44 protein-coding genes, 1 tRNA gene, 1 pseudogene and 1 riboswitch are annotated in these 45342 nt (G+C 65.3%); of the genes and pseudogenes, 19 read left to right on the forward strand and 27 right to left on the reverse strand.

Going from position 1 to position 45342, the window contains the following annotated elements; translation table 11 throughout:
• Nucleotides 1–235: 235 nt before the first annotated feature.
• Both Q2M23_RS36975 and Q2M23_RS36980 read right to left on the reverse strand, forming a co-directional pair.
• Nucleotides 236–1333: a quinone-dependent dihydroorotate dehydrogenase gene (locus tag Q2M23_RS36975; RefSeq protein WP_225642147.1), complete on the reverse strand. Its 1098-nt coding sequence runs from the start codon at nt 1331–1333 to the stop codon at nt 236–238.
• Entirely contained in the window at nt 1330–1674 is a 345-nt protein-coding gene (locus Q2M23_RS36980) for a DUF952 domain-containing protein (RefSeq protein WP_316398669.1), read from the reverse strand. Before Q2M23_RS36980 ends, Q2M23_RS36975 begins: the two co-directional genes overlap by 4 nt.
• Before the next feature lie 200 nt (nt 1675–1874).
• On the opposite strand from Q2M23_RS36980, the gene Q2M23_RS36985 reads away from it, so the two are divergent.
• Nucleotides 1875–2528, forward strand: coding sequence for a helix-turn-helix transcriptional regulator (locus Q2M23_RS36985; RefSeq protein ID WP_016844853.1), 654 nt, complete (start codon nt 1875–1877; stop codon nt 2526–2528).
• A 182-nt stretch (nt 2529–2710) separates the two neighbouring features.
• Here Q2M23_RS36985 and Q2M23_RS36990 read toward each other — a convergent pair whose 3' ends face one another.
• The gene (locus Q2M23_RS36990) at nt 2711–3496 is read right to left on the reverse strand and encodes a class II aldolase/adducin family protein (protein WP_316398670.1); all 786 of its coding nucleotides are present in this window, start codon (nt 3494–3496) and stop codon (nt 2711–2713) included.
• A 260-nt stretch (nt 3497–3756) separates the two neighbouring features.
• Here Q2M23_RS36990 and Q2M23_RS36995 point away from each other — a divergent pair, with 260 nt between their 5' ends.
• A complete protein-coding gene (locus Q2M23_RS36995; protein WP_316398671.1) occupies nt 3757–4689 on the forward strand; it encodes a 2-dehydropantoate 2-reductase in 933 nt (310 codons plus the stop codon).
• Nucleotides 4690–4701: 12 nt separating this feature from the next.
• Here the strand turns inward: Q2M23_RS36995 and Q2M23_RS37000 are convergent, their stop codons facing one another.
• The 5 genes from Q2M23_RS37000 to Q2M23_RS37020 all read right to left on the reverse strand — a co-directional run bounded on the left by Q2M23_RS37000 (nt 4702) and on the right by Q2M23_RS37020 (nt 9061).
• Complete coding sequence (locus tag Q2M23_RS37000; RefSeq protein WP_316398672.1) at nt 4702–6342, reverse strand: lysine--tRNA ligase; 1641 nt, start codon at nt 6340–6342, stop codon at nt 4702–4704.
• Between the two features lie 181 nt (nt 6343–6523).
• Nucleotides 6524–7549 carry a transporter substrate-binding domain-containing protein gene (locus Q2M23_RS37005; protein WP_316398673.1) on the reverse strand — a complete coding sequence of 342 codons (1026 nt, stop codon included), beginning with the start codon at nt 7547–7549 and terminating at the stop codon, nt 6524–6526.
• Nucleotides 7550–7640: 91 nt separating this feature from the next.
• Nucleotides 7641–8231, reverse strand: a complete 591-nt coding sequence (locus Q2M23_RS37010; protein ID WP_316398674.1) for an SCO family protein — start codon at nt 8229–8231, stop codon at nt 7641–7643.
• An 18-nt stretch (nt 8232–8249) separates the two neighbouring features.
• Nucleotides 8250–8384: a hypothetical protein gene (locus Q2M23_RS37015; RefSeq protein ID WP_276486903.1), complete on the reverse strand. Its 135-nt coding sequence runs from the start codon at nt 8382–8384 to the stop codon at nt 8250–8252.
• 209 nt (nt 8385–8593) lie between these two features.
• Complete coding sequence (locus tag Q2M23_RS37020; RefSeq protein ID WP_057016040.1) at nt 8594–9061, reverse strand: hypothetical protein; 468 nt, start codon at nt 9059–9061, stop codon at nt 8594–8596.
• 278 nt (nt 9062–9339) lie between these two features.
• Here Q2M23_RS37020 and Q2M23_RS37025 point away from each other — a divergent pair, with 278 nt between their 5' ends.
• Nucleotides 9340–10998, forward strand: a complete 1659-nt coding sequence (locus Q2M23_RS37025) for an FAD-binding dehydrogenase (RefSeq protein WP_316398675.1) — start codon at nt 9340–9342, stop codon at nt 10996–10998.
• 85 nt (nt 10999–11083) lie between these two features.
• On the opposite strand, the gene Q2M23_RS37030 is transcribed toward Q2M23_RS37025, so the two are convergent.
• Nucleotides 11084–11443: a hypothetical protein gene (locus tag Q2M23_RS37030; protein WP_168858453.1), complete on the reverse strand. Its 360-nt coding sequence runs from the start codon at nt 11441–11443 to the stop codon at nt 11084–11086.
• A gap of 219 nt (nt 11444–11662) precedes the next feature.
• Nucleotides 11663–12010, reverse strand: a complete 348-nt coding sequence (locus tag Q2M23_RS37035) for a helix-turn-helix domain-containing protein (protein WP_316398676.1) — start codon at nt 12008–12010, stop codon at nt 11663–11665.
• A gap of 105 nt (nt 12011–12115) precedes the next feature.
• On the opposite strand from Q2M23_RS37035, the gene Q2M23_RS37040 reads away from it, so the two are divergent.
• Both Q2M23_RS37040 and Q2M23_RS37045 read left to right on the forward strand, forming a co-directional pair.
• Nucleotides 12116–13567, forward strand: a complete 1452-nt coding sequence (locus Q2M23_RS37040) for a CDGSH iron-sulfur domain-containing protein (RefSeq protein ID WP_316398677.1) — start codon at nt 12116–12118, stop codon at nt 13565–13567.
• Between the two features lie 120 nt (nt 13568–13687).
• Nucleotides 13688–14038, forward strand: coding sequence for a RidA family protein (locus Q2M23_RS37045; protein WP_028334578.1), 351 nt, complete (start codon nt 13688–13690; stop codon nt 14036–14038).
• Nucleotides 14039–14114: 76 nt separating this feature from the next.
• Here Q2M23_RS37045 and Q2M23_RS37050 read toward each other — a convergent pair whose 3' ends face one another.
• Both Q2M23_RS37050 and Q2M23_RS37055 read right to left on the reverse strand, forming a co-directional pair.
• A complete protein-coding gene (locus Q2M23_RS37050; protein ID WP_410469814.1) occupies nt 14115–15272 on the reverse strand; it encodes an alpha/beta fold hydrolase in 1158 nt (385 codons plus the stop codon).
• Nucleotides 15273–15551: 279 nt separating this feature from the next.
• On the reverse strand, nt 15552–16616 hold the full coding sequence (locus Q2M23_RS37055; protein WP_316398678.1) for an aromatic ring-hydroxylating dioxygenase subunit alpha: 1065 nt from the start codon (nt 16614–16616) through the stop codon (nt 15552–15554).
• A 107-nt stretch (nt 16617–16723) separates the two neighbouring features.
• Between Q2M23_RS37055 and Q2M23_RS37060 the strand changes: the two genes are divergently transcribed.
• The 7 genes from Q2M23_RS37060 to Q2M23_RS37090 all read left to right on the forward strand — a co-directional run bounded on the left by Q2M23_RS37060 (nt 16724) and on the right by Q2M23_RS37090 (nt 22061).
• Complete coding sequence (locus Q2M23_RS37060; RefSeq protein ID WP_316398679.1) at nt 16724–17632, forward strand: LysR family transcriptional regulator; 909 nt, start codon at nt 16724–16726, stop codon at nt 17630–17632.
• 93 nt (nt 17633–17725) lie between these two features.
• Nucleotides 17726–18415 carry an RNA polymerase sigma factor gene (locus Q2M23_RS37065; RefSeq protein ID WP_076832431.1) on the forward strand — a complete coding sequence of 230 codons (690 nt, stop codon included), beginning with the start codon at nt 17726–17728 and terminating at the stop codon, nt 18413–18415.
• 95 nt (nt 18416–18510) lie between these two features.
• Nucleotides 18511–19032, forward strand: a complete 522-nt coding sequence (locus tag Q2M23_RS37070) for a DUF4142 domain-containing protein (protein ID WP_316398680.1) — start codon at nt 18511–18513, stop codon at nt 19030–19032.
• Between the two features lie 11 nt (nt 19033–19043).
• Nucleotides 19044–19364 (forward strand): cupredoxin domain-containing protein, encoded by a 321-nt coding sequence (locus Q2M23_RS37075; RefSeq protein WP_199805199.1) that lies wholly within the window; start codon nt 19044–19046, stop codon nt 19362–19364.
• 94 nt (nt 19365–19458) lie between these two features.
• On the forward strand, nt 19459–19821 hold the full coding sequence (locus Q2M23_RS37080) for a nuclear transport factor 2 family protein (protein ID WP_028339048.1): 363 nt from the start codon (nt 19459–19461) through the stop codon (nt 19819–19821).
• A 163-nt stretch (nt 19822–19984) separates the two neighbouring features.
• The gene (locus tag Q2M23_RS37085) at nt 19985–20782 is read left to right on the forward strand and encodes a helix-turn-helix transcriptional regulator (RefSeq protein WP_316398681.1); all 798 of its coding nucleotides are present in this window, start codon (nt 19985–19987) and stop codon (nt 20780–20782) included.
• A gap of 109 nt (nt 20783–20891) precedes the next feature.
• Nucleotides 20892–22061, forward strand: coding sequence for a cytochrome P450 (locus tag Q2M23_RS37090; protein WP_316398682.1), 1170 nt, complete (start codon nt 20892–20894; stop codon nt 22059–22061).
• A gap of 6 nt (nt 22062–22067) precedes the next feature.
• Here the strand turns inward: Q2M23_RS37090 and Q2M23_RS37095 are convergent, their stop codons facing one another.
• Both Q2M23_RS37095 and Q2M23_RS37100 read right to left on the reverse strand, forming a co-directional pair.
• Nucleotides 22068–22997 (reverse strand): dihydrodipicolinate synthase family protein, encoded by a 930-nt coding sequence (locus tag Q2M23_RS37095; protein WP_316398683.1) that lies wholly within the window; start codon nt 22995–22997, stop codon nt 22068–22070.
• Nucleotides 22998–23033: 36 nt separating this feature from the next.
• Nucleotides 23034–24198 (reverse strand): annotated as a pseudogene (locus Q2M23_RS37100) (NADH:flavin oxidoreductase/NADH oxidase).
• A 246-nt stretch (nt 24199–24444) separates the two neighbouring features.
• On the opposite strand from Q2M23_RS37100, the gene Q2M23_RS37105 reads away from it, so the two are divergent.
• On the forward strand, nt 24445–25464 hold the full coding sequence (locus Q2M23_RS37105) for an LLM class flavin-dependent oxidoreductase (RefSeq protein ID WP_057016030.1): 1020 nt from the start codon (nt 24445–24447) through the stop codon (nt 25462–25464).
• A gap of 354 nt (nt 25465–25818) precedes the next feature.
• Here the strand turns inward: Q2M23_RS37105 and Q2M23_RS37110 are convergent, their stop codons facing one another.
• The 4 genes from Q2M23_RS37110 to Q2M23_RS37125 form a co-directional block, all read right to left on the reverse strand.
• On the reverse strand, nt 25819–25992 hold the full coding sequence (locus tag Q2M23_RS37110; protein ID WP_194295406.1) for a hypothetical protein: 174 nt from the start codon (nt 25990–25992) through the stop codon (nt 25819–25821).
• Between the two features lie 41 nt (nt 25993–26033).
• Nucleotides 26034–26285, reverse strand: a complete 252-nt coding sequence (locus tag Q2M23_RS37115) for a DUF3551 domain-containing protein (RefSeq protein WP_076832446.1) — start codon at nt 26283–26285, stop codon at nt 26034–26036.
• A gap of 70 nt (nt 26286–26355) precedes the next feature.
• Nucleotides 26356–26429 (reverse strand) — tRNA-Gly (locus tag Q2M23_RS37120).
• Between the two features lie 109 nt (nt 26430–26538).
• Entirely contained in the window at nt 26539–28086 is a 1548-nt protein-coding gene (locus tag Q2M23_RS37125; protein WP_316398684.1) for a 4-amino-4-deoxy-L-arabinose transferase, read from the reverse strand.
• A gap of 158 nt (nt 28087–28244) precedes the next feature.
• Here Q2M23_RS37125 and Q2M23_RS37130 point away from each other — a divergent pair, with 158 nt between their 5' ends.
• The 4 genes from Q2M23_RS37130 (at nt 28245) to Q2M23_RS37145 (ending at nt 30634) form a co-directional block, all read left to right on the forward strand.
• Nucleotides 28245–28823, forward strand: a complete 579-nt coding sequence (locus Q2M23_RS37130; protein ID WP_316398685.1) for a methylated-DNA--[protein]-cysteine S-methyltransferase — start codon at nt 28245–28247, stop codon at nt 28821–28823.
• Nucleotides 28824–28832: 9 nt separating this feature from the next.
• Entirely contained in the window at nt 28833–29672 is an 840-nt protein-coding gene (locus Q2M23_RS37135; protein ID WP_168857619.1) for a helix-turn-helix transcriptional regulator, read from the forward strand.
• Between the two features lie 56 nt (nt 29673–29728).
• Nucleotides 29729–30088, forward strand: coding sequence for a VOC family protein (locus Q2M23_RS37140; RefSeq protein ID WP_316398686.1), 360 nt, complete (start codon nt 29729–29731; stop codon nt 30086–30088).
• 129 nt (nt 30089–30217) lie between these two features.
• Nucleotides 30218–30634 (forward strand): SRPBCC family protein, encoded by a 417-nt coding sequence (locus Q2M23_RS37145; protein ID WP_316398687.1) that lies wholly within the window; start codon nt 30218–30220, stop codon nt 30632–30634.
• 181 nt (nt 30635–30815) lie between these two features.
• On the opposite strand, the gene Q2M23_RS37150 is transcribed toward Q2M23_RS37145, so the two are convergent.
• The 3 genes from Q2M23_RS37150 to Q2M23_RS37160 form a co-directional block, all read right to left on the reverse strand.
• Nucleotides 30816–32258, reverse strand: a complete 1443-nt coding sequence (locus Q2M23_RS37150) for an MATE family efflux transporter (protein WP_092085396.1) — start codon at nt 32256–32258, stop codon at nt 30816–30818.
• 129 nt (nt 32259–32387) lie between these two features.
• Entirely contained in the window at nt 32388–33437 is a 1050-nt protein-coding gene (locus tag Q2M23_RS37155; RefSeq protein ID WP_316398688.1) for a hypothetical protein, read from the reverse strand.
• 163 nt (nt 33438–33600) lie between these two features.
• Nucleotides 33601–34707, reverse strand: a complete 1107-nt coding sequence (locus Q2M23_RS37160; protein ID WP_057016021.1) for a 2'-deoxycytidine 5'-triphosphate deaminase — start codon at nt 34705–34707, stop codon at nt 33601–33603.
• Between the two features lie 134 nt (nt 34708–34841).
• A riboswitch (SAM riboswitch) is annotated at nt 34842–34921 on the forward strand.
• Between the two features lie 76 nt (nt 34922–34997).
• On the opposite strand from Q2M23_RS37160, the gene Q2M23_RS37165 reads away from it, so the two are divergent.
• A complete protein-coding gene (locus Q2M23_RS37165; RefSeq protein ID WP_316398689.1) occupies nt 34998–36191 on the forward strand; it encodes an O-succinylhomoserine sulfhydrylase in 1194 nt (397 codons plus the stop codon).
• Nucleotides 36192–36242: 51 nt separating this feature from the next.
• Here the strand turns inward: Q2M23_RS37165 and Q2M23_RS37170 are convergent, their stop codons facing one another.
• From Q2M23_RS37170 to Q2M23_RS37195, 6 genes are all read right to left on the reverse strand, one after another.
• Nucleotides 36243–37016 carry an SDR family oxidoreductase gene (locus tag Q2M23_RS37170; RefSeq protein ID WP_316398690.1) on the reverse strand — a complete coding sequence of 258 codons (774 nt, stop codon included), beginning with the start codon at nt 37014–37016 and terminating at the stop codon, nt 36243–36245.
• Between the two features lie 123 nt (nt 37017–37139).
• Nucleotides 37140–38285: a pimeloyl-CoA dehydrogenase small subunit gene (gene pimD / locus Q2M23_RS37175; RefSeq protein ID WP_057016018.1), complete on the reverse strand. Its 1146-nt coding sequence runs from the start codon at nt 38283–38285 to the stop codon at nt 37140–37142.
• Between the two features lie 185 nt (nt 38286–38470).
• Nucleotides 38471–39661, reverse strand: a complete 1191-nt coding sequence (gene pimC, locus Q2M23_RS37180) for a pimeloyl-CoA dehydrogenase large subunit (protein WP_057016017.1) — start codon at nt 39659–39661, stop codon at nt 38471–38473.
• 159 nt (nt 39662–39820) lie between these two features.
• The gene (locus Q2M23_RS37185; protein ID WP_057016016.1) at nt 39821–41008 is read right to left on the reverse strand and encodes an acetyl-CoA C-acyltransferase; all 1188 of its coding nucleotides are present in this window, start codon (nt 41006–41008) and stop codon (nt 39821–39823) included.
• Nucleotides 41005–42708, reverse strand: coding sequence for a dicarboxylate--CoA ligase PimA (gene pimA, locus Q2M23_RS37190; protein WP_316398691.1), 1704 nt, complete (start codon nt 42706–42708; stop codon nt 41005–41007). Before pimA ends, Q2M23_RS37185 begins: the two co-directional genes overlap by 4 nt.
• Nucleotides 42709–42851: 143 nt before the next feature.
• Nucleotides 42852–44948: a 3-hydroxyacyl-CoA dehydrogenase NAD-binding domain-containing protein gene (locus tag Q2M23_RS37195; protein ID WP_057016014.1), complete on the reverse strand. Its 2097-nt coding sequence runs from the start codon at nt 44946–44948 to the stop codon at nt 42852–42854.
• A gap of 180 nt (nt 44949–45128) precedes the next feature.
• On the opposite strand from Q2M23_RS37195, the gene Q2M23_RS37200 reads away from it, so the two are divergent.
• Nucleotides 45129–45342: helix-turn-helix domain-containing protein (locus Q2M23_RS37200; protein WP_316398692.1), on the forward strand; the 214-nt coding region annotated here is incomplete at its 3' end.

The following is a 45342-nucleotide window of genomic DNA, read 5'->3' on the forward strand; positions in this document are numbered from 1 at the left end:
CCAGCCGTCGGAAATCAACCATCTCACCTGACCAGATGGAGCTCCACTATGCCTGAATTTCCCCGGACACCCCTGCCTGAAAGGGGGAAGGTCGGGATGGGGGTCAGCCGCAGGCGACGCAGCTCATGGAGAGAGCTGATCCCCACCCGCTTTGCTCTGGCGAGCAAAGCGACTTCCCCTTTTCAAGGGGAGGTTAGGGCGCAGCCGGATTTCGCTTCATCCGGGCTACCCGCACCTACCTCACCGGCCACTCCTCGGCTGTAATCGTCGCCGCATCGGCGCCGACGATTTCCGACAGCGAGTCGCGGCCGGTGCGCAGCAGGGTCGAGGACAGATCGCGCTTGATGTCGTCGACGAGGCCAAGGCCCTTGTAGACCAGCGAGGAATAGAGCTGGATCAGGCTGGCCCCGGCACGAATCTTGGTCAGTGCGGCGCCGCCGCTATCGATGCCGCCGACGCCGATCAGCGGAAACGCGCCTTCGACACGGACATAGGTCTCGGCCACCATCCGCGTCGACAGCCGGAACAGCGGACGGCCCGACAGGCCGCCCTGCTCCTTGGCGCGATTCTCCTCGCGCAAGGTCGAGGGCCGCGCCAGCGTGGTGTTGGCGACGATCATGCCGTCGACGCGGCGCGAGCGGGCGATGTGCACGACGTCGTCGAGCTCGGCGAGGCTGAGGTCGGGCGCGATCTTGAGCAGGACCGGCGAATCGCCGGCGTTCTTGCGCACGCGCTCGCGGGTATCGATGACCCGCGCCAGCAGATCGTCGAGCGCCGCCGATTGCTGCAGATTGCGCAGGCCGGGCGTGTTCGGCGAGGAGACGTTGACGGTGAAATAGCTCGCGACCGGCGCAAACGTCTCGATCAGCTTCACATAATCGGCTGCGCGGTCGGGCGAATCCTTGTTGGCCCCGACATTGACCCCGACGATGCCGCCGGCGCTGGCGCGCGCGGCGAGCCGCCGCAGCACGGCCTCCGCACCGTCATTGTTGAAGCCCATGCGGTTGATGACGGCCTCGTCGCGCTCCAGGCGAAACAGCCGCGGCCGCGGGTTGCCGCCTTGCGGCTTCGGCGTCACCGAGCCGATCTCGACAAAGCCGAAGCCGAGCCGCAGCAGCGCGTCGGGCACCTCCGCGCTCTTGTCGAAGCCCGCCGCCATGCCGATCGGATTTGGAAAGTTGAGTCCGAAGGCGCGCACCGCGAGCTTGGGATCATCCGGCCGCTGCCGGATCGGCGGCAGCAGCTTCAGGCCCTGGATCGCCATGCGATGGGCATCCTCGGGATCGAACCAACGCAGCAGCGGCAGCGAAAAGGCGTCGAAGGCACGGATCACGGCTTGAGCTCCGGAACGTCGTGGCCACCGTCGGAGCGCGCGCGCAGGTCGAGGATCTCGGTGACGGCGCCGAGGTCGAGCTCGCCATAGAGATGCGGGAACAGCTCGTCATTGCGCGACCGCTCCCAGCGCAGGGCATCGCCCAGCGCATCGGCATCGACCGCGACCAGGAACAGGCCGGTTTGCCCGTGGTAGTGCTTGCGCGCGGTCTCGGCCACCTGTGAGGCGGTGGAAAAATGGATGAAGCCGTCGCGTTTGTCGTCGGCACTGCCCCGGTATACGCCCTGCCGCTCGGCCTCGCGCCAGGCCGAAGCGAGGGTGATTTTGTAGATCATCGGCACGGGCCGGCCTTCCCTTTTGTCCTTGAGTCCCTTGGGGTTTTATCCGGATTTGAGGGGAAATGCCCCAGACGCCATCTGGCGAGCGAGGGACCGTATCGGCGGCGGCGGCGCAACTCAAGCGGTGCCGGGGCACATCGGCCGACAGATTTGCGAAAACGCCAAGTTTCAGGCAATAATTCCTACCATCCGGGATACCCTCGATGGCCAAACAGCCCAAAGCCACCCGACCGCTGACCCACGCGCAGGTCTGGGCCGCGCTCGACCGGCTCGCCGAACGCGCCGGGCTGTCGCCGTCGGGCCTTGCCAAGCAGTCCGGCCTCGACCCCACCACCTTCAACAAATCCAAGCGCGTGACCGGCGACGGGCGCGAGCGCTGGCCCTCGACCGAATCGCTCTCCAAGGCGCTGGCCGCGAGCAATGCCAGCATGGAGACCTTCGTGCAGTTGCTCGGCGATGGCGCGCGCGGCGGACAGTCGGTGCCGCTGATCGGCTTCGCGCAGGCCGGAGCCGGCGGCTATTTCGACGACAGCGGCTTTCCCGCCGGCAAGGGCTGGGATGAAGTGGCGCTACCGGCGACGTCAGACGAACACGCCTATGCGCTGGAGATCGAGGGCGACTCGATGAAGCCGGCCTATCGCGAAGGTGACATCATCGTGGTGTCACCCGCGACCGCGATCCGCCGCGGCGACCGCGTGGTGGTGCGCACGACCGGCGGCGAGGTGATGGTGAAAGAATTGAGACGCCGCACCGCCAAGATGCTCGAACTCGCATCACTCAATCCGGAGCACCCCGACCGCATGCTCGATGCCGAGGAAGTCGCGTGGATCGCACGCGTGGTGTGGGCGAGCCAGTGATTGGGCAGGTAAACGCCGACGTCGTCCCGGGCAAGCGAAGCGCGACCCGGGACCCATAACCACCACTCATTGTGCTTGAGCGAGCTGGGGCCACAGCTGGCTTCGACAACATGACCCTGTGGTTATGGGTCCCGGCTTTCGCCGGGACGACGGCGGAGGTTGCGGCGCGCTCCCTGCCAGCCTTACGTCGCGTAGTCCGGTTCCTTGCGATCCAGCATCCGCTTCAGCGCATCGAAATGCCGCTGCGCCGGGGACGGGCCGTTGTAGAGATGGTCGTCGCGGAAATCGCGCTTGGTCTTCTCCACCACATGCTGCGGCAATTGCTTGAGCGGCTGCTGGGTCCACATCGCGTAGATCTGCACCTGTGCCGCGCGCTCGATGTAATAGAGCCGGTCATAGGCATCGGCGACCGTCTCGCCGACGGTCGAGATGCCGTGATTGGCCATGAACAGGATGGTCTTGTTGCCGATCACCCTGGCGAGCCGCGCGCCTTCCTCTGGATCAAGCGCGGGGCCGGTGTAGAGATCGTCATAGGCAATCGCCTCCGACAGCCCGACCTCGGTCTGGCCGATCTCCTTGATCCGCGGATCCTCGAGCCGCGTCAGCGCGCTCGCATAGGGCATGTGGGTGTGGAACACCGCCTTGGCCTGCGGCAGCGCCTTGTGGACCGGCGCATGGATGCAATAGCAGGAGCGCTCGACCTCACCCTCGCCGCGCTTCACCTCGGCATCGTCGATGCCGACCTCCATGAAGGAGGATGCTGTCACCTCCGACCAGTGCATGCCGAACGGGATCTGGTAGTAGCGGTCGGTGCGGCCGGGCACCACCAAGGTGAGGTGGTTGAAGATACCTTCCGAAAAGCCGTGGATGTAGGCGAGCCGATGCGCCGCCGCGAGATCGACCCGCGCCTGCCATTCCTCGGCGCTCGAACTGTCCTGCAGCGATGTCGGCGAAACCCTGAACTGCATGCGCATGCTCCCATCTGTGCCGGCCTCTCGGCGGAGGCCGTGCTGATTTTATGGATACAAGTGTAGCGCAATCCGGCGCCAGGCTCCGGTGAAATTGCCGATGGCCTGCTATCCGAATTTTGCGGGCTCGGCGTCATTATGTGATGATGCGCTGCGAAGACCGCGGATCGGCGGCTTCGTTGGCTGCGGCGGAAAGCCACATGAGCGGCCTGCACTTTCCAACCCAACGTAACACACTCCGCAAAGCCCAGAGTTACGCAATGACAGGACCATCCGACCGCAAGACCATCGCCATCGTCGGCCTCGGCAGCATCGGCGGCATCATCGCCGGCCTGCTGCGCGCGGTCGACAAGCATGACGTGATCGCCTGTGTCCGGCGGCCGCTCGATCGGCTCACGGTCGAGCGGGCGGAGGGCACGGTGGAAGTGCCGCTGCGCGCCCTCACCGATCCGGCAGCGGCTACGCCGGTCGACTGGGTGTTGTTGTCGACCAAGGCGCAGGACACGGAATCGAGCGCGCCCTGGCTGCAAAGGCTGTGCGGGCCGCGGACGCGCGTCGCGGTGCTGCAGAACGGCATCGGCCACGCGGAGCGGCTGGCGCCATTGGTCGGCGCCGCCACGGTCGTGCCGACCATCGTCTATTACAACGGCGAGCGGCTGGCGCCGGATCGCGTCCGTTTCCGCCGCGCCGGCGAGCATGAATTCGCGGTTGCCGATGACACAGACGGACGCGCGTTCGAAGTGCTGCTGGATGGCACGGCGATGCGCGTGCGGCGCTCCGCCGATTTCACCACGCTGGCGTGGCGCAAGCTTCTGCTCAATGCGGTCGCCAATCCGATCACCGCGCTCACCTTGCAGCGGCAGGCGGTGTTCCGCCGCGCGGACGTCAAGGCGTTGTGCCGCGCCATCCTCGAGGAGGCCGCGAATGTCGGCCGCGCCGACGGCGCCCAGCTCGCGCCCGACGAGGCCGAGCTGATGCTGGCGACGTTGTTGACCTATCCGCCAGACGCCGGCACCTCGATGTATTTCGATCGTGTCGCGGGACGCCCGTTCGAAGCCGACGCTCTCACCGGCGCGATCGTCGCGGCCGGCGAACGGCACGGCGTGCCGACGCCGCTCAACGGCCTGCTGCTGACGCTGTTGCGCGCCACCAGCGACGGCCTGCGCGACGCGGCGCAGGCCGAGCGGCGATGAGCGGCGCGATCCCTACGACGACCGCGCCAGCGCGCCGTCGATCATGTTGACCGCGTTCTGCACGCCGTAGACCGCGACGAAGGAGCCGAAGCGCGGGCCCTTCTCCTGGCCGAGCAGCACCTGGTAGAGCATGTTGAACCAGTCGAGCGAGACGCCCGGACGGCCGTCCTTGCCCTTCTTGACCATGTCGAGGAACGGCTCGCGGCGGCCGATCTCATAGACCACGTTCTGGATGTCTTCCGCGCTCGCGTTCGCCGGCATGTTGGCGAGCGCATCGCGCAGATCCTGCAGCGCGGCGCGCTCTCCCTCGGTCGGCTCGCGGAACTGCTTGGTCGGCGCCACGAAGTCGCGATAGTAGTTGATGGCGTAGCCGACCATCGCATCGAGCTTCGGATGGGTCTGCGGCGTCACGCCCGGCCGGTAGCGGCCGATGAAGCCCCACAGTGTCTCGGCATTCTCCGCGTTCGACGACGACACCAGCGTCAGCAGCAGCTGGAAGGTGACGGGCATGTCGGCCTGCGGCGGCTTGCCGGAATGGATGTGCCAGACCGGATTCTGCAGCTGCTGCCGCGCTTCCTGCCGCGTGAAGCCGTCGAGGAATTGCTGGTAGTCGTCGACATTGCGCGGAATGACGTCGAAATAGAGCCGCTTCGCCGCCTTGGGTTCGCGATACATGAACAGCGACAGCGATTCCGGCGAGGCATAGCGCAGCCACTCGTCGATCGTCAGGCCGTTGCCCTTCGACTTCGAGATCTTCTGGCCCTTCTCGTCGAGGAACAGTTCGTAGTTGAAACCTTCCGGCGGCGTGCCGCCGAGCGCCGAGCAGATCTTGCCCGACAGCTTCACCGAGTCGATCAGGTCCTTGCCGGCCATTTCATAGTCGACACCGAGCGCGTACCAGCGCATCGCCCAGTCCGGCTTCCATTGCAGCTTGCAGCGGCCGCCGGTGACAGGAACCGTGACGGTCTCCTTGCTATCGGGGTCTTCATACGAGATCGTGCCGGCCTTGGCGTCATGCGCCGTCACCGGCACGTAGAGCACAAGGCCGGTGCGCGGACAGATCGGCAGGAACGGCGAGTAGCTCGCCGCGCGCTCCTCACGCAGCGACGGCAGCATGATCGCCATCACCTTCTCGATCCGCTCCAGCATGCGCAGCAGCGCGGCATCGAAGCGGCCGGAGGTGTAGTACTCGGTCGAACTCGCGAACTCGTAGTCGAAGCCGAACTGGTCGAGAAAGGCGCGCAGCCGCGCATTGTTGTGCTGGCCAAAGCTCGGATGGGTGCCGAACGGATCGGGCACCTTGGTCAGCGGCTTGCCGAGATGCCGCTCCAGCAGCTCCTTGTTCGGCACGTTGTCCGGCACCTTGCGCAGGCCGTCCATGTCGTCGGAGAAGGCGAGCAGGCGCGTCTTGATCTTGTCCTCGGTGAGCACGCGGAAGGCGTGGCGCACCATCGTGGTGCGCGCGACTTCGCCGAACGTGCCGATATGCGGCAGGCCCGACGGGCCGTAGCCGGTCTCGAACAGCACCTCGTCCTTGGGATTTTTCTTCAGCCGCGCCACAATCGCTTTCGCCTGCTCGAACGGCCAGGCGTTGGATTGTTCGGCGAGCGCCCGCAGGTCGCTCGGGCTGGCAGAAGGATCAATCACGGACATTCCTCAGGTTCTCTCCAAAAAGGCCGCGAAAACTAACGCTTTCGCGGCAAAATGCAAAACGACGGGACGTTTGTCGTCATTCCGGGGCGATGCGCAGCATCGGACCCGGAATCTCGAGATTCCCCGGGGTGCAATTGCACCCCTGAGGTCTGGTCCTACGGACCATCCCGGAATGACGAACTCAGAACGGGCTGACCGAGAAATAGCGCAGCCACAGATCGGTGAAGCGGCCTTTTTCCCAGATCCGGAACAGCGCCCAGTTCAGCGACTGCCGGAGCAGGTCGTTGCCCTTGCGGACGGCGATGCCGACGCCCTCGCCGAAATAGCGGCTCTCGACAAAGGGGCCGCCGGCAAAGGCGCAGCATTCGGCGGAATCGGTGCCGTTGATCCAGAACGCGAGCGAGATCGCATCGCCGAAGATGAAGTCAACCTCGCCGCGGCGCAGCGCCGCGCGCAGCGCGTCGTTATCCGGATAGGAATGGATCTCGGCGTCGGTGAACATCGCCTTGAGGTAGGCCTCGTGCGAGGTCCCGGCGATGACGCCGACCTTCTTGCCCTCGAGATATTCCGGGCGGATTTCCGGCATCGCGTTGTCACGGCGCGACACGAAGCGGGCCGGCGCGCGGTAATAGGGATCGGTGAAATCGACCTTGGCGCGCAGCTGCGGCGTCACGGCCATCGACGCGATGATGGCGTCGCCCCGGTTGGTCGCCAGGGCATCGATCAGGGTCTCGAAGCGGCGCATCTGGATGGTGCAGGTGACCTTGATCTCGTCGCAGAGCGCGCGCGCCAGGTCGACGTTGAAACCGGCCGGATTGCCGTCGGGACCGGTGAAATTGAACGGCGGATAGTCGGTCTCGGTCAGAAAGCGGATCACGGTGAGGCGCGACAGGTCCGGGCGGTCCGGCCGGCGCCGCGGGTCCCAGAAACCCGGCACCGCCTGCGGCGCGGCCTCGGTAGCTTTGGAGGGCATGGTCGGGGCCGGCGGGGCGGCAGCGGCCGGTGGTGTTGCGGGCGCCGTTTGCGCAGGGGCCGCCTTGGTGGGCGGAGCCGGAGCAGGAGCCGTCTTGGCTGCCGGCGCCTGTGCGGGGGGTGTCTGTGCAATTGCAGGGTACGCCAAGGCCAGCAAGGCAGCCGCGATCATGCCCGCGGCCAGGCGAAGCTGGCGCGAACGGACGGCAAAGGGCTGGACAGGCGGATTTGGCATAACCGGCAATTTCAGGAAATTGAACGGCTTATAGCCGAATCGGCGCCTGAAGCGAGCGCCGATTGGGTTAATTCTGAACCGGAAATGGCGATCAGAGGTACCGTTTGAGATCGGCCGCCGCTTCTTCCGGCGTCCGTTTCAGATTGAACGGCGCGACGAAATGACCGTCGCGGTCCATCAGATAGATCAGCGCGGTGTGGTCCATCGTGTAGTCGCCATCCTTCAGCGGCACTTTCTTGGCGTAGACACGATAGCTCGACAGGACCTTGGTGATCGCGGCGGGATCGCCGGTCAGGCCCTTGAGGTGCGGATCGAAGCTCGACAGGTAATCCTTCATCGCGGTGGCGGTGTCGCGTTCCGGATCGACCGAGACGAAATAGGCATTCACGCGATCGGCGTCCTTGCCCATCGCCTTCAGGACCTCCGAGATCTCGAACAGCGAGGTCGGGCAGATGTCCGGGCAATGGGTGAATCCGAAGAAAATCAGGGTCGGCTTGCCCTGGAGGTTCTTGTCGGTAACGGTCTGGCCGGACTGGTCGGTGAGCTGGAACGCCCCGCCGATCGCGGCCGGCGCGGCAACGGTGCGCAAGCCGCCGATCGCCCACAGCATGAGGAACAGGCCGACCGCCAGACTGCCCGCGAAGGCAGCGAAGATCACCAATGGGCGCGTGGTCCGGGGCATGATGCGAGGGCGTCCTTGTCAGAAGCAGGCGGAGATGCCGGCCGTGATCATTTCGAAAAACACCGCGGTCCCGTAGTGGAACCAGAGCGCGGCAGCGGCAAGCAGGGCCAATCCGCCGATGCCGGCCGCACCCCACAGGATCGCAGACGCCACCCGGGTCTGTGGAGCCGTTACGAGCTCGGATCGGGTGGAGATCGGCTGAACCATGAGGCTGAGATAAGCCGGGTTCCGGCAGGCAGCAAGCGCAATGGCGGTCGCAGGCCGTCAAATGATGGCGAGCTAATCCGGTGCCGGCGCGTTCATGCCCCGGCGTCTGCCGAGGCCAATGGCCGACGAGGGTCAAGCAGAGAAGCAGCCGGAGCTTAGTGCGCGGGCTTCGGCGCCGAGGCCTGGGCGTTGAGGTAGCACGGCTTGTACAGCGCCTGCAGTTGCTTGCCGCGCAGGAAGATCATGCGCCGGGTCAGGCCACCACGCCCCGAAATCCATCTGCGTACCGCCGGCGGATACATCAGGTACAGCATATGGGTGGCTTCGGGATTAGGGACCGGACGGCCGTTATCGCCGTAATCCCAGGCTGCGTGGAAGCCGAGGCTGGCGTGCGAGGTCACACAAATCCGGTCGTGAGGAACCTTGCCGAGCACGATGGTGCAGGCCGAGGCACACAGCCCGTCGATGATGACCGTCTCGCCCGAAGTCCGCAGGTCCTGATACCTGTCGACATAGACGCCGATCTTGCCGCCGCGATCGTCGGCGATCCTGACTACAGCTTGAGACACCCCCATTCCCGCCAGCAGGAGAACCGCAGCGAGCAACCCCGTCATCAACTTCATTTTGGCCAGCCCCAGTCGAAACCGAATCTGTTTGGTCTGTGATGCAAGACAATCGTGAGCGTGTTGCGCGCGCGGATTTTTGTCCAGACGAGTGAAGCCGGTCAAAACAAATTCAAATTGGGTGTTGCGCGCACGCTGCAGTGAAAGTGGGGAAAGGTCCCAAACTGGAACAGCGCGGCGCACGTGCTTGGTGCTCCGCCGCCACAGGCAAGGTCCATTTGGCGTTGACCGCACGCAATGAGGCGGTCTTGAATCTCGGCGGGACGGGGGACCTGAACATGGCTGACGATGCAGATGTGATCGTGATTGGCGCGGGGCTTGCCGGTCTCGTGGCCGCAACCGAGATCGCCGACGCAGGCAAGCGCGTGATCGTGCTCGACCAGGAAGGGGAACAAAGCATCGGCGGCCAGGCCTTCTGGTCGTTTGGCGGCCTGTTCCTGGTCGATTCGCCGGAGCAGCGCCGGCTCGGCATCAAGGATTCGGTCGAGCTCGCATTACAGGACTGGATGGGCACCGCCGGTTTCGATCGCGAAGAGGATTACTGGCCGCGCAAATGGGCCGAGGCCTATGTCGCATTCGCTGCGGGCGAGAAGCGCGACTGGCTGCGTGCCATGGGCCATCGCATCTTCCCGGTGGTCGGCTGGGCCGAGCGCGGCGGTTACGACGCGATGGGCCATGGCAATTCGGTGCCGCGCTTCCACGTCACCTGGGGCACCGGACCCGGCATCGTCGAGCCGTTCGAACGCCGCGCGCGCGAAGCCGCGAAAAGCGGACGGCTGGTATTCAAGTTCCGCCACCGCGTCGATGCGCTCAGTGTCACCAACGGTGTGGTCGACGGCGTCAGCGGCGCGATCCTGGAACCGAGCTCGGTCGAGCGCGGCAAGAGTTCCTCGCGCAACGCCGTCGGCGATTTTTCCTTCCGTGCGCCTGCGGTAATCGTCGCGTCCGGCGGCATCGGCGGCAATCATGATCTGGTGCGGCAGAACTGGCCGAAGCGGCTTGGCGAGCCGCCCAAATTCATGATCTCCGGCGTGCCCGAACATGTCGACGGCCGCATGATCGGCATCACCGAGGCGGCGGGCGGCCGGCTGATCAACCGCGACCGCATGTGGCACTATGTCGAGGGCATCCGGAACTGGAACCCGATCTGGCCGCGTCACGGCATCCGGATCCTGCCGGGTCCGTCGTCGCTGTGGTTCGACGCGACGGGCACGCGGCTGCCGGCACCGCTGTTCCCGGGCTCCGACACGCTCGGGCAACTGCACTACATCATGGGCACCGGCTACGATTATTCGTGGTTCATCCTGACCCAGAGCATCATCAAGAAGGAGTTCGCGCTGTCGGGCTCGGAGCAGAACCCGGACCTTACCGGCAAGAGCTGGCGCATGACGATCAAGCGCGCCACCAACAAGGGCGCGCCGGGGCCGGTGGAGGCGTTCAAGCAGCACGGCGCCGACTTCATCGTGCGCGACAATCTCGCCGATCTGGTCGGCGCCATGAACAAGCTCGCCGGCAACGACCTGTTGCAGCTCGACGCCATCAAAAACCAGATCGAGGCGCGCGATCGCGAGATCACCAACCCCTACGTCAAGGATGCGCAGGTGATGAACCTGCACAATGCGCGGCGCTATATCGGCGACAAATTGATCCGCACCGCGAAGCCGCACCGGATCCTCGATCCCGAGCACGGCCCGCTGATCGCGGTGAAGCTCAACATCCTCACCCGCAAGACGCTCGGCGGGTTCGAGACTGATCTCGAGTCGCGCGTGTTCAGCAACGATCACCAGATCATCCGCGGCCTCTACGCGGCTGGCGAAGCCGCCGGCTTCGGCGGCGGCGGCGTGCACGGCTATCGCTCGCTGGAAGGCACGTTCCTCGGCGGTTGCCTGTTCTCGGGCCGCAACGCGGGACGTGCGGCGGCGAAGGCGGTGAACTGAGGCGTGCTACTCCGAGATTCAGTCGTTGGCCCGCCGGCGTGAACCGGCGGGCTTTTCAGCGGAAGTTCCCCGAGCCGTGTTGCGATCAGGCCGTCTTGGTGAAAAGCGTCAGGATGCCGTTGGTGAGATTGACCGCGACAACTTGTGCCGAGCTGAGGCCCTTCGCCTTCAGCGCGGATACCGCTTCTTCAGACGCGTCGATGGAACCGCGAAGGTTCCGCAGGTCGTCTTCGCTTGCCTTTGCGACGACAGCCTCGACCTTCGACCGGGCGTCGGGCTTGAGTTCCTTGATGTCCACGACCTGGATGCTCCGGATGGCGGTGGGCTGATCAGATTGAGCCTGCGGCATCGCCTTCGGTTGCGTTCCCTGCACCTGCGCCCAGGCAGGTGTTCCAAGCGAGAGCGCCGCAACGATGACGGATGCCGTAGAGATACGGATGTGCATGAGCATTCCTTGTGTTGATTGCCCCCAACATCCGGCGAGAACGCACTCTTCTCGCTTAAGGTTCCGGCCGGAAATCCGTTCGTCGCAGGGGCGCTGCCAAAATATCGAAAACAACCCCATGCAAAGTAGCCGGCGGTAGCCAGCGTTCGACCAGACAACTTGACACGTCCGGCAACTCAGGGGTATTATTCTAATATTCCGAAATTACGCATTCTTGCTCTAGTCCGCCTCCGCGCTGAGGAAGCGGACGCCGAACGTATCGGCGTTGGCTTCGCCCCAATCGTAGAGTGCCTGCAGCATCGGCTTCAGCATCTCGCCGCGCTTGGTCAGGCAATAGCGCGAGGAGCCGCCGCCGCGCTCCTGCCTGACGAAGCCTGAATTGCAGAGATCGCGCAGGCGCTCGGTCAACACCTTGTCGCTGAGCTGCGGGATGTCGTGGCGCAATTCGCCGTAGCGCATCGGCCGGACCTTCAGCCGGCTCAGGATCACGGTCTTCCATTTGCCGCTGAGCTGATCGATCGAGAACTCGACCAGGCAACCATATTTGCGCTTGGTCTTGCGGATCATTGCAACTCTCCCGCGGCACTTTCCATCTGGTTCGTTGAGAGCCGCCATTGATCCATCTAAGCACGCATTGCACGGGTTGGGCGAGTTCAGGGATCATTGCAAGGCATGACGGACGACAATTCCGCCCAAGGTCCAAGCGACAAGCAACAGCCGCGCAAACGCATCGTCGTCAGACGCAACGGGCCCTACGAACCGGAGCCCGGCATTCCGATCGTCGATCATCTCGGCGTGCCGATCGCAGCCGAGGCGCCAATGCGGCTGTGCCGCTGCGGACAATCGCAGACCAGGCCGTTCTGCGACGACAGCCACGTCGCGCGCGGCTTCACCGACGCGAGGGATCCGCGGCGCGCGCCGGACAGGCTCGAGGTCTATGCCGGGCAGCAGGCGTTCGTGTTCGACAATCGCGGCACCTGCGCGCATTCCGGCTTCTGCACCGACCGTCTCACCTCCGTGTTTCGTCTCGGCGAGCAGCCTTTCATCGCACCCAGCGGGGCGCGGTTTGACGACCTCCTCAACGCGGTGCGCAGATGCCCCTCGGGCGCGCTTGGCATCGGTATCGGCCCCAAGCGTGACGCCAGCCTGTCCGACGTCAGCAGGCCGCCGCAGATCGAAGTGTCGAAAGACGGGCCCTATCGCGTCACCGGCGATGTCGAACTGGTCGATGAGGATGGCGCGCCGATCACACAGAACGCGGGCGCGTCGCAAGAGCATGTCAGCCTGTGCCGCTGCGGCGCGTCGCTGAACAAGCCGTTTTGCAGCGGCATGCATTGGAACGTCGCGTTTCGCGATCCCGATCCCGATCCGATGCGCGAGCCGACGCTGTTCGAATGGGCCGGCGGCTATCCGGCGCTGCTCGACATGACGCGCATCTTCTACAGTCGTTACGTGCCGGAAGATCCGCTGCTCGGTCCGCTGTTCGCCGAGATGTCGCCGGACCATCCGGAGCGGGTGGCGGCGTGGCTCAGCGAGGTGTTCGGCGGCCCGCGCTTCTACACCGAGCGCTATGGCGGCTATCGGCGGATGGTGTCGCAGCACATCGGCAAGGAGATCCGGCCGGAGCAGCGCACATTGTGGGCGACCTACATGGTGCAGAGCGCCGACGATGCGGGCTTACCGAGCGATCCGGAATTCCGCGCCGCCTTCGTCGCCTATATCGAATGGGGCTCGCGGATCGCGGTGGAGAATTCCGGCGCCGGCGCGGCACCGCCGCCGAACATGCCGGTGCCGCGCTGGTGGTGGGTCTGCAACGCGACGCCGGCCGCACGGCCGTCCACAACCGCGAGCGATACGCAGGCCGCAAACGACATCAGCGTGGCACTCCCCGGCCCCGGCGAGGCCGTGCAATTCGAACAACACATCCGACCGCTGTTCCGGCCGATGGACCGCAGTTCGATGCTGTTCGGCTTCGATCTCTGGAACGAGGCGGATGTCGCCAGGCATTGCCGGCAGATACTGGCCCGCCTTGAGGCCGGCACCATGCCGTGCGACGGCGCATGGCCGGCCGAGCGAGTGGCACTGTTCGCGCGCTGGGCGAATGGGCAGAATCCGCCGACCTGATTGCGCCGAGCCGATCTCGGAGCAATTTCGAGCGATTTCGGTGAACGGCGCTGCAAATTGTGCAGTGGCGGCGCTCGCTCTGGCAGGTTAGACAGTGCCCGCCATTCAGTGGAGACCCAAATGAGCATTCAGCGTTTCGAAACCGGCCCGCGCATGAGCCAGGCCGTCGTGCACGGCAACACCGTCTATCTCGCCGGCGTCGTCGCCGGCAAAGCCGCGGGCGGCAGCGTCACCGACCAGACCAAGGACATCCTGTCGATCATCGACGGCCACCTCGCCAAGGCCGGCACCGACAAGTCGAAGCTGCTCAGCGCGACGATCTACATCACCGACATGAAGACGTTCCCGGAAATGAACGCGGTGTGGGACGGCTGGGTCTCGCAGGGCAACACCCCGGCCCGCGCCACCGTCGAGGCCAAGCTGGCGGCGCCGCAGTACAATGTCGAGATCATGGTTGTCGCGGCGAAATAGACGCGACGCACGTCATCCAAAGGATACCGGATGCCCCGGATTGCAAAGCGCAATTCGGGGCATTTTCATCTAGCACTCACGCGCTGATCCGCGCTCGCTCGCCCGCAGCCTCACCGAGATCGGACTGAAGCCAGCGGGCAATCCGGCGCCATGAACCGGCGAGAGCCTTGCAGCCCATGAACAGTCCGAGGTGACCACACGGCTCGGTATGGCATTGCAGCCACGCGGGCGGCGTGGCCAAGAGCGGCGCTGTCGCAAATGCCTGGTCGGGCGGAACAACGATGTCGTTCTCTGCGGCGAGCAGGAAGACGGGCTGCTTCACGGCAGCGAGATCGACCTTGCAGCCAAGCGCAACGAAGTCTCCAGCCGCGATCCGGTTCTGGCGAAAGATCCAGTCGGTCACTTCGAGGTAGTAGGTGCCCGGCAGATCGAGCGTCTCGTCATTCCAGCGCGTGAAGCGATCGAGCAACGCCCGCGCATCCTCCGAATTGCGGTCGAGCCGCCTCTGCAGCGCCGCTTCCGCGTCACGCATGGTGAACGGGATGCTCCAGGCCTGCAGCATGTGCTTGCCGCTGATGATCCCATCCCCCTGACGGACCAGCGCCTCGAAGCCTTGCGGTGGAAGCGAGGCGACCATCCGGGAAAGCTCCGACGGTACCGAGACGTCGACCGGGCTGCCGGCAAGCACAAGCCGCCGTACCTTGCCGGGAAAGCGCGCCGCATAGAGCAACGACAGCCAGCCGCCCTGACAGAGACCTGCAAGGTCGACCGGCGGCCCGATCGTGTCGACGGCCACGTTGAGATCGGACAGAAAGGTGTCGATCGAGAAATATCGCATCTCCGGTGCCGCCGAGCGCCAATCCGTGAGATAGAGACGCGCAACGCCAGCCTTCTGGAACGCCTCCATCAGGCTGTGGCCGGGGGCAAGATCCGCAATCTGCGCGCGATGCAGCGCATAGGGCGCGCAGACCAGCAGCGGCCGGCCTTCGGCCGCTCTCGAGAAATCCAGCAGGCACATCGACGGCAGTTGAAGCGCGACCGAATGGGCTGTCGTCCAGGGCAGCGCCGCCGCTTCGCCCGGCGAATCCGTGGGCTCGGGCGGACGGTTAGGGTACCACTGCGAGTATATGTCCAGCGCCAATCGCGCGGCTTCAAACGGCCATAGCCAGGCGTCCTGCGCCCAGCCGGTGCTCGCACTTCGATCCGATCGATCCGTCTTTTCGGGCAAGCTCATTCACCGATTGATCGCTACCGGGATGGTCTGGCCAACGCGGGTCACCTTCACGCCGACAAATTCAGGTCGGATCAGTTTACGCCAAACCGGCTGGAGCGGCAGCCACGCCGGGATGTCACGATCTCGCGACCCCGGCGCCGCTTGCTGCCAAGCAGCAAACGTCCGTCGTTTCAGCGGACCAAAGCGCGATGAGATTGGGTTGAATCATCATCGCGCTTTAGCTCCTTGTTTGAGCATGATCTTTTCGGAAAACCGCTCCACACTTTTCCGGATCATGCTCTAGGCGGCGCGCGCCGTGCCCTTCTCCGCCTCGAGCTTGCGCGCGAACAGCCAGCGGAAATAGGTCAGCGGCGCATCGGCGCCGATCGCGAGCAGCTGATAGTCCGGATCGGCGTCGAACACGCGCTGCTGCGCCTCGATGATATCCTTGTCCTCGTTGAACCCTTCCTCGAGGCTGTGCCGCAGCGACAGCGCGATGTTCGGATTGTCGATGTCGAAATCGTGCAGATAATTCCAGAAGAAGTGTGTGGTCGAGCGCGTCTCCGGCGTCATGAACTGCGCGTTGCGATACGACCGCGTGCCCGGAACCTGGACGCCCTTCTCGACGCCCTGCCCCGCCGGCGCAAACGTGGTGTCGAGCGTGAAGATGCCGGGCACGATCATGCGGCCGATATTGCGGCGGTCGATCTTATCGGTTTTGTTCGAGATCACCTTCTTGTGGTAGGGCGGCGGCTCGGCGCCCATGTGCCAGCGCTCGACACGGAAACCGTCGTCCAGCTTCTCGATCGCGACCGGCTTGGTCTGGTAGGCGTATTCCTCGGAGCCGCCGAGCGTGTTGGTGTGCACGAAGGCGAGATGCGCGAAGTCGCTGAGGTTGTCGACAATCAGGAGCCAATTGGCCTTGTAGTGCATGTAACCCGGCAGGCCGCGCCATCTGGGATCCTCGAGCGGCGGATAGTCGAGGATCAGTTTCGGATCGGCCTTCTCCGGATCGCCGGTCCAGATGAAGATCAAATTGTAGCGCTCGACCACGGGATAGCTGCGCACGCCGAGCTTCGCGGGGATCGTGTCCTGGCCGGGAATCTGGATGCATTTGCCGTCGGCAGCGAACTTCATGCCGTGGTACATGCACCTGATGTCGTCGCCCTCGATGCGTCCCATCGAAAGCGGCGCGGCGCGATGACAGCAGCGGTCGTCCAGCGCGACGACTTTGCCGCTCGACCCGCGATAGAGCACGATCGGCCGTTCCAGGATGGTGCGCGCGACCATCTTGCCGTCGATCAGTTCGTGATTCCACGCCGCCACGTACCAGGTGTTGCGCAGGAAAATTCCGTCGTCAGCCATCTCACCCTCCCGATGCAAGATTTGGTTGCGACGAGGTTAGGTGATTGCGGTCACCGGGATAATCCGATTTGGCTGGACACACTGTACCGGTGGATGGACAATCGGCCATGGAGTGGCGCGACTGGGAGCTGTTTTGCGAGGTTGTCGAGCATGGCGGCTTCACAGCGGCTGCGCGCGTGCTCGGCCATCCCAAATCGAGTCTCAGTGCTGCGGTGCAGCGTCTCGAAGCCAATCTCGGGCTGCGGCTGATCGAGCGCACCACCCGGCACCTGCGGCTGACCGATTCCGGCGAGACCATCTATCGCAAGGTGCGCCCGCTGTTCGCGGCGCTGCACGACACCCACAGCGAGGCGCTGGCGATGTCCAGCGCGGTTGCGGGCACGCTGCGCATCAAGGCGCCTTATGAATTCGGCGCGCATCATGCGGGGCCGGTCGCCTGCGCGGTGATGGGCCGCTATCCGGAACTCGCGATCAGGATCGATGTCGAGCATGACATCGTTAGTCCGATCGCCGAGAACTACGACATCGTATTTGCGATGCTGGAGGCACCGCTGCCGTCGGCCGGCATCGTGATCCGCCGCGTCTTCACGCTCGAGCGCGGCCTGTTCGCGGCACCCGCGCTGCTGGAGAAATTCGGCGAGCCGCGCACGCTGGATGATCTGAGAAAGCTGCCGCTGCTCACCGGCCCCAGCGATCCGCCATGGGCGATCACCGTTCCCGGCGGCGCGGTCGAGCATCTCGCGGTCGATCGCGCGCGCCTGACCAGCTCGAATGCCCATGTCCGGCTGCAGGCCGCGCTCGCCGGCCATGGCGTGCTGCGGGTCACCGCCAGCTATACCCGCGCCGTCGTCGCGGCCGGCGAGTTGCGGCGGCTGCTGCCCGACCATGCCTGCGAGCCGCTCAACGTGCATGCGCTGTTGCCGGCGCGGCAATTTGTCCCGGCGAAGGTGCGCTGCTTCCTCGATGCGATGGAGGCGCATGCGCGCGGGGATCCGGAGGCCTATATCAGGCCGTAGCGGTCTTTTTGGCCGATGACCATTTTCCCGGGAACCTGCACGGCCGGTCGGCATCCAATGATATTATTCCGCCAACAGTGAGGGCGACCCGCCATGCGCCAGGCCCATGTAACGTCCCTGCCGCCGACCAGCTCGGGCGATGCCGAGCTGGTGCAACGCGCGCTCGCCCGCGACGAGGCCGCGATCCGCGCCATCATGCAGGCGAATAATCGCCGGCTGTTCCGGCTGGCGCGCGGCATCCTGCGCAACGACCACGAGGCCGAGGACGTGGTTCAGGACGCCTATGTGCGCGCCTTTACCCATCTCGACCAGTTCCGCGGCGACTCCAGCCTGTCGACCTGGCTGTCGCGGATCGCGATGAACGAGGCGCTCGGCCGCCTGCGCCGCAGGCACAGCAGCGTCGAATGGTCCGATCTGCCGAAAGGCGCTCCTGAAGCCCAGATCATCCAGTTCCCCCTGTCGTCAACGGACGATCCGGAAAAATCCATGGCCCAGCGTGAGATCCAGCGCGTCGTCGAGCACGCGATCGACGAGCTGCCCGAGGCGTTCCGCCTCGTCTTCATCACCCGCGTGATCGAGGGCATGAATGTCGAGGAGACCGCTGAGATCCTCGGCCTCAAGCCGGAAACCGTGAAGACCCGCCTGCACCGCGCCCGCACCATGCTGCGCGACAATGTCGAGCGGAAGATCGGCCCCGTCGTCATGGAGGCCTTTCCCTTCGCGGGCAAGCGCTGCGAGCGATTGACCGAGGCGGTTCTGAAACGGCTGCGCGCCACGGCCTGAATTTTTCGGGAACCTCTGCTCGCCCGCACCATCCAACTCCTGTGCAAGCAACGACGCGCCGCGCGCTACGCCCGGCTCAACAGGAGTTTCAAACCATGTTCGTTCGATTGGGTATCGCGGTCGCCGCGCTCAGCCTCCTCAACTGCGCTGCGCTGGCGCAGGGCGCAAAGCCGACCGATCCGCAGATCGCGCACATCGCCTATACGGCCTGTGTGATCGACATCAATGCCGCCAAGCAGGCGGAAGAGAAGGCCTCCAACAAGGAGGTCAAGGCGTTCGCCAAGGACATGGCGCGCGACCACGAGGCGGTGAACAAGCAGGCGCTCGACCTCGTCAAGAAATTGAAGGTGACGCCGGAGGACAACGACACCAGCAAGGCGCTGTCGAAACAGGCGGCCGACAAGCTCGCCGAACTCGGCAAGCTGAAGGGCGCCGCCTATGACAAGGCCTATATCGACAACGAGGTCGCCTACCACAAGGCCGTCAACACCGCGCTGGAGACGCAGCTGATCCCCTCGGCCAGCAATCCCGAGCTGAAGGGCCTGCTGCAAACCGGCCTGAAGATCTTCCAGGGCCACCAGCAGCATGCCGAACATGTTGCGGCCGGCCTGAAGTAAGGAGGCGCGCGATGTTGCCAGGACGCTGTCTCGCAACGCTGGCTTTGCTCGCGCTCGGCGCGATGGCTGTCCCGGCGCATGCGGCGACCATCCAGATCGTGATGGAGAATCTGGTGATCTCCCCGGCCGAGGTGTCGGCCAAGGTCGGCGACACCATCGAATGGGTCAACAAGGACGTGCTGGCGCACACCGCCACCGCGAAGAACGGCGACTTCGACGTGACGATCGCGCCCAAGAAGACGGTCAAGTCGGTCCTGACCAAGGCCGGCACGGTCGACTATTACTGCCGCTACCATCCCAACATGAAGGCGGTGCTGACGATCGCACCATAGCCCGCGCGATGACCTCAGAGGTAATCGATCGGCGCACGCGAACCTTCGATAGTCCGGACCGCCGTACAGTCCGGCACTATCGAAGGAGAGCACCATGACCGACCATGCCACCATCGCCCGCCGCTATATCGATCTCTGGAACGAGCGGACGCCGAGCCGGCGCCGCGAGATGCTGAGCGAGAACTGGACCGCCGATGCGCGCTATATCGATCCGCTGATGAGCGGCGACGGCCATGAGGGCGTCGACGCACTGATCGCGGGCGTGCAGCAGAAGTTTCCGGACTTCCGCTTCAAGCTGATCGGGGAGCCGAACGGCTTCGGCGACCATGTCCGGTTCTCCTGGGGCCTTGGCCCTGACGGCGTCGACAGCCCGATCAAGGGCACCGACTTCGCCATGCTGAAGGACGGCCGGATCAGGAGCATCACCGGCTTCCTCGACCAGGTGCCGGGCGCCTGAGGCGCCGCTTCCACGCCGGCGATGTCGCTGCCAGAGCGTTTTCGAGCGAAGTGGATCCCGGTTCGCGCCAGGAAAACGCGTCAAAACAAAGAATCCAGAGCCCCGTTCCGATTCCTTCGGAACGGAAAAGGCTCTAGTCTTCCCGAAACACAGGGAGGACGCCATGAAGGCAGATTACGCCTTCGAGACTTCTGTCGTCAGCGACATCACGCCGGCGCTGCTGGCGATCGGCCGCGACAGCTTTCCGCAAGCCCTGATCGGCGCGCTGCGCCGCGTCGCCGGTGTCGGTCATTGCATGGTATTCTCGTTCACCGGCCCGCGGACCGCCGCGTGCCTGCTCGATGTCGGCAACATCCCGACCGGGCGCGACCTCGGGATCGCCTATTCCGAACATTTCCATCAGGCCGACCCGAACCGCGATGCGGTGTTCGAGGGACGGGCGCAGCCCGCACCGATCGTGCTGCCGACCTTCGCCCGCCGCATGTACAGCGACGGCTACCGCAAGATCTTCTTCGACGACTCCGACATCGTCGACAAGTTCGCGTCCGCGATCTGGACCGGCGACACCTGCTTCTATGTCAACTTCTACCAGATCACCGCGCAAGGCCGCTTCAGCCGCGAGCAGATCGCGCGCCTGGCCGCGGTCGCTCCGGCGTTGACGGCGGCCGTGGCGCGGCATTTCCAGCGCGACCCGGCACCGGATGTTGATCCGATCGAGCGGTTGAAGATCCTGTTTGCGACCGCCGAGCCGCTGGCAAGGCTGACCGGGCGTGAGCAGGAGGTCTGCCTGCGCATCCTCTCCGGCCTCAGCTCGGAAGCGATCGCCGCCGAGCTCGGCATCGGGCTGCACTCCGCCCTCACCTATCGCAAGCGCGCTTATGACAAGCTCGGCATCTCCTCGCAGAACGAGCTGTTCGCGATCGCGCTGCGCCTGATGGCGTCGGCGCGTCAGTTGAACTGAGCGCGCTCCAGGCGATGGTCTCCCGCTGTCCCCAGCGGTGGGGACAGACGGGCCGCGCCGCCCGGCCTATGCTCGGTCCGAAAACCCGAGGCCAAACCGAGATCACGTCGTGAGCACCGCGCCCCATTTCAATATCGACGTCCCCGCCTTCTGGCAGGATCCCTACCCGGCGCTGGCGCGTATGCGCAAGGAGGCGCCGATCGCCTTCGTGCCGCAACTCGGCAGCACGCTGCTGTGCAGCCGCGACGACATCTTCATCTCCGAGAAGCAGATCGACGTGTTCTCGTCGCACCAGCCCGAGGGGCTGATGAACAAGCTGATGGGCCACAACATGATGCGCAAGGACGGCGATGCGCACATGAACGAGCGCAAGGCGATCTTTCCGGCGATCTCGCCCAAAACCGTCAGATCGCACTGGACGGCGCAGTTCGAAGCCCACGCGACGCGCATCCTCGACGAACTGAAGCCGGACGGCTTGGTCGATTTCGTGCAGGCGTTCGCGCTGCCGTTCTCGGCCGAATGCCTGAAGTCGATCACCGGCCTCACCAACATGCGCTTCCAGGACATGAACGCGTGGTCGCAGGGTATGATCGACGGCATCGCCAATTATGTCGGCGATCCCGCGATCGAGGCGCGGTGCCATGCGGCGACCTCCGGGATCGATGCCGCGATCGACGACATGGCCCCCAGGCTGCGCAAGACGCCCGACCTCAGCCTGCTCGGCGTGATGCTGCAGACCGACATGCCGATGGAGAGCGTGCGCGCCAATATCAAGCTTGCGATCTCGGGCGGCCAGAACGAGCCGCGCGATGCGATCGCCGGCACGGTATGGGCGCTGCTGACTCATCCCGACCAGCTTGCGCTGGCGACGAGCGGCACGATCCCGTGGCTGCAGGTGTTCGAGGAATATGCGCGCTGGATCTCGCCGATCGGGATGTCGCCGCGGCGGATCGCAAAGCCCTGGACGATCAGGGACGTCGCATTCGAGACCAATGAGCGCGTGTTCCTGATGTTCGGCTCGGCGAACCGCGACGAGAAGCACTTCGACAAGCCCGACGCGTTCGATGTGCGCCGCGACGCCAGCAAGAGCATCGCGTTCGGTGCCGGTCCACATTTCTGCGCCGGCGCCTGGGCCTCGCGCGCCATGGTCGCCGACGTCGCGCTGCCCGCGATCTTCAAGCGGCTGAAGAATCTGTGCCTGATCGAGCACCAGCCGGCGCGGATCGGCGGCTGGGCGTTCCGCGGCCTGCTGGATTTGCCGGTGACGTGGGACGCATAGCCCCCGTTACCGTCCCCAGCGCAGCACGACCGGATCGAGTGTCCGCGCGATCTCGATCAGCCCCGCGCGCGTCGCCGGATGCAGCGGTTGCAGCGGGTGGCGCACTGCATCGGACTTGATGACGCCGCCCTCGCGCATCAGCACCTTGCAGGCCTGCAGCCCGCATTGCCGGTTCTCGTAATTGATCAGCGGCAGCCAGCGCGCATAGGCCCCGACCGCCTCGTCGCGCCGGCCGGCGAAGAACGGATCCATGATCTGGCGGATGCCGTCGGGATAGCCGCCGCCGGTCATCGCGCCGGTGGCGCCGGCATCGAGATCGGCCATCAGCGTGATCGCCTCCTCGCCGTCCCACGGCCCCTCGATCTCGGCGCCGCCCTTCTCGATCAGGCCGCGCAGCTTGTTCGCCGCCATCGGCACCTCGATCTTGAAGTACCTGATATTGGCGAGCTCCTTCGCCATCCGCGCCAGGAAATCGACCGAGAGCGGCGTGCCCGCGACCGGCGCGTCCTGGATCATGATCGGGATGTTGATGGCATCCGACACGATCCGATAAAACTCATAGATGGCTGGCTCGCCGACGCGGAAGGTCGCGCCGTGATAGGGCGGCATGATCATCACCATCGCAGCCCCGGCGGCTTCCGCCTCGCGGCTGCGCGCGGCGCAGACCGCCGAGGAGAAATGCGTGGTGGTGACGATGACGGGAATGCGGCCGGCGACATGCTCGAGCACCGTATGCATCACGGTCTCGCGCTCGGCGTCGGTCAGCACGAACTGCTCGGAGAAATTGGCGAGGATGCAGATGCCGTGGGAGCCGGCGTCGATCATGAAGTCGACGCAGCGCCGCTGGCCATCGAGGTCGAGATTGCCGTTGGCGTCGAAGATGGTCGGCGCCACGGGGAAGACGCCGCGATAGGGGCGCTTTGCGACTGATGTCATGATAACGACCTCCCAGGTTGTTGTCGGATTTTCTTGTCAGCTCTGGCGGAACGGCAGCGGCGGGCCATCGAGCCGGCGCAGGCCCGGCTCGCGGCGCTCAAGCCACCAACCATACTGCTTCGGCCAGGACGCGAACACCTCGCCGCCTGCACCGCCGAGCGCGAGCTCGGCGTGCAGCGGCCAGTTCGGATCGAACAGCGCCTCGCGGCCGATCGCGACCAGGTCGGCCTGGCCGTTGGCCAGGACATCTTCTGCCTGCTGCGGATGCAGGATGAGGCCGACCGCGATGGTCGCAATGTCGGCGGCGCGGCGGATCTCATCGGCATAGGGCACCTGAAAGCCGTAGCCGCGCGGAATCCGCGCCGCGGTCGCCGAGCCGAGCAGGCCGCCCGACGAGCAATCGATCAAATCGACACCGCGCGCCCTGGCTTCGCGGGCGAACGCGACCTGGTCCTCGAGCGTCAGGCCGCCGTCGATACCGTCGACCGAGGAAATCCGCACCGACAGCGGCCGCTCCGCCGGCCAGGCCGCGCGCACGGTCTCGATGATCTCGAGCGGATAGCGCATCCGCCCGGCGATCGCCGCCATAGGCATCGGTGCGGCGGTTCGACAATGGCGAGAGGAATTCATGCAGCAGATAGCCATGCGCGCAATGCACCTCGACGAATTCGAAGCCGGCCTCCACCGCGCGCAAGGTGGCGCGCCGCCATTGCTCACGCAGCGCGGCGAGTTCGGCCGCGTCGAGCGCGTGCGGCATCAGCCAGCCGTCTTCCATCGGGATCGCGCTCGGCGCCACCGTCCGCCACGGCAGATCGCCGCGGCCGCGGTCGGCCTCATCGAGGGCGGCATTGCCGTACCAGGGACGCTGCATGCTGGCCTTGCGGCCGGCATGCTTGAGCTGGATCGAGGGCACTGCGCCATTGTCCTTGAGGAAGGCGGCGATCCGTTCGAGCGGCGCGATCTGCTCGTCGTTCCAGATGCCGACGTCGCCATGGGTGATGCGGCCCTCCGCGGTCACCGCCGCAGCCTCGACCATCACGAGCCCGGCGCCGCCCTGGGCAAATTTACCAAGATGGACAAGGTGCCAGTCATTGGCCAAGCCGTCGGTTGCCGAATACTGGCACATCGGCGAGATCAGGATGCGGTTTCGGGAGGTCACGCCGCGAAGCGTGATCGGCTGAAACAGAAGCGGCTGCGACATCGGGACCTGCGGGACGGTGTTGGCGGGAGAAATCGTGGCGGAAAGCTAGGCGGCGCGCCCCGGGATCGCAAGTCATGCCGCGGCGCAGGCGGCAAGACCTGCACGCATGCAGCACTTGCGGAGCGGCGCGATCTGCAAAACCGGCAACATCTGCCGCAGAAAATTTCCCGGCTGGTAGACACTTTCGGTCATCCCCGGGTCACGTCACGGATCGCAATTCGTCGCGGACATCCCTACATTGTCGGCATGAAGAAAATCGGATTCCTTTCGTTCGGGCACTGGACGCCCTCGCCGCAGTCGCAGGCCCGCTCGGCCGCGGATGTGCTGCTGCAATCCATCGACCTTGCGGTCGCGGCCGAAGAGCTCGGCGCGGACGGCGCGTATTTTCGCGTCCATCACTTCGCGCGCCAACTGGCCTCGCCGTTCCCGCTGCTGGCGGCCGTTGGCGCCAGGACCAGCCGGATCGAAATCGGCACCGCCGTGATCGACATGCGCTACGAAAATCCGCTCTACATGATCGAGGACGCCGGCGCGGCCGACCTGATCGCGAGGGGACGCCTGCAACTCGGCATCAGCCGCGGCTCACCCGAGCAGGTGATCGATGGCTGGCGCTATTTCGGCTATCAGCCGGGCGAGGGCGAAACCGATGCCGACATGGGCCGGCGTCATGCCGAGATCTTCCTCGACATGCTGCGCGGCCAGGGATTTGCGCAGCCCAATCCACGGCCGATGTTTCCCAATCCTCCTGGCCTGCTGCGGCTCGAACCACTCTCGGAAGGCCTGCGCGAGCGCATCTGGTGGGGCGCCGGCTCGAACGCCACCGCGGTGTGGGCGGCGAAGCTCGGGATGAACCTGCAAAGCTCGACGCTGAAGAACGACGAGACCGGAGAGGCTTTCCACGTCCAGCAGGCCGCCCAGATCCGGGCCTATCGTGCCGCCTGGAAGGAAGCCGGGCACACGCGCGAGCCGCGGGTCTCGGTGAGCCGCAGCATCTTCGCGCTGGTCGACGATCGCGACCGCGCCTATTTCGGCAACGGCCAGGAGGAAGACCAGATCGGCTTCATCGACGAGAGGACGCGCGCAATCTTCGGCCGCGGCTACGCCGCCGAGCCGGACAGGCTGATCGAGCAGCTCAAGACGGATGAGGCGATCGCAGAGGCCGATACCTTGCTTCTGACCGTCCCCAATCAGCTCGGCGTCGATTACAACGCGCATGTGATCGAGACGATCTTGACCCAGATCGCGCCCGCTTTGGGCTGGCGCTGAATCTATCGCACAACGTCAGCGATACTCGCCCGGCGCGCAGCCTCGTCACATCGAGCAGGACCGGGATAAGGACCCGCGCCGGCCGTCTTCTAGGGGGCTGTTGAGAGGGAACGGCCAGGCGCGGGCTTGAACCGACCGTTCTCGCCGGAGGTCGGTCGGCTCTATTCGACCAATGCCGGAACCCGCGACATCGTTCCGGCGGAACTTCGTTCTCAAACGCGGAGAACTACGGAAACATAACTGCGCGTTGTGAGAAGAACAGGTCGAGTACGGTGCGTTAGGCGCGCACGTTGCGTGAACAGATCGCCGTAATATCCCGGGATAATAGCGAAGGCCGTCTGCGGATTCCTTGGGTCAGGAATCCCTGTCGCGATTGCGCCGGGTGAGATCGAGCCGATCGACGCGCTCGTCGATCCGCCGGTTCAGCTCCTCGTCTTCTCGCGTATTGCTGCCGCGACGGGCGCGAACCACCAATGCACAACATCCGAGCAGAACGATCGCGAAGAACGCGTAGTACCACCATGCCATGCACTGATCTCAAATGAACGCTCGCGATACCGCCGGAAAAGTCATCGTTCAGGCCGATGAGGACGCGCCGACCTTGGCGCATAATAAGGGTTCACCAGACAGGTCGCCGGCATGCCCACAGCGCTGGCCTGGCACTGATCTATCGACGTGAAGATGCAGTCCATGCGCTCGCCGACCAACTCGCCGTAAACATGCATGCAGACGGGATAGCGCGGATCATACATTTGCGCGGATGCCGGCCTCGTCATCCAAAGCGCGCCCAGCGCAAGCAGCAGCGCTCCAAGCAACCTCACGTCACGTCTCCTGCTGTCGCCAAATACATCGCCGTGCCGACAAACTGTCCCGCGACATTTGCCTGAAGGCTGGAGCGGGCGAAGGGAATCGAACCCTCGTATGCAGCTTGGGAAGCTGCCGTTCTACCATTGAACTACGCCCGCGATCTCAATGCTTGAGGTCGCACCTCACGGGTGCGACCCGGCCGGACCATAGCCCGGGCGGAGGCAGCGGATCAAGCGCGCATTGGAGCCGATCGCCGCACCGCCCCCGCTAATGGCCCATCCTCACGAGCACGTCATTGATGACAAAAGCCGCGGCGGCGGATGCGTCGCAGGTGCCGCTTCGTGCATAGATGCAGGCATCGGCGATGCCGACGCGGGCACAGCTTTGCCTTGAATAATTCGCCGGCAGATCACCGGCGGCCGCGGGCCGCGCGAGGATGCGATTGAAGGCCGGCCTGGTCGCCTGCAACAGCGGCGGCAGGATCAGCTCGGCGAGCGGATCGGCGGGCTCCAGCGCATAAAGCGGTACTGGGCCGACCAATCGTTCCCGCCCTGGCAACAGCTGGAAACGGACATTGTAAAGTGCGAGGCCGCACAGCTGCGGATCGCTGCGCAGTTCGGCGGCGAGCCGCGCCGCGCCGACACCGCGCGTCCAGTAGTCGCGCATCCCTTCGCTGGCGCCGGCGAGCGTCACCGAGAGCAAGGCCCAGCCGCCGGTGACGATCGGCAATGCCCAGCGGCGCCACCCGGGTTTTGCGCGCAGCCATTGCACCCAATCGGCCGATCCCAGCGCCGCGACGATGATGAACAGCGCCACCGACAGGAAGACGAAGCGGTATTCCTTGTGCGCGATCAGGCTGTGGAAGACGAGGTTGACCAGCGCCACGGCCAGCAACAGCGGCGCATGCCGCGCGCCGCGCCAGATCGCGGCGAGCGGCAACACGATCGCCGCCGACCACACGATCAGGAAGTTGACGAGATAGGCCGAAGGGGGCGTCACGCCGAACTCGGTCGCGCGATCGTGCAGCAGGTTTTCGTTGATGTTGCCGATCAGCCAGGCGAACGGCACGGCGCCATGCGCAAGGTCGATCGCGGCGGAGAGCACCAGCGCGGCGAGACCGCCCGCGATCAGGGGAATCAGGTTTCGCCAACGCATCCAGCAGGCGCCGAGCGCAAGCACGGCGATGGCCGGCGCGTACTGAAAGCGGCAGATAAAGGCAAAAGCGAGCAACGCGCCGCCGATCGCCAGATGCCGCTGCGACGGACGGCCGGTCACCAGCAGCGCCGCCGGCACGACCAGCGCCGTCGCCAACGGCTCGCCCAATGTGTGCGGCGAGAGCAGGATCAACTCGAACCAGACTGCCGCAGCGAACGCCGCGACGATGGCATGGGTTCGCGAAATCCGTGCACCAAAGAACCAGGCGCTGACCACGATCGACAGTGACGCAGATGCGGCGACCAGGCGCGGCACCAGGAAAGCGCCCTCGCCGCCCGGCGCAATCAAGCCGCCCACCGCGACCGGCCCGGCCAGCAATGTCGGCAGGAACCAGCCGCGAATGCCTTCGCGCCACTCCCACGTCAAAATGCCGTCATGGCCGAGCATCCGCCACGCCGGCTCGAGATACTGAAAGATCTCGTCCGGATACATCACGTTGGGCCAGAGCGCGGCCGCAAGGCGCAGGACCAATGCCAGCAACAACAATGCGAACAGCGGATGAAGATGCCCGGCCGATGTCCCGGCCACAGCTTTGCCGCCGCGCGCGATATCCGCGCCGGTGCTGGTCATCGTTCCGCCGATCGTACCGTGGAGCAGCATGCTGACGACCAGATAGCGGGCAAAGCCTTTAAGATGCGTGACTGGTAATTGGCGGGGTCACACAGAACGGGCCGCGACATGGTTAGCTAAACGTCAAGATTCCGGATGCGCGCGCCGGCGACAATGTTAGGATCGCGCGCATGGGGGCTGGTGGCGTCATGACGGGGCGTGGGTATACCATTTTCGACACGGCGATCGGCCGATGCGGCATCGCGTGGGGCGAGCTCGGCGTGGCTGGCGTGCAGCTTCCCGAGCTGCGCGAGATCGAGACCCGCAAGCGGCTATTCAAGCTTTATCCTGACGCGCGCGAGATGCGGCCTCCCGAGGAGGTCGCTGTCGCGATCGAGGGCATCGCCGCGACCTTGCGCGGCGGCATTGGGGACCTTGCCGGCGTTGCGCTCGACATGAGCGGCATCCCGGCCTTCAACGCGCGCGTCTACCAGTTTGTCCGCACCATTCCCCGCGGCGAAACCCGGACCTATGACGAGGTGGCGAGCGCCTTGCGCGCGTCCGGCGCGGTCTATTCGGTGGCACAGGCGCTCGGCCGCAATCCCTTCAGGGTCATGGTGCCCTGCCACCGCGTGCTCGAGGCGGGCAATTATGCCGACCGGATCTCGCCGAACGGCGGCAGCATCTCGAAACGGCGGCTGCTCTCGATCGAGGGCGCCCAGCCGACCACCAGCAAGACCCTTTTTGATGTGCTGCTGCCCGTTGCACGACTCCGGCCGCAAGCTTAAATCCGGGGTATGGTCCGAACCACGCTGCTGCAGCGCGATCGCATCACGGTGAACGAGTTCCGCTGCACGGCGGAACCCGGCGACAAGCCGTTCGCCGAGCAGTTCGCCTCCCACTCGGTGTCCTATGTGCGCAGCGGCAGCTTCGGCTGCCATTGCCGCGGCCGCTTCCATGAGCTGGTGGCAGGCTCGATCCTGGTCGGCCATCCCGGCGACGAATACACCTGCACGCACGACCACGTGGTCGGCGACGAATGCCTGTCGTTCTTCCTCGACCCGGTGCTGGTCGAGACCATCGGCGACCGCGCGGCGGTCTGGCAGGTCGGGTCGGTGCCGCCGCTGCCGGAACTGATGGTGATCGGCGAGCTCGCGCAAACGGCGGCAGCTGGCAACAGCGACGTCGGTCTCGACGAGATCGGCCACCTCCTCACCAGCCGCCTTGTCGAGCTGGTGTCCGACCGCAAGGCAAAGCCTCTCACCGCAGGCTTGCGCGATCGCCGCCGCGCCGTCGAGGCCGCGCTGTGGATCGACGCCAATTCACACCATCAGATCGACCTCGACGATACCGCGGAGCAGGTCGGCTTGAGCACCTTCCATTTCCTGCGGCTGTTTTCCGCCGTGCTCGGCGTGACCCCGCATCAATATCTCGTGCGCTCGCGGCTGCGCCATGCGGCGCGGCGGCTCGCGGATGACGACAGCCCGGTCACCGACATTGCCTATGACGTCGGCTTCGGCGACCTCTCCAATTTCGTGCGCAGCTTCCACCGCGCTGCGGGTGCCTCGCCGCTGAAGTTCCGCCGGGCCTCGCGCGGCGACCGCAAGATTTTCCAAGAACGTCTCGCGCTGCAATAGCTAGGCTACTCCAGTCCGCGCGTCTTTCGATGCGCTTAGCGACTGGAGATTTCCTCATGTACGACCATATCGGATTGCGCGTTGCCGACCTCGACGCCAGCGTGCGCTTCTACACCGCGGTGCTGGCGCCACTCGGCTTCGTGCTCTGCTCGCGCGACGACAGCGGCGCCGGCTTCGGCCCGAAGGGCGAGCCCGCGCTCTGGCTGCATCTGCACAAGGGCAAGGCCCAAGGCGGCGCGCACGTTGCGTTCCGTGCCCCGAACCACGACGCGATCAAGACATTCCATACCGAAGGCCTGAAAGCCGGCGGCAGGGACAACGGCGCGGCGGGCCATCGCAAGGATTACAGCCCGACCTATTACGCGGCGTTCCTGCTCGACCCCGACAGCAACAATGTCGAGGCGGTGTCGACCTAGCACACCACAGCTCCGCCGTCATTGCGAGCGGAGCGAAGCAATCCATCTTTCCGCCTGCTGCGGTGTGGATTGCTTCGTCGCTTCGCTCCTCGCAATGACGACACATCTGAAACCAACGAGGATTGAACGATGGCTTCCATTCACAAGGACATCCCGATCGACGCGCCGGCAGATCATGTCTGGGACGCGTTGCGCGATTTCGGCGCACTGCATACCCGGCTGGTGCCGGGCTTCGTGACCGACACCAAGCTTGATGGCGACGTTCGCACCGTCAGCTTCGCCAACGGCACCGTGGCGCGCGAGACGCTGGTCGATTGCGACGACCAGCGAAAGCGGCTGGTCTATGCGATCAGCAGCGAGCGGTTGAAGCAGCATTCCGCCTCGCTGCAGGTGTTCGCCGAGGGCGACGCGCGCTGCCGCGTGGTGTGGATCGCCGACGTGCTGCCGCACGAGGTCGCGCCATACATGGACGCGCAGATGGATCTCGGCGCGGCGGCGATGCAGGCGGCGATGGCCAAGTCGGCGAGGGAGAAGAGCGCGGCGTGATCCGCTAGGTCATGCGACTGGCCGCGCATTTCGAACCACGACCGTCACCCTGAGGAGGCCGCGAAGCGGCCGTCTCGAAGGGCGACAGCCCTGCTGTTTCCAGGAGCGAATGCCGAAGCACCGGGGCCGTCAATCCTTCGAGACGCCGCTTCGCGGCTCCTCAGGATGACGGGTTTAGTATCTACGACAGCGCCGGCTGCACTTCTGCGACCGGTGCCGACTTGCCCCAGCGCGTCAGGATCACGCTGAGGCAGGACAGCACGCCGAGCACGCCCATCGAGGCGGCGGCGAGTGCGAAGAAGTTCTGCGCGCTCGCCTCATGCGTCGACAGCCACCAGCCGCCGGCGCCGATGAAGATCAGCCGCGCGGTCTGCGCCAGCACCGGACCCAGCACTTTCGCGGCACCCTGCGAGGAGAAATACATCGACATCGCAAGGCCGATGAAGGCGTACATCGGCGCGGCGGTCGAGAGATATTGATGGCTGGTCGCCCGCACATGTGGATCGTTGGTGAACAGATTGACCCAGAGGTCGGGGAAGACGGCGATGAAGCTGCCGACCACGCCGACCGCAAGGAACGACACCGTGCCCGCGGTCCAGGCGATGCGCCGGGCCCGCGCGACGCGCTCGGCGCCGACCGCCATGCCGATCATCGGCACCGAGGCGATGCCGACCGCGAAGGCGACCGAGGTCAGCATGAATTCGAGCCGCGCGCCGATGCCGTAGCCGGCGAGCACCGCGGTTCCGAACTGCGCCAGCATGTGGGTGAAAATCGAGATCGTCAGAACCGATTGCAGCGGCGAGAAGCAGGACACCGCGCCGACCTTGAGGATGTCGATGAACATCGCCCATTGCACGCGCAGCCCCTTGAGTTTCGGCTTCACGCGGGCGCGGCCCGAGAACAGATACCAGCCCATCACGCTGATGCTGATCGAATAGGCGATCAGCGAACCCGCCGCGACGCCACGCATGCCGAATTGCGGCACCGGACCGAGACCGAGCCCGAGGGTGCCGCCGAGAATGATCTGCCACACCGCCGAGGACAGGATCATGGTCGACGGCAGCTTCATGTTGCCGGTGCCGCGCAGGATGCCGGCCATGGTGTTCATCAGCCAGGGCAGGATCGCGCCGCCGAAGAACACCTGCGAATAGGCAATCGCCTGCGCCAGCACATTGCCGCGGCCGCCGAGCAATTCGAGCAGGCGCGGGCCGAAGATCAGCATGCCCAGCATGAACGTCAAACCAAAGGTCAGGCCGATCAGCAGCGCATGCATCGCCAGCGTCGAGGCGCGCTCGATCTCGCCGGCACCGAGCGCACGCGCGATCGCGGATGCGACGCCGCCGCCCATCGCGCCGCCGGACATCGTCATGGTCAGGATCACGCAGGGAAACACCAGCGCCATCGCCGCGAGCGACTCGACGCCGAGCCGGCCGATATACGAAGTCTCCGCGATGACGACGCAGGTGCCGGCGGAGAGCGCGATCACGTTCGGCCACGCCAGCCATAGCAGCGTGCGCAGGATCGGCCCGTCGAGCAGCGCATTGCGCGCCGGCTTGGTCACCGGCGGCGGCAGCGGCCGCTCTTGTTCGTCGACAGGAATTTCGGCGAGGCCGAGATCGGACATTTCTACTCCCACGCGCGATCTGGGGAGCCGCGCCATGGTGTTTCCCTACCATGGCGGCGGCGGAATCCACGTGCGCGGGGCGCAAGGGGGGCCTGCGCGATTGCAGGTGAACCCGGATGAACCTTGGGGCTAGCCGATCGACCAGACGAACGGCGCGCCGGCGGCGCTGTTCGGCTTCAGATGCACCGGAATATGCCGCCCGCAGCCGGCGGCCAGCCCTTCGAACAGGCCGGTCAATACGCTGGCGCAGGCCGGATGATAGTCGGCCACGTCGGCCATCAGCTTCCAGCCCTGCTGGCGGATTTCGAACTGGCCCTCGGATTCGGTGATGTCAGCAATATCGTCCTGCGACTCGAAGAGAGTGCGCAGGAATGCGGCAAATTCCGTGGCACGGCCACGGCGGCCGCCGAGCGCCTGCGCGACCTCGTCGTAATACTGCATGCCGATCAGTCTGCCGGTGAGATGCAGCAGATAGCTCGCATCCTCCGGGCCGAACACCTGCACAATGACCGGCGCGGCCGTCTTCACATATTCCATCGCGTAGTTGCGATAGGCCTTTTCCAGCCGCGGCTTCGGCCAGCTGTCGACCGGCAGCGCCGGCGCGGTGTTCGGATCGAATGGCGGCGCCTCGAGATGGCGCGCGAACACCAGGCGCTGGTCGAGCTCGAGCGGATGATCGTACTCGCAGTAATAGCCTTCGAGGCCGTCCTGGCCGTCGACACTCTGCTTGGTGCAGACGAAGCCGAGCCGCAAGTCCCCGAGCGCGACACCGTTGTTGGCGTGCCAGCCGCGCAGCATCGCGCGCGAGACCTCACCGGGCACGCCGCAGATCGCTGTGCCCTTCCAGATCCAGCGCGGCGGCGGATAGCGGATCCAGGCCTTGCGGTCGGTCTCGTACATGTATTCGACATGCACGCCGCCGATCCAGTTGGAAAGATAATGATACTGCGCGGCCGCGACCGCCGGCGGCAGGCTGTCGAGGCCGAGCTTCTTCAAGCCGGGCAGGAAGCGCTCCTGCTGCTGGCGACGAAACACGCGGAAGACGAACTCGGCGGCATCAGCCGTGCCGCGCCGCGTGACGACGGTGAGGATCAGCCCGGTGAAGAAGGCGTGATAGAGATCGGCGACGCTGCGCCACTTCCGCCATTGCGTTTCGCGCGCGTCCTGCTCTCCGGTCATGTCTGCTCCCGCTGTTCTTGTTGGCGAGATAAAGCCTCGCGCGCGCAATCGTAGCCCGGATGCAGCGAAGCGCAATCCGGGGCGGCTCAATGCGCGTATGCAGCGCCCCGGATTTCGCTAGCGCTTCATCCGGGCTACGGAATTACACGCGCGCGAAACGGAATTACACGCGAAAATGCTTGGAGAGCTTCAGGCCCTGCGCCTGATAGTTCGAGCCGATGCGCTGGCCGTACAGCGCGTCGGGGCGCTCGAGCATCCGCTCATAGACGAGGCGGCCGACGATCTGGCCATGCTCGAGGATGAACGGCACCTCGCGCGAGCGCACCTCCAGCACGGCGCGCGCCCCCTTTCCGCCGGCGCCGGCATAGCCGAAGCCGGGATCGAAGAAGCCGGCATAATGGACGCGGAATTCGCCGACCAGCGGATCGAACGGCACCATCTCCGCGGCGTAGTCCGGCGGCACCTGCACCGCCTCTTTCGACGCCAGGATGTAGAACTCGCCGGGATCGAGGATGAGACTGCCGTCGGGCCGGGCCTTGATCGGCTCCCAGAAGTCGTCGACGGCATAGCCGCCGCGGCGATCGACATCGACCACGCCGGTATGGCGCTTGGCGCGATAGCCGACGAAGCCGCCCGAGCTCTCGCCGGAGAGATCGACCGAGAGCGCGACGCCATGGGTGAGATCGGCATTGGCGGCGTCGACCAGCCGCTCGGCGGCATGCAGCGCATCGAGCTCGTCGGCGGTCAGCGTCGCCTCGCCGATCCGGAAGCGGACCTGGCTGAGCCGCGAACCCTCGCGCAGCAGCACGGGAAACGTCTTCGGGCTGATCTCGGCGTAGAGCGGGCCATGATAGCCGGCGCCGATCATGTCGAAGCGGCGGGTGCCGTCGGCGATCACGCGGGTGAAGACGTCGAGCCGTCCGGTCGAGCTCTTCGGGTTGGCCGCGGCCACGATCTCCGGCGGCAGCGCCAGGCTCTCCAGCAGCGGCACGATGTAGACGCAGTTGGTCTCCAGCACCGCGCCGTCGGACAGATCGATCTCGTGCAACTTCAGCTCGTCGATCCGCTCGGCGACGGTGGCGTCGGGCCCCGGCAGGAAGCTGGCGCGGACGCGGTAGGCAATGTCGCCGAGGCGGAGATCGAGGCTGGCCGGCTGGATCTGGCTCTCGACGAAGTCATAGGCGGGCAGAATGAGGCCGGCCTCCGCCATCTCCGCGATCATGCGGTCGGGCAGGATTCCGTTGGATTCATCTTCCAGCGTGAACGACACGATGCGGTCCCTCGGCGATCCCTTGAGATGACTCAAAAATCATACTCCAGGCGGCCATCAAGCCCCAAAATATGGGCTTTTACGGGTTATCCGATGACCGTCTTGACGGAAAGGGCGCGAGGGAATATCAGCTGCACTTATCCCGTGGTGATTTGAGCCGGCCGGCTTGCAGCCACGTTAAATAAGTCGCTAAACAGGCCGGGGACAGTGTGATCCCGGCTTGTGGAGGTTGCTCCAGGCCGGTTTTTTTGTGGCCAGTTTCCAGGGGAAATGGCCACCTCGGAGGTCACATGTCTGAATCTGAAACCACGGCCCGCTTTCGTCCCGAAACCCGTCTCGTCCATGGCGGTACGCTGCGCTCGCAATTCGGGGAGACGTCGGAAGGGCTGTTTCTCACCCAGGGCTACGTCTACGACACCGCCGAGCAATGCGAGGCGCGCTTCAAGGGCCAGGACCCCGGCTTCATCTATTCGCGCTATTCCAACCCGACCATTGCGATGTTCGAGCGCCGCATGATCGAGCTCGAGGGCGCGGAAGCCGCGCGCTCGACCGCGACCGGCATGGCCGCGGTGACCACCGCGATCCTCGCCCCGCTGAAGGCCGGCGATCATGTGGTGGCCTCGAAGGCCCTGTTCGGCTCCTGCCTCTACGTGGTGCAGGACCTGTTGCCGCGCTACGGCATCGAGACGACGCTGGTCGACGGCCTCGATCTCGACCAGTGGCAGCGCGCATTGCGGCCGAACACCAAGACCTTCTTCCTGGAGAGCCCGACCAATCCGACGCTCGACGTGCTCGACATCGGCGCGATCGCAGAGATCGCGCATAGCGGCGGCGCCCGGCTGATCGTCGACAACGTGTTCGCGACGCCGATCTGGCAGAGCCCGCTGTCGCTCGGCGCCGACGTCGTGGTCTATTCCGCGACCAAGCATATCGACGGCCAGGGCCGCTGCCTCGGCGGCGTCATCCTGTCGTCGGAGGCCTTCATCGCCGAGCACATCCACAATTTCATGCGCCAGACCGGGCCGTCGCTGTCGCCGTTCAACGCCTGGGTGCTGCTGAAGGGGCTGGAGACGCTCGGCGTCCGCGTCCGCGCCCAGACCGAGAACGCGGCGAAGATCGCCGAGGCGCTGGCCAAGCATCCGAAGATCACGCGGCTGGTTTATCCGGGCCGCCCCGATCATCCGCAGGCCGAGACGGTGAAGAAGCAGATGGGCGCCGGCTCGACGCTGGTCGGCTTCGAGGTGAAGGACGGCAAGGCCGGCGCCTTCCGCTGCCTCAACGCGCTGAAGATCTCGCGCATCTCCAACAATCTCGGCGATGCCAAGAGCCTAGTCACGCATCCCGCGACCACGACGCATCAGCGCCTGGCACCCGAGGCCCGCGCCGAGCTCGGCATCAGCGAAGGTTTCATTCGCTTCTCGGCCGGGCTCGAGCATCCCGACGACCTGATCGAGGATTTCGAGCGGGCGCTGGAGCGGGTCTGAAGCAACGCGTCGTGGCCGGGCTTGCCCGGCCACGACGGCTTCTCTTGAAGATTAAGTCGCAGCCGTCGTGACGCCGCCGTCGACCACGATGGTCTGGCCGGTCATGAAGGTCGACGCGTCGGAAGCGAGATAGGCCACAGCGCCTGCGATCTCGTCGGGCTCGCCGATGCGGCGGAGCGGCGTCGATGCGGTGCGGCGCTTCAGATTGTCCGGGTCCTCCCACAGCGCGCGGGCGAAATCGGTCTTCACCAGGCCCGGCGCCACGCAATTGACGCGCACGCCCTTCGGGCCCCACTCGCCGGCGAGGCTGCGGCACAGTGCGAAGTCGGCCGCCTTGGAGATGCCGTAGGCGCCGATCACCGTAGAACCCCGAAGTCCGCCGATCGAGGAGATGATCACGACCGAGCCCTTGCCGCGCTCGGCCATCTGCGGGATCGCCAGTGCGGACAGCCAGATGTTGCTCTTGACGTTGGAGCCCATGATCTTGTCGAAGGCCTCGTCGGTGATGTCGAGCAGCGGGCCGTAATAGGGATTGACCGCGGCGTTGCAGACCAGGATGTCGATCTTGCCGTAATGCTTGATCGTCCCCGAGACCAGCGCCTCGACCTCGTTGCGGCGCGCGATGTTGCAGGGGATGACGAGCGCATCGCCGCCCGCCTTCTTGATGCCGTCGGCGACTTCCTGGCAAGCATCCGCCTTGCGCGAGGAGATCACGACCTTGGCGCCGAGTCTTGCCAGAAGCTCCGCCGAGGAGCGGCCGATGCCGCGGCTCGAGCCGGTGATGACCGCGACCTGGCCGGTGAGATCGAACGGGGTGTTTTTCATTGTTGTTTCCCTGTTATTTGCACGTCATTCCGGGGCGCGACGCAGTCGCGAACCCGGAATCCAGAGGTTACGGCGCCAGATTCCGGGTTCTCGCTTCGCGAGCCCCGGAATGACGGAGATGGCTCAGGCCAACAACCCGCCGCCCTCGCTGACGCGACGGAGGTGATAGTCGGTGTCGCCGAGCGTGTTCTCGATCATGGTCAGCCGCTTGAAATAGTGACCGATCTTGGCTTCCATGGTCATGCCGATGCCGCCATGAAGCTGGATCGACTGCTGGCCGACGAACTTCAGGGACTTGCCGACCTGCACCTTGGCGGCGGCGACCGCCGACGCACGCTCCTTGGCATCGTCGAAGTCCGACGCCATGGTGGCGAACATCGACATGCTGCGGGCCTGCTCCAGCGCCACGAACATGTCGGCGGCACGGTGCTGCAGGCTCTGGAACGAGCCGATCGCAACGCCGAACTGCTTGCGGGTCTTGATGTACTCGACCGTCTCCTTCAGCGACTCGTCCATCGCGCCGACGGCTTCCGCGCACAGCGCAATGCGGGCTTCGTCGGCGACGCGCTCGATCAGCGGCAGGCCGTTCTCGGGATCGCCGATCGCGGCGTCAGCGCCGACCTCGACATTGGTGAAGGTGATGTCGGCCGCGTGCAGGCCGTCCTGGGTCGGATAGCCCTTCCTGGTGACGCCCTTGGCATCCGCTGGGACCAGGAACACGCCGATGCCGGTCTTGTCGCGCTGGCCGCCCTTGGTGCGCGCGGTCACGATCAGCGTGTCGGCGTTCTCGCCGTTGAGCACCACGAACTTCTCGCCGTCGATCACGTAAGCAGCGCCCTTCTTCTTGGCCGTGGTCACGACGTCGAACAAATCGTAGCGCGAGTTCTTCTCGAGCTGGGCGAAGCCAAAGGTCCTGCTGCCGTCGATGATGCCGGGAATGTACTTGGCCTTCTGCTCGGCCGAGCCACCATGGCGCAGGAAACCGCCGGCGACCACAACGGTGGCCAGATAAGGCTCGACCACCAGCGCCTTGCCGAGCGCTTCCATCACGATCATGGTCTCGACCGCGCCGGCGCCAAAGCCGCCGTCGGTCTCCGCGAAGGGAAGACCAAGCAGGCCCTGCTCGGCGAGCTTGCCCCAGAGCGCTTTGCTCCAGCCGCCCTTCTCCTTCATGTATTTCTTGCGCGCATCGAAGTCGTAGGCATCCGCCAGCAACCCGTCGACGCTTTCCTTGAGAAGCCGCTGCTCCTCGGACAGATCAAAATCCATGTTCGTTCCCTTAACTAACTGATCGTTGTTCAAGCCGGGGCCTCTTCACCTCGCCCCGCTTGCGGGGAGAGGTCGGATCGCGAAGCGATCCGGGTGAGGGGGTACAGGTCTCTCGGCAGTCGTTGCTCGGAGAGATGCCCCTCACCCCAACCCTCTCCCCGCGAAGAGCGGGGAGAGGGAGAGGATCAAAGCCCCAGCACCGCCTTGCTGATGATGTTGCGCTGGATCTCGTTGGAGCCGCCGTAGATCGAAACCTTGCGGTTGTTGAAGTAGCTCGGCGCGATCTGCGCGGTCCAATCCATGCTCTCGTTGGAACCGGCATCGCCGTGCTCGTCATAGGGTGCGGCGAACGGACCGATGATCTCCATCAACAGCTCGGTCGTGGTCTGCTGGATCTCCGAGCCCTTGATCTTGAGCACCGAGGACGCCGGATTGGGCTTGCCCTTGCCGTGCTTGCCCTCGTCGGCGACGACGCGGAGCTGGGTGAGCTCGAGCGCCTTCAGCTCGATCTCGCAGGCAGTGAGCTTCTCGCGGAACGCCGGATCCTCGATCACCGGACGGCCGCCGGCCTCGACCTTGGAGGCCAGCGCGCGGATGCGGCGCAGCCGCTCCTTCGACACGCCGACCCGGGCGATGCCGGTGCGCTCATTGCCGAGCAGGAATTTGGCGTAATCCCAGCCCTTGTTTTCCTCGCCGATCAGGTTCTCGTAGGGCACCTCGACGTCGTCGAAGAACACCTCGTTGACCTCGTGGCCGCCGTCGATGGTCTGGATCGGGCGCACGGTGACGCCCTTCGACTTCATCGAGAACACGATGAAGGAGATGCCCATCTGCTTCTTCGCGGCCGGATCGGTGCGGCAGAGGCAGAAGATCATGTCGGCGTGCTGGGCGAGCGTGGTCCAGGTCTTCTGGCCGTTGATGATCCACTTGTCGCCACGGCGCTCGGCCTTGGTCTTCAGCGACGCGAGGTCCGAACCCGAGCCCGGCTCCGAGAAGCCCTGGCACCACCAGTCGTCGACATTGGCGATGCGCGGCAGATATTCCTTCTTCTGCTTCTCGTTGCCGAAGGTGTAGATCACCGGGCCGACCATGCTGACGCCGAAGGCGAGCGGCTGCGGCGCCGGATAGGACTGCAGCTCCTCGTTGAAGATGTAGTGCTGCACGGTGCTCCAGCCGGTGCCGCCATATTCCTTCGGCCAGTGGGTGACGCCCCAGCCCTTCTTGTTGAGGATGCGCCACCAGGTGACCATCTCGTCCTTCGACAGATGGCGGCCTTCCTGCAGCTTGCGCCGGGTCTCCGGCGGCACGTTGTTCTTGAAGAACTCCCGCACCTCCTCGCGAAACGCTATCTCTTCCTTGGTGAAAGCGAGATCCATCGGATCCTCCTTTTGAAATTCAACTGCTTCTTTCCTGGTCGTCCCGGCGAAGGCCGGGACCCATAACCACCGGCTTTCGTGTTTGACAACGCCGGCTGCCGCATGTGCCCAAAGAGAAGCCGCGGCGTATGGGTCCCGGCCTTCGCCGGGACGACAATCCTACTGCAACACCTCGAACAGGCCGGCCGCGCCCATGCCGCCACCGACGCACATGGTGACGACTGCGTATTTGGCCTTGCGGCGGCGGCCCTCGATCAGCGCGTGGCCGGTGAGCCGCGCACCCGACATGCCGTAGGGGTGGCCGACCGAAATCGCGCCGCCATTGACGTTGATCTTCTCCGGATCGATGCCGAGCTTGTCGCGGCAATAGAGCACCTGCACCGCGAAGGCCTCGTTGAGCTCCCAGAGATCGATGTCGTCGACCTTGAGGCCATGGCGCTTCAGCAGCCGCGGCACCGCGAACACCGGACCGATGCCCATCTCGTCCGGCTCGCAGCCGGCGGAGACGAAGCCGCGGAAGATGCCGAGCGGCTTCAGCCCGCGCTTGGCGGCTTCCTTGTCGCTCATGATCACGGAGGCGCTGGCGCCGTCCGAGAGCTGGCTGGCATTGCCGGCGGTGATGGTGAAACCGTCGCCGCGCACCGGCTTGAGGCTGGCAAGCCCTTCGGCCGTGGTCTCCGGCCGCGGACCTTCGTCCTGCGACAGCGTCACCTCTTTCATCGTGACGGCACCGGTCGCCTTGTCGGTGACCGCCATCATGGTGGTGATCGGCGCGAGCTCTTCCTTGAACTTGCCGCCCTGCTGCGCGGCCGCGGTGCGGCGCTGGCTTTCCAGCCCATACTCGTCCTGCCTCTCGCGCGAGATGTTGTAGCGCTTGGCGACGATCTCGGCAGTGTCGATCATGGGCATGTAGACCTCGCCCTTGATCTTGAGCAGCGCCGGATCCTGGGCGTGGAACGAGTTCATCTTGTCGTTCTGCACCAGCGAGATCGATTCACCGCCGCCGCCGACCGCGATCTCGACGCCGTCGAAGATCACCGAGCGCGCGGCAAGCGCAATCGCCTGCAGGCCGGAGGCGCACTGGCGGTCGATCGTGGTGCCGGCAACCGTCACCGGCAAGCCGGCGCGGAGCAGCGCCTTGCGCGCGATGTTGCCGCCGGTCGCGCCCTGCTGCATCGCCGCGCCCATCACCACGTCCTCGATCTCCTTCGGATCGACCTTGGCGCGCGCCACCGCTTCGCCGATCGCGTGCCCGAGCAAGGTCGCGCCCTCGGTGACGTTGAGCGCGCCGCGATAGGCCTTGCCGATCGGCGTGCGGGCGGTGGAGACGATAACGGCGTCGGTCATGAGCGAGATCCTGATGCAGTCTGTTGTTGCGTGGATTGAGATGTCTCGGTTTGAGCAGTCTTGGGCTGCTGCTGGCGCAATTCGTGACGCGACAGCTTGCCGACCGGGGTGCGCGGCAATTCGTCGACGAACTCGACGGCCGCCGGCAGTTCGTGCTTACCGACCTTGCCGGTGAGGAATGCACGCAGCTCGTCGATCGAGAAGGTCTTCTCGCCGTCGCGCAGCTTGATGAAGGCCTTTGCCGCCTCACCGCGGTAATCGTCGGGAATGCCGATCACGATCACCTCCTGCACGGCAGGATGGGTGTAGATCGCCTGCTCGATCATCTGCGGATAGACGTTGAAGCCGCCGGAGATGATCATGTCCTTCTTGCGGTCGACCAGATAGAAATAGCCGTCGGCGTCCATGTAGCCGATGTCGCCGGTGAGGAAGCGGTCGCCGACGAAAGCCTCCGCGGTCTCCGCCGGCCTGTTCCAGTAGCCCTTGGTGACGTTCGGGCCGCGGATGCGGATCTCGCCGACCTCGCCGACCGGCATCACCCTGGTGGAATCCTCCAGCGACACGACGTCCATCTCGATGCCGGGCAGCATCAGCCCGATCGAGCCTGGTTTCTCCGGTCCCTCCTTGGGATGGCCGGTGCCGGGCGAGCAGGTCTCGGTCATGCCCCAGCCGCTCTTCAGCTTCATGCCGACGCGGCGCTCGAAGATCTTCGCGACCTCCACCGGCAGCGGCGCGCCGCCGGAGCCGGCGACCACCAGCGAAGAGAGATCGCGCTTGTCGAGATCGGGCAGCGAGGCGATCGCGATCCACATCGTCGGCACGCCGGGAAATACCGTTGCGCGCTTGACCTCGATGTCGCGCATCACCGCCTCGACATCGAAGCGCTGGTGCAGCGAGATCAGATGGCCGCGCCGGATCGCCGACAGCAGCACGACGGTCAGTGCGTAGATGTGAAACAGCGGCAGCACGCAGATCACGCGCTCGATCGCATTGCGCTCGAGCCGCCCGGGCTTGCCCCAGACGTCGTAGATCGACACCGCCGCGGTGAGATTGCCGTGGCTGAGCATTGCGCCCTTGGGCAGGCCCGTGGTGCCGCCGGTGTATTGCAGCAGCGCGACGTCCTCGACGTCGACCGCCGGCCATTGCGACGGCCTGGTCGCGCCGTCGATGAACTGGCGGTGGGTGATGATCGCGGGATTGTCGGGCAGCGCCGTTTGCGGCGTGCCGACCTTGCCCCAATTGTCGTCCTCGCAGACGATCAGACGATCGAGCAGACCCTTGGCGAGGAATTTCAGCGCGGTCGGCAACAGCGCCGACAAATTGCTGGTGACCAGCACCCGCGCGCCTGAATCGGACAGCTTGTGCGACAGCGCGATCTCGCCGTCGAGCGGCGACAGATGCACGACGCGGGCGCCGGCCTTCAGCGCACCGAAGAAATTGATCGGATGGTCAGGCGAATTGCCGAGGAACAGCGCGACCGACGTTCCCTTGCCGTAGCCGGCCCGCATGAAGGAAGCGGCGGCGGTCTCGACCAGGGCCTCCAGCTCGGCGTAGCTGATCGGCCGGTCGCGGAATTCGAGCACCGGGCGCGCGCCGAACTCGGCGGCGGCGCTCGACAGCAGGTCCGGCAGCGTGCCGCGCGTGATCTCGTCGCTCCACTGCACGCCCTTGGGATAATATTGTTCGCCGGGATAGGTCATGAAAACCAGACTCTGGAAACTGTCATTCCGTGGCACGCGCAGCGTGAACCTAAGATGCGCAATTTGCGCATCGGGGAATCTCGAGATTCCGGGTCTGCGCCTTACGGCGCATCCCGGAATGACACGTGGTTACAGTCGGCCAATCACGCCGCCTTCGACGGCGCGGCGAGCGAGGCGAAGGTCTTGCCCTCGTCGGCGAGCTTCTTGAGCAGCGGCGCCGGCTCGAGCGAGGGATCGTTGGTCTCCTTGGCGTAGAAGGCCAGGCGATCGGCGATGTGCTTGAGGCCGACGGTGTCGGCCCAGAACATCGGACCGCCGCGATAGATCGGCCAGCCATAGCCATAGAGCCAGACCACGTCGATATCCGACGGACGCGCCGCGATGCCCTCGGCGAGGATCTTCGCGCCTTCGTTGATCATCGGGTACATCATGCGCTCGAGGATCTCGTCGTCACTGACGACGCGCTTCTTGCGGCCGAGGCGCGCCAGCGTCTCGTCGATCAGCTTCTCGACCTCCGGATCGGGCAGCGCCGCGCGCGAGCCCGGCTCGTACTTGTAGTAGCCCTTGCCTGTCTTCTGGCCGAAGCGGCCGGCTTCGCACAGCGCGTCGGCGATCTCCGACTTGATGCCGCGGTCCTTGCGCGAGCGCCAGCCGATGTCGAGACCGGCGAGATCGCCCATCGCGAACGGGCCCATCGGCATGCCGAACTTGGTCACCACGGCGTCGACCTGTTGCGGCAGGGCGCCTTCGAACAGCAGCTTCTCGGACTGCTTGCCGCGCTGCGCCAGCATGCGGTTGCCGACGAAGCCGTCGCAGACGCCGACCACTGCCGGCACCTTGGCGATCTTGCGGGCGATCGAGACGGCCGTGACCAGCGCGTCGGGCGCGGTCTTGTCGGCGCGCACGATCTCGCACAGCTTCATGACGTTGGCCGGCGAGAAGAAGTGCATGCCGAGCACGTCCTGCGGACGCTTGGTCGACTTCGCGATCTCGTCGATGTTGAGATAGGAGGTGTTGGAGGCCAGCACCGCGCCCGGCTTGGCATACTGGTCGAGCTTGCCGAACACTTCCTTCTTGACCGCCATGGTCTCGAACACCGCCTCGATCACGAGATCGGCGTCGCCGACGTTCTCGATGCCGACGACACCGTTGATCAGCGCCATCCGCTTGGCGGGCGCGTCCGCCGGGATGCCGCCGCGCGCGGCGGTCGCCTCGTAGTTCTTCTGCATGATGCCCATGCCGCGCTTGAGCTGCTCCTCGCCGGTCTCGATCAGGGTGACCGGGATGCCGGCATTGGCGAACGACATCGCGATGCCGCCGCCCATGGTGCCGGCGCCGAGGATGGCGACGCGCGCCACGTTGCGGCCCTTGGTGCCGTCGGGGACACCGGAGATCTTGGCGGCTTCGCGCTCGGCGAAGAAGGCGTAGCGCTGTGCCTTGGACTGGTCGCCGTTCATCAGCTTGAGGAAGCCCTCGCGCTCCTTCTTCAGGCCCTCGTCGAACGGCAGGTCGATCGCGGCGCCGACGGCGTCGGCAGCGGCGAACGGCGCCTCGAGGCCGCGCGACTTCTTGGTCAGCGCAGCGACCGCATTGGTGAAGATCGAACGATCGGCCTTGGCCGCGGCGAGCTTGCTGTCGTCGTCGCGCAGCTTGCGCAGCGGACGCTTCTCGGCGACCACCTTGCGCGCGAATGCCTCACCGCCCGAAGCCGGTCCCTCGACGATCTCCTCGATCAGGCCGGCCTTCAGCGCCGCGTCCGCGCCGATCGGATCGCCGCCGACGATCATCTTGACCGCGAGCTCGGGACCGACCGCGCGCGGCAGGCGCTGGGTGCCGCCGGCGCCGGGCAGCAGGCCGAGCTTCACCTCGGGCAGACCGAGCTTGGCGTCCTTGGTGGCGACACGGTAGTGGCAGGCCAGCGCGACCTCGAGGCCGCCGCCGAGCGCGGTGCCGTGGATCGCGGCAACGATCGGCTTCGGCGAGCTCTCCATCAGGCTCAGCACTTCGGCGAGCCCGGGCGGCTTCGGCGGCTTGCCGAATTCGGTGATGTCGGCGCCGGCGATGAAGGTACGGCCGGCGCAGGTCAGCACGATGCCCTGGACCTGCGCATCATCGATCGCGCTCTTGATGCACTCGAAGATGCCGCCGCGCACCGCGGCGCTCAGCGCATTCACAGGCGGACTGTTAACCGTGACGACGGCAATATTGTCATGACGTTCGAGCTTGACGACTTCACTCACCGGGACTCTCCCTGGATGCTTGTTCTTGGACTTGTGTTGAGTAGCTGCACGACTTGCGTTGAGCCGCTACGATTAGACCAATTTCGCACTGCGAAATTTAATTCCACATCTTGACATGGAGGGTTATTTTGAAGCACGTGCCTTGTCAACGAGCATGACAAGGGCAGGGCAAGGATAGGGATGAAGCGCGCTAGCAAGAAAGCCGCGACCGATCGCAATTTCGTCGTCGCCCTTTCCCGCGGACTGGACGTCCTGCGCGCATTCCAACCCAATGACGGGCTGCTCGGCAATCAGGAGATTGCGGCCCGCACCAAGTTACCGAGTCGGAGGCCAAGCGGTCTTAGGAAGACAACTATAACACTCAACTCCTTGGCTCACAGAACGACATGGCTAC

Source organism: Bradyrhizobium sp. 33ap4 (assembly GCF_032654765.1).
Classification (GTDB): Bacteria; Pseudomonadota; Alphaproteobacteria; order Rhizobiales; family Xanthobacteraceae; genus Bradyrhizobium; species Bradyrhizobium australafricanum.

Bases quoted from the DNA above. Each gene is read 5' to 3' on its own strand.
- Q2M23_RS37135 (WP_168857619.1), top strand. From the start codon at position 28,833: ATGGTCCGAACCACGCTGCTGCAGCGCGATCGCATCACGGTGAACGAG.
- Q2M23_RS37000 (WP_316398672.1), bottom strand. From the start codon at position 6,342: ATGTCCGTGATTGATCCTTCTGCCAGCCCGAGCGACCTGCGGGCGCTC.
- Q2M23_RS37050 (WP_410469814.1), bottom strand. From the start codon at position 15,272: ATGAGCTTGCCCGAAAAGACGGATCGATCGGATCGAAGTGCGAGCACC.
- Q2M23_RS37125 (WP_316398684.1), bottom strand. From the start codon at position 28,086: ATGCTGCTCCACGGTACGATCGGCGGAACGATGACCAGCACCGGCGCG.
- Q2M23_RS36995 (WP_316398671.1), top strand. From the start codon at position 3,757: ATGACAGGACCATCCGACCGCAAGACCATCGCCATCGTCGGCCTCGGC.
- Q2M23_RS37060 (WP_316398679.1), top strand. From the start codon at position 16,724: ATGGAGTGGCGCGACTGGGAGCTGTTTTGCGAGGTTGTCGAGCATGGC.
- Q2M23_RS36985 (WP_016844853.1), top strand. From the start codon at position 1,875: ATGGCCAAACAGCCCAAAGCCACCCGACCGCTGACCCACGCGCAGGTC.
- Q2M23_RS37155 (WP_316398688.1), bottom strand. From the start codon at position 33,437: ATGACCGGAGAGCAGGACGCGCGCGAAACGCAATGGCGGAAGTGGCGC.
- Q2M23_RS37075 (WP_199805199.1), top strand. From the start codon at position 19,044: ATGTTGCCAGGACGCTGTCTCGCAACGCTGGCTTTGCTCGCGCTCGGC.
- Q2M23_RS37065 (WP_076832431.1), top strand. From the start codon at position 17,726: ATGCGCCAGGCCCATGTAACGTCCCTGCCGCCGACCAGCTCGGGCGAT.
- Q2M23_RS37045 (WP_028334578.1), top strand. From the start codon at position 13,688: ATGAGCATTCAGCGTTTCGAAACCGGCCCGCGCATGAGCCAGGCCGTC.
- Q2M23_RS37170 (WP_316398690.1), bottom strand. From the start codon at position 37,016: ATGAAAAACACCCCGTTCGATCTCACCGGCCAGGTCGCGGTCATCACC.
- Q2M23_RS37025 (WP_316398675.1), top strand. From the start codon at position 9,340: ATGGCTGACGATGCAGATGTGATCGTGATTGGCGCGGGGCTTGCCGGT.
- Q2M23_RS37040 (WP_316398677.1), top strand. From the start codon at position 12,116: ATGACGGACGACAATTCCGCCCAAGGTCCAAGCGACAAGCAACAGCCG.
- pimD (WP_057016018.1), bottom strand. From the start codon at position 38,285: ATGGATTTTGATCTGTCCGAGGAGCAGCGGCTTCTCAAGGAAAGCGTC.
- Q2M23_RS37150 (WP_092085396.1), bottom strand. From the start codon at position 32,258: ATGTCCGATCTCGGCCTCGCCGAAATTCCTGTCGACGAACAAGAGCGG.
- Q2M23_RS37095 (WP_316398683.1), bottom strand. From the start codon at position 22,997: ATGACATCAGTCGCAAAGCGCCCCTATCGCGGCGTCTTCCCCGTGGCG.
- Q2M23_RS37030 (WP_168858453.1), bottom strand. From the start codon at position 11,443: ATGCACATCCGTATCTCTACGGCATCCGTCATCGTTGCGGCGCTCTCG.
- Q2M23_RS36990 (WP_316398670.1), bottom strand. From the start codon at position 3,496: ATGCAGTTCAGGGTTTCGCCGACATCGCTGCAGGACAGTTCGAGCGCC.
- Q2M23_RS37140 (WP_316398686.1), top strand. From the start codon at position 29,729: ATGTACGACCATATCGGATTGCGCGTTGCCGACCTCGACGCCAGCGTG.
- Q2M23_RS37185 (WP_057016016.1), bottom strand. From the start codon at position 41,008: ATGACCGACGCCGTTATCGTCTCCACCGCCCGCACGCCGATCGGCAAG.
- pimA (WP_316398691.1), bottom strand. From the start codon at position 42,708: ATGACCTATCCCGGCGAACAATATTATCCCAAGGGCGTGCAGTGGAGC.
- Q2M23_RS37080 (WP_028339048.1), top strand. From the start codon at position 19,459: ATGACCGACCATGCCACCATCGCCCGCCGCTATATCGATCTCTGGAAC.
- Q2M23_RS37110 (WP_194295406.1), bottom strand. From the start codon at position 25,992: ATGGCATGGTGGTACTACGCGTTCTTCGCGATCGTTCTGCTCGGATGT.
- Q2M23_RS37145 (WP_316398687.1), top strand. From the start codon at position 30,218: ATGGCTTCCATTCACAAGGACATCCCGATCGACGCGCCGGCAGATCAT.
- Q2M23_RS37070 (WP_316398680.1), top strand. From the start codon at position 18,511: ATGTTCGTTCGATTGGGTATCGCGGTCGCCGCGCTCAGCCTCCTCAAC.
- Q2M23_RS37010 (WP_316398674.1), bottom strand. From the start codon at position 8,231: ATGCCCCGGACCACGCGCCCATTGGTGATCTTCGCTGCCTTCGCGGGC.
- Q2M23_RS37020 (WP_057016040.1), bottom strand. From the start codon at position 9,061: ATGAAGTTGATGACGGGGTTGCTCGCTGCGGTTCTCCTGCTGGCGGGA.
- Q2M23_RS37055 (WP_316398678.1), bottom strand. From the start codon at position 16,616: ATGGCTGACGACGGAATTTTCCTGCGCAACACCTGGTACGTGGCGGCG.
- pimC (WP_057016017.1), bottom strand. From the start codon at position 39,661: ATGGATCTCGCTTTCACCAAGGAAGAGATAGCGTTTCGCGAGGAGGTG.
- Q2M23_RS37085 (WP_316398681.1), top strand. From the start codon at position 19,985: ATGAAGGCAGATTACGCCTTCGAGACTTCTGTCGTCAGCGACATCACG.
- Q2M23_RS37165 (WP_316398689.1), top strand. From the start codon at position 34,998: ATGTCTGAATCTGAAACCACGGCCCGCTTTCGTCCCGAAACCCGTCTC.
- Q2M23_RS37035 (WP_316398676.1), bottom strand. From the start codon at position 12,010: ATGATCCGCAAGACCAAGCGCAAATATGGTTGCCTGGTCGAGTTCTCG.
- Q2M23_RS37105 (WP_057016030.1), top strand. From the start codon at position 24,445: ATGAAGAAAATCGGATTCCTTTCGTTCGGGCACTGGACGCCCTCGCCG.
- Q2M23_RS37130 (WP_316398685.1), top strand. From the start codon at position 28,245: ATGACGGGGCGTGGGTATACCATTTTCGACACGGCGATCGGCCGATGC.
- Q2M23_RS37005 (WP_316398673.1), bottom strand. From the start codon at position 7,549: ATGCCAAATCCGCCTGTCCAGCCCTTTGCCGTCCGTTCGCGCCAGCTT.